This window comes from Novosphingobium sp. SG754 (assembly GCF_013149315.1).
In the GTDB taxonomy this organism is placed as follows: domain Bacteria; phylum Pseudomonadota; class Alphaproteobacteria; order Sphingomonadales; family Sphingomonadaceae; genus Novosphingobium; species Novosphingobium capsulatum.
The window spans coordinates 346,030-403,230 of the sequence record NZ_JABGCC010000003.1 but is presented as its reverse complement, the minus strand read 5'-3'; the positions used below and the strand labels follow the sequence as shown (position 1 = coordinate 403,230).

Genomic DNA, 57,201 nt, shown 5'->3' with positions numbered 1-57,201 from the left:
GCTGGCCCGGCGGCAGGTGCCGTCGCGCCAGAGTGGCCAGCGCCGCACCCAGCCAGTCGAGGCAACTGCTGGCCGTGAACGGATCGTTTACGCCCGGCGACAAGGCGCGCGCGGCAATCTCCACCAGTTCATCGATCAGGAACCGCAGGTCTTGCAGCGCGCTGCGCCGCGAGCCGAGCGCGACAGCCTGGCGCAGGGCCGTGGCCGCCTGCCCGGTGCAGGCATCGGGCGGCCAGGCCGTCATCAAGACGCTGTGCTTGTGCACGAAATCACCTGGCTGGCGATGCAGGCGGACGACCATGTCGTGCTCCTTGGCCACGGCGATGACGGCGCTTTCGTCAATGAGCTGGATATAGCCCATGCCGTGACACGCGATCGTGGCGGGTCGGTCCGGGCCGGCAACGGGCCTCTCGTCCAACAAGGCAGCAGGCATCGGCATGGCACTCGCGGGCGCGGCCGACGGGGGCTCGTCCCGGGCCGGAAAGCGCGCCTCGATATCATCGACCAACCGCCCGCCGATCTGTTCGATCACGCTGTTGATGTGGATCTGCATCGGCACATGGTGGATGAAGTAGATCAGCACGGCGATCGAACACAGCACCAGGACCAGGGCGATCAACAGCGCCAGTTGCGGCACGAACGCCGCGACCGCCGAGCCGCCCTCCCCTGCCGAGTGGATCGTGCGCAGCACCACCAGCGAATAGACGAACGTGGCGATGAAGGTGCCGAGGGTAACCTGGTTGCCCCGATCCGACATGAAGTTGCTGAGCAGGCGCGGGCCATACTGCCCCGAGGCATAGACCACCGCCGCGATGGTGACCGAGAAGGTCGTCCCGGCAACGCCGATCATCGAACCGCCGATCGCCGACAGCAGGCTGCGCGCGCCATCGGGCCGGGCCGTGTCGAGCCCGGGCAATCCGGTCGTCCATGTCGTCGATCCGGCATGGCTGTCGATCATCACCGTGGTCAAGGCCAGCAGCAGCGCGGCCAGGGCCATGATCGTGGGGACGAACCAATAGCTTTCGCGCAGGGTGTTCGACAGCCGCAGCAGCCGCGCCTTCATGCCGGCGCTCCTTCATCCCTCGCGGTCAGGCGCTGCAACACGCCCTTGATCGTGCCGCCCTGCCCGATGACCGAGAACAGCACCACCAGGTAGGTCGCTGCCAGGATGATCGGGCGCGCCGGGCCATCGGGCAGCCCCAGCGCCAGGGCGATGGATATACCACCGCGCAGCCCGCCCCAGATCAGCGTAACGGGGGCCACCAGACCATAGCGATGCCCAGGACGGATCGCGCACAGTGGGAGGAGCACCGAGATCGAGCGCGCCAGGAGTGCCAGCGGAATGGCAGCAAGGCCCAGGACCACCAGGCGCAGATCTCCCGGAATGGTCACCACTTCCAACCCGATCAGCAGGAACAGCACGGTGTTGAGGATATCGTCGATCAGATCCCAGAACTTGTGCAGATAATCGCGGGTCGTGTCGCTCATCGCATGGGCCACGCCGGCATTGCCGATGATCAGCCCGGCCACGGCCATGGCCACCGGCCCGCTGGCATGGAGCGGCCGCGCAATGGCATAGCCGCCCATCACCACCGCCAAGCTGATCAGCACTTCGACCTTGTAATCGTCGATCGAGCGCATCAGCCGGAACGCGATCCAGCCGATGACCAGCCCGAGCACGACGCCGCCGCCCGCCTCGGTGGCGAACAGGCCGGCGGCATGGCCGAGGGAAAATGCCTCACCCGAAAGGGCCGATACCAGCAGGATGGTAAAGATGACCACGCCCACGCCATCGTTGAACAGGCTTTCCCCCGCCACCGTCGCCTCGAGCGTGGGCGAGACGTTGGCACGCTTGAGCACGCCCATCACCGAGACCGGATCGGTCGGGCTGATCAGCGCGCCGAACACAAAGCACCAGATCGCCGGCAGTTCGAAGCCGATGGCGCGGGCCAGCAGCAGGAAGCCGCCGCCAATCAGGGCCGTCGACAGCGCCACGCCGATGGTGCTGAGCACGATGATCGGCCAGCGACCGCGCCGCATCTCGTGCCAATCCACATGCAGCGCGCCGGCAAACAGCAGGAACGAGAGCATGCCGTCCATGAGCGTGGTGTGGAAATCGATGCCGGCGATGAACCCGACGATATCCCGCGCGAACGCGGCGCCGGGCACGACGCGGGCTATGCCGACGACGAGCAACGAGGCAATCGCGCCCATGACTGTCAGCCCGATCGAGGCGGGCAATTTGAGGAAGCGATAGTTGCAATAGCCCAGCCCGGCGGCCAGCACGATGAGAATGGCCGCCGCATCGAACGGCGTCAGCGCCACGCCGGCGATCACTGGCCGTCTCCGGTCGACAAGTGGAACCTCTGCCCACCGCCGGGCGCTGGCAGCGCGTTGACGCCTTGCGTCGCCAGCGTTGCTGCGATGGCAAGGGCGCGCCGCTGGGCCAGACTTGGCCGCGCCGGCGTTGTCCCGGCCGGCAGCCCCGGAACGCCCAGCGCGGGCACATTCCACCGCCGCGCCGCCCAGGCCGATACCAGCACGGCCTCGCGCGCCACCGGGTCCAGCGTGTCGGCATCATTGGCAAAGGCGATCTCGGGCAGCGGGCCTTGCGGTGGCACGATCGCCACGCTCCAGCCATCGGTCTGCGCGGCAGCGCGGGCTTCGAGCACGCGATAGGTAGCAACGGTTGCGCCGGGCAGCGGCACGGCCGCCGCCGTGGCGCGGTGATGATCCCGGTCGATTGTCACGTCATCGGCCGAAACACCGGTGATCAGCGCGATCATCCGCGCGATTCCGGCCAGGCGCTGTGTCTCCAGGTCCGGCTGATCGCCTGCCTGGCGCAGTTCCTCGCGCTGCGCCTCGATCGCGCCGGCCCCCGGTTCGAGCAGGATCTGGTCGATATTGAGGCGAACCGGGCGCCCGAGTTCCTGTTCGATCGCCTTTTGCAGCACCACGGTCTTCTGCGTCTGCCCGCGCGGCGTGATGACCACCGCGCGAATGACGTTGGGTTCGCGATCGAATGCCACGTCGAGCTGGGTCACGCGCGAAGCGCTGCCGAAGCGCTTGTTCAGCAGCGACCGCACTTCCGAGACGATCAGGGCTTCGCGCGCGATGCGGTTGAGCGCCAGGCCGAGCGGCACGGCCATGGCCACAAAAACCAGCAGCAGCAGGATGGTCTGGGTCCAGCTCTGACGGCTGGAAAGCTGGTGGCCAAAGCCGTAATAGCGCGCCATCGCCGTTGCCGAGAGCGCGATGGTGATGAAGTTGGTGACGAACAGCGCCAATGCGCCGCCCAGCACGGGCAGGTTCCACGTTGCCAGGCCATAGCCGACCACGGCAAGCGGCGGCATCAGGGCAGTGGCGATCGCTACCCCCACGATCGTTTCGCCGCGCCCGCGAATGATCGCAAAGCTCCCCGCGAGCGCGGCGAACAGGGCGACGCCCAGATCGAACAGATTGGGGCGCGTGCGGGCCACGACCTCCGCCGTGGGGGCCTGCAAGGGCGAGGCCGTGACGATCAGCGCCGTGAATGCCACCGCCGCAACCGCACCGACCGCCAGCGCCAGCAGCGAACGGCGCATTTCGGCAAAATCGAACAGTGCGAGGCTGAATCCGAAGCCCAGGATCGGGCTCATCAGCGGCGAGATCAACATGGCACCGATCACCACCGCCGGAGACGAGAGCAGCAATCCCAGCATCGCGATCCCGGCAGACATCATCGTCATGAAGGCATAGCGCGGTGACCAGCAGCTTTCCGCGAAGATGCGCGCAACGACCGCCTGGTGATCGACCTGCCCCACGACCCGGCGCCGCCACCAGCGGTAAAGCGCCAGTCGGCTTAGCCGCGCGCCCACCCGCATGCCTGTGTTCCGGGCCGGTTCCGTCAATGCTTCCATGCTTGCTCCGCTGTCTGCGCAAAGGCCCGCCGCCATTCCCGAGGGCCGCAGTGCGGCACCCGCGATCGCTTCAACGCCAATCGGCGGCGGTTGATCCGGTGCCACGGCACCGGTGCGGGCCGCAATCGGGATGCAGAGGCCCCTCGGCAAAGCGCGTGGCAAAGCCGGGCAAGAGCACTGGCAAAGTCATGGGTATGCAACACGGGAAACGTCCGGACACGACTGTTGGCCCGCTGGCGGCCCGACCAGCGCAAAAGCCTGCCCGCACCACGTTCTGGCCAGCGAGCACCCGCCCCCTCTATTGCATCACCTTTCCCGCACCGCAATTATTTCAGGCCAGGGCACCGCCATGCAGCAGGCCATCAGTCGCCCATCGCGCCAGCCAGTGACCGGCGATCCTGACACCCTGTGCCTCATCATGCGCGCAAACCAGATGTTGGCACACCTCGGCAAACGACACGCCGGCCAGCAGCCGCGGGGCGAGTTTGGCCTCCGCCGGGTCCAGCGTGCGAAAGCAGGCGGTGTCCCCTTGCCGCCAGACCAGCACAGCGACGGGGTGCGGCATCCTTTCCGCGCGCGGCACGGTGCCGCCAAGAACCAGCGCGGACCAGATCGCTGGCGCATTCGTGCGCAAGGACACCAGGCGAGTGCTGGGCACGCAGCGGAGCACGGCCTTGTCCCAATCGACCTGCCCCAACGCGGCGCTGGGCAGCGGATCGGCATCGGGGCCGACAAAAGCATCGGCCAGCGCCAGTTCCAGTGCGGCGAGGTCGGCCACTTCGGGATCGTCAGGCCATTGCGCGGCCAGGCTTTGCGGGAACAGGGCGGCATAGTGGTCCAGCGACCAGCTATCGGGCGGGCGATCATCGATGCAGCGGGCGGCGCTGGCCTGGAAGTCTTCAGGCCCCAGCCACTGCACCGTTTGCGGAAAGCTCTCGTGAAGGCAGGCCATCAACGCCGCGCGATAATTGTTCTGGTAGACCAGCAGTCCGGCTTGGGCCACCGGGCCAAAGCGCGCCGCCGCCCGGTCCGATCCGGTCATCAGCCAGTCGCCGAATTCGGCCTGAAACATAGCCAGCGTCATGCCGCAATCCCGCGCCGTGCCAGGCTCCGGGCCTGGTCGAGTTCGGCCAGCAGGTCAGCCAGCGGCGGGATATTGTCATCGCGCTCGATCATCACCGCGACCGGGCCCAGGCGATCGATGACTTGCGCAAACAGCGTCCATACCGAAGGCGGGACCGGCTGATCATGGGTATCGATCAACAGCGTCTCGCCCTGGCTGTGGCCGGCAAGGTGGATCTGCCGCACCCGGTCCAACGGCACCCCGGCCAGATAGGCGAGCGGGTCGAAGCCATGGTTGATCGCCGAAACGTGGATGTTGTTGAGATCGAGCAGCAGGCCGCAGCCGGTCCGCGCGCAGACCCGTTCGAGGAATTCCCACTCGGCCATGTCGGACTGGGCAAAGGCCAGGTAGCTCGAGGGATTTTCGATCAGCATCGCACGCCCGAGGCACTCCTGGGCGTGGGCCAGGTTGGCGCAGACGATATCGAGCGCTTCGGCGGTATAGGGCAGTGGCAAGAGATCGTGCGCGTTGAAGCCCGGCGTGCGGGACCAGCTCAGGTGGTCTGACACGAACAGCGGCTCGATCTCGTCCACCAGGCCACGCAAGCGCGCCAGGTATGCCGCGTCCAGCCCATGGGCCGAGCCAACGGAGAGCGAGACCCCGTGCAGCGCCACCGGGTAGTGTGCGCGTACCTGGTGCAGGATGCGCCTTGGCCGCCCGCCTGGAACCATGAAGTTCTCGGATATCACCTCGACGAAATCGACCGGGACGGCCGCTTTCAGAAAGTCGGCATAATGCGGTTTGCGCAGGCCGAGGCCGAAACCGGCAAAGCTGGAGTGAGGCACGATCGCTCTCCTCTTGCCTGCGCGCCGCCGCCCACTGGCCGGGGCGGCGGCGCGCAGGCCAGGTTGGGTGCCGCAGCGCTTACTTGGGCTCGGTCAGGCTGCCGCCAGCGGCCTTGCAGGCCTTGACCGACAGAGCCTTGAAACCCTGGCCCTTGCAGTCGTTCTGGCCCTTGCAGTCATGGTTGCCCGACTTGCAGTCCGACGTGCCCTTGCAGCTATTGACGCCATAGCAGTGGACCACGGCCGTGCCGCTCGCTGCCATCGCCGGGGTGGCAACGGCTGCGGCCGACATGGCCACGACAGCGGCGGTGGCAGCGAGGCTCAGGCCCGAATTGAGAGTGTTCATCGTAGCGCTCCTGGGAAATGCGGTTGCCGAAAGTGGCATGGGGTTATTCGCCAGGGTGCCGGCTGCGGTTACAGCGGCGAAAAAAGATTACCAGCGCAGCAGACGCGGCCCGAGGATGGCGCCGGCAAGCGCCGCCAGGCCAATCCCCAGGGTATACCAGGTCAACACGAAGATCGCGGACACTTCGGGGCAGTGCAGGCAATAGAGCGTTGCGCCCCACGATCCCGCCGTCAGCCCTGCGGTGGCGCCGGCGGCTCTCAGGCGCGTCGGGGCGAGACGCCGAAACGACCACAAGAGCCCGCCAAAGATCGGCACCGAGAGCAGGAACACGATCGACGAGCACACGCTCCAGCTTTGCCCCAGCCACATCGCCAGCCATTGGGCGGGCGGAACCCGGCTCATTTCGAACAAGCCGATCGCCACCAGCGAAAGGACCGGGATCGCCATCAGCCACAACCAGCCGAACCGGCCACTATCGGGCCGGGCGAGGCGCGCCGTGGCCAGCGCCGCGCAGATGCCCAGCGACACGGTGTAGCCCCATTTCATCCAGAACGAATAGTGCCGGATGGCCGCGCCAAGCTGCGGATTGAACCCCAGCAGCCAGGCGATCAGCGCCAGCGTGATCACGCCACCAGCGGCAAGACCAATGGCCAGGCGGCGCCCCACGGCATGGCGCGGCACGGGCGTCACCTCGCGCGCCAGGGCATCGATCAGTTGGTCGGTGTTCATCCTACAATTCGCCTCTGATACGGGCCGCGAGCGCTTTCAGCCCGCGATGCACCGACACTTTCACGTCAGATTCCCCCATCCTTTCCCGCGCCGCCGCCTCGTGCGTGCTCAGTCCGTCGAGGCGGGTGGCTCGGATCGCCTGCGACTGCTTGGCCGGCAGCGCGTCCAGCAAGCGGTCGATATCGATCCGCGCGCTGCTGGCCTCCTCGAACCCCTCGGCAACCAGAATGTCGTCCAGCCCCTCGATCGGGCAGGTTCGGCCGCAGCGGCGGAAGTGGTCGACCATCTTGTAGCGCGCAATGGCGAACAGCCAGCCACCGAACGCGCGCTCCCGGTCGAACGTCGCCCGCCGCGTGTGAACGGCAATCAGCGTTTCCTGCACGAGATCGTCGATGTCGTCGCGGCGATCGCGCATGCGGCGGCGGTAGAACGCTTCGAGCACAGGAACGAGCGCGCGCAGCAATTGCGCCTGGCTGGCCGCATCGCCATCCAGACCGCCAATCATCCACGCTTTCAACTGGGCTTCGTTCGCTTGCATGTGGGCTCCCACGCCATGCTTCGCGCCAGACCCGCCGATGGTTACACCGCAAGCGGCCCATCGTCGAAAATATATTCTGTAACCGACTGTCCACCCGCGCCGAAATGCTGCCTGTCGGCCGGGGCGGGATCGCCGCCCGCGCCGCACCTGACCGCCTTCATTCCCAAGGAGCTTGATCAATGACCATCACCCAAGCCGCCGCTGCCGTCGCTCTCTCCGTTGCCCTCTCGGCCACCATTGCCGGGGCGAGCGCGCAGGCCGCCGACGCTCCCAAGACCGAGAAGTGCTATGGCGTCGCGCTCGCCGGCAAGAACGACTGCAAGGCCGGCGCCGGCACCAGTTGCGCCGGCACCTCGGTCAAGGACTATCAGGGCAACGCCTGGAAAGCGGTGAAGATCGGCACCTGCACGTCGATCAAGACGCCCCATGGCATGGGCTCGCTCACGCCGCGCGGTTGAACCAGCCCTCTCAACCAACCGGTGCCCGGACGCTGCCATCCGCACTGTCCGGGCCGCCTTGCCATGTCTGCCGAACGACCAAGGACAAGCCGATGACCACGCTGATCTCGCTTTGCCACCACGCCACCGATCAGGCGCGGCGACTGCTTCCCGAATGGCTGTTGCTGTTGGTGGCGAGGCTGGGCGCGGGCGCCATCTTTTTCCTGTCGGGCCGCGCCAAGGTGGAAGGCTGGTTCACCATCACCGACGGCACGTTCGACCTCTTTGCCAGCGACTATGCGCTGCCGCTCGTGCCACCACACCTCGCCGCCTATGCCGCGACGATTTCGGAGCACCTGTTCTCGCTGCTGCTGTTCCTTGGCCTGTTTACCAGATTGGGGGCGCTGGGCCTGCTGGGCATGACACTGGTGATCGAAGTGTTTGTCTATCCCGATGCCTGGCCCATCCATCTGAGCTGGGCCGGTCTGCTGTTGCCCCTGCTGGCCAAGGGTGGTGGAACCCTGTCCCTCGATCACCTGCTGTGGCCCCGGGTGCCGGTGCCGACCAGCAAGAACACCAATATCCCCGGATCACGCGCCGAATAACTTCTGTGAGCAGCCCCTAGATTTCTGGACGCCTTCGATTCTAGTTTTGCAGACAGGACGCGACGACGGGAAATGCCTAGTTCAGTAGCGTGTCAGGCATCAAGGGTTGCCCCGCGAATTTTGGATCGCCGCGTATTGGCCCTGGCGATCCGCTCGGGCATCGGCCGTCTCGGCTTGCGTCTCTGGTGGATATAGCTGTTGAACATGCCGGCGGCGAGGAACGCTTCGTTCTTCTGCGACCGATAGGCGGTATCTGCCCAGACCCCCGAGCCGGTTTTCCCCATGCTGATCAGCTCCGGCAGGCGCGCCCCATCATGGGCGTTGGCGGCGCTGGCTCCCAGGTGCGGATCAGGCCGGGGCCTTGTCGATGCCGATATGGTTCTTGTAGCCGAACACCGGGATGGCGAGATCGACAGGCTTCGCGGCCTTGGGATCGGCGCCTTCGCGGACCTTGGCTTTGCTGTACTTGATCGACCAGCGCGCATCGCGCTCCTTTTGTCGCGCCTTGGCCGGCTTCCAATCCTCGGAGACGCGCCCTTCCTTGATGGCGGTCTTCTCGGCCTCGGTGTTGCGCTGCTTTGGCGCCGGCACCACTGTGGCGTCGATAATCTCCCTGCCCATCGCGAGATAGCCGCGATCCTTGAGCGCTACGTCGAAGCCGGCGAAGAGTTTGTCGATCGCCTTGGCCTGGACCAGGCGCTCGCGGAACAACCACACCGTCGTCGCATCAGGCAAGGTGCCCTCGAGGCCCAAGCCCAGGAAGCGCTGGAACGACAGGCGGTCCTTGATCTGGAATTCCGCCGCCTCGTCCGACAGCTCATAAAGCGCCTGAAGCACCAGGATCTTGAACATCAGCACAGGGTCAAACGGCCGCCGTCCGCCCTACCGTCGGCGAAGTGAATCAAATCCACCCCTCAGACGCCAGAGTTTTTCGAGATGCGGTCATTGGGTGCGATTCGCTCCATAGTGAGCATCCCCTCTCGAGGAGAACCGCCATGACTGTATATGCCGCGCTTGACGTCTCCATGGATAAGGCTGCGATTTGCGTGATGGACGCCAGCGGCAGGATCTTATTGGAAGCAGTGGCTCCCAGCGATCCAGATGCGATCACCCGCTGCTTGGCGCCCTACGGCGCAGAGCTCGAGCTGGTTGGCTTCGAGGCTGGGCCACTGTCGGAATGGCTCTACCGCGGCCTTCAGGACGCGGGGATGACCGTAGTCTTGATGGAGACCCGGCAGGTCCGCGCTGCCCTGTCCGCGATGGTCATGAAGACGGATCGCAATGACGCCCGTGGCATGGCCCAGCTATTGCGCTCGGGCTGGTTCCGGCCTGTGCACGTCAAAGCCATTCCAGCCCGCGAGCAGCGCACGCTGCTGACCGCGCGCTCGACGTTGATGCGCCGGCAGAAGGACATCGAGAATAGTGAACCGTCCCGGGTTTCCTGGAGGCTCCTATTTGTGAGATGGAGCTTTGGTGATGAGCAAAACCCGGAACAAATTTTCGCCTGAGGTGCGTGATCGCGCAGTGCGCATGGTTGGCGGCGCTAGGCATGACATCGGTCGAAGCCAATACCACTACTATAATTCGCTTTCACCCGATGCCAAGCACCTCGATCCAGCCGGTGATCGCTACCGCGCTCTATCATCCCCGCGTAATTGAGCATTCACCGCTGGTCTCGCTCCACCCAGTGCTGATGAAGTGCTTCGATGGTTCGGGTGGAGTAAGAGGCGCACAGGCGTTAGCAGGACAGCACCAAAGACGCGATCCTCAGGCAGCGTGCCATCGAACTGGAAACGCAGTTACGCATTCTCAAGATCGACGATTAGACCATGAATGCAGTGATCATGCCGCCTGCGAAATGGCAGAGAAAAATCACGATGATCACGGCAGCGCCAAACGAGAACAGCCATGTCGTTTCGGTCTCGAGCAGCAGGCTTTCCCGTTCGCTCAGCAATCCGGCATCGCGGCGTTTCGCCTGGCGCCAGGTGAGCGCCCCGATCAGCACCGCCATCACGCAAAATGGCAGATAGAAAAATATCAGGCCCGCCAGGCTTCCTGCCGACGCCCGCCCCGCGCTGTGGGTAAACAGGAAACGCGCAATCGCGGTCTGATTGCGGTACGGCATGAAGAAAAAGAGCAAGGCCGCAGTGCTCAGAAAGCGCGCGAGCGCGTGCCGCAAACGATAGGAGCAAGGCCAGTCGATCCGCGGCGGCGGCGCTGCGATCTCCGACCCATAGGCGGGCGTGGCACCGTCGGGAGGCAGTTCACCGGCACTGCGCTTGCGCTCGATGTGCCACTGCCAGCGATACATGGCCGGGTGAATCACCAAGAGGCCGGCCGTGACGATCACGCCCACGAGCACGTAATTGAGCGCGACGGCACCCGCATCGCGATCGGTGGAGTTCAACGCGAAGGCGACGGCGATCCAGAGGATCAGGAGCACAACCGTGATCAGCATCACCAGCGGATAGAGAACGAGCCACTGCCGCCATTTGCTGACACGCATCCAGGCGATCAAGCGATCAAGGCGCCCTTCGGGGCCGGGGGGAGGATCCAAGCTCATCTGTCATCAACCCGCGGCGTCACGCGTTCGATCCGTGCCACTTCAACCGAACACAGATGCGATCACGAGCGCAATGGCGATTGCGAGGCAAAGCGCGCGTCGTGCGGCGAATGCTACCCAATGACAGCGTCCTGGCTACTATGGCGCGGTGATCCTGGCTCCCCGTGCTGCGGCAGGCATGCCTTGCATACCTGCCGCAGCCGCCCTCATGGCGTTCAAGGCGATGACCGGGCAGCGGTCGATGGGCCCTAATCCTTCCAACTGCGTGCCGGCAGCTTGACCGTAACCACTTGCCCCAGATCAGCCGCGTTGCGCCCCAGGGCAAAGCCATAGTCGCCGGCCGGCATCGTCCAGCGCCCATCCTTCCAATCGGCCAGCAGGCGTGGATCGAAGGTTACCGTGGCGCTTTGGCTCGCGCCCGCTGCCAGGCTCATCCGCTTGAAGCCGACCAGGCGTTGCAGCGGCTGGCCATTGCGACGCACGAGATAGACCTGGCCCACGTCATCGCCGGCGCGCTGACCGGTATTGGCTAGGGTAAAGCTGGCAGACATTCCCGAAACTTTCAGGTCGCGCGCGGCAAAGCTGGTGTAGCTCAGGCCAAAGCCGAACGGAAACAGCGGCTTGTATCCCTTGCGGGCAAACCAGCGATAGCCCACGTCAGACCCTTCGATGTCATAATCGGCGTGCAGCTGGTCCTTGCCTGGGGCCGGATCTCCCCCGAAATTGGGCTCCACCCAATCCGCGCCATCCAGCTTGGGCCGGGGCAACTGATCCAGGCTGGCAGGAAACGTGACGGGCAGGCGCCCGCCCGGATTGGTATCGCCGAACAGGACCGAGGCGATCGCCTCGCCGCCACGCGCGCCGGGATACCAGGCCTCCACCACGCCAGCCACCTTGTCGAGCCAGGGCATCATCACCGGGCCGCCGGTTTCCAGCACCACGATGGTGTTGGGATTGGCTGCCGCCACGGCGGCGATCAGCGCATCCTGGCCATCGGGCAGCGACAGGTCGGGCTGGTCGGCCCCTTCGGTGCGCCATTCGGTGGCGAACACGATCGCCACCTCAGCCTGGCGCGCCTTGGCCACGGCATCGGCGATATAGCGCCCGTCGCGGAACGTGATGGTGGCCTTGGGCGCCAGGGCCTGGATCGCCTTGAGCGGGCTGGAGCGATGATAGCTTTGCTGCATCAGCGCGGCAAACGGCCCGTCTCCGCCAAGCGAGCGGGTGGCGGCCGGGCCTCCTTCGCCCATGACCAGGCTCGAGCCCGAGCCGGCCAGCACGCCGCTGTCGGCATAGCCGCCGATCACTGCGATGGAGGCGGCCGTCTTGGCCAGCGGCAGCGCGCCCTTGTTCTTGAGCAGCACGATGCCCTGCCGCGCGACGTCTTCGGCCACCTGGGCATGGGCGGCAAAATCGATCGCGCCGCCGGGCTGGGCCGGATGCTTGTCGATGCCGGTGGCATAGATCGCGGTCAGCACGCGGCGGTTCATGTCATCGAGGCGGGCGGCATAGGCCTTGTCCGCCCCTGCCTTGGCCTTGAGCACGTCGGCAAAATAGAGCGCCTTGTCCAGCTCTGCGCCGGATTGCTGATCCAGCCCGCCCAGCGCCGCTTCGACCCCGGGCACCGCGCCCCAGTCGGACATGACGAAGCCCTTGTAGCCCCAAGAACCCTTGAGCACCTTGTTGAGCGCCCAGTCGCTGGCGCAGGCCTGCGCCCCACCAATGCGGTTGTAGGCACACATCACCGCGCCAGGCTGGCCCTTTTCGATGCCGATCTGAAACGCCAGCAGATCGCTTTCCCGCGCCGCGCCCTCGGCAATCTTGACATCGACATACTTGCGCCCGGTTTCCTGGCCGTTGAGCGCGAAGTGCTTGATCGTCGAAATGATGTGGTTCGACTGGATACCGGCAATCGCCGCGCCCACCAGGTCGCCCGACAGCAGCGGGTCTTCCGCCAGGTATTCGAACGTGCGGCCATTGCGCGGATCGCGCATCAGGTTGACGCCGCCAGCCAGCAGCACGTTGAAGCCCTTGGCCCGCGCCTCTGCCCCGATCATCGCCCCGCCGCGATAGAGCAGATCAGGGTTCCAGCTTGCCGCCTGGGCCAGGCCCGATGGCAGGGCGGTGGCGCCATCCTTGCGCAAGCCGCCCACCCAGGCAACGCCCAGGCTGGCATCGGTTTCGGTCAAGGCCGGCACGCCCAGTCGCGGAATCCCGGCAACATAGCCAGCGCCGAAAATCGCGCCTGACGGGATCTTGGCCCCCGGCAGGAACGGCAGCGGCATCACGCCGTGGGTGAGGACCACCTTGTCGTCGGCGCTCATCTTGGCAAGCGTGGCGTCGGCGCGGGCCTGCGCGGCGGCCAGGTCGACAGCCGGGGCCTGCTGGGCGCGGGCACCGCTGCCAAGCGCCAGGGCGGCGCAGCCGAGCACGAAGGGCAAATGGCGTTTCATCGCTGGGATCCTTGCTGGAACGAAAAAGAAAAAAGCGGGCCGCACGCACGCACCAGGCGGCGCGCGGCCCGCAGCAGGGTAGACCGGTGTTAGAACTTGACCCCGGCGCGCACGCCGAAGGTGCGCGGGTCGCTCATCGTCAGGCTGGTGGCGTTGCCAGTCACCAGCGAAACCTTGTTCTCGATGTTCTTGATGAAGGCCGAGGCATACCAGGTGTCGTTGGGGGCATTGTAGGTCAGGCTCGCCTGGGTGCGCGAGCGCGACGGCGTCCACAGCTTGAGCCAGTAAGACCCGGTATCGCCAAACACCGTCACCGAATAGGCCGACGAATAGCGCGAATAGACCGAAGCGACGACATTGCCCGAACCGACCGGCACGGTGTAGTTCACCCCGCCATAAATGACGGTGGCGGGGGTGCGATCAAGCTTTTGCCCGGCATAGTTGATGGCGCAGGTGCCGTTGACCACGCCCGAGGGGCAGAACTGGGTATAATGCCCATCGGTAAGATCGACGCCGAGCGTGAGGTTGAGATCGCGCATCGGGAAGAACTGCGTCTCGAATTCCCAGCCCAGCACGCGCGCCTTGCCCGCATTGGTCGTCACGGTCTGGTTGGCGCCATTGATCGGGATCACCGCGCTCAGCTGCATGTTCTTGTAATCATACAGGAACAGGTTGGTGTCGATCTTCATCCACGGCGCGACGCGGCCACGGAAGCCCAGTTCATAGTCGGTCAGGGTTTCCGGCTCGTAATAGATGGCATGCTGATCGCCATACTTGAGCGAACCGGGCGTTGCCCCCGGCGTGGAATAATCGCAGCGTTCCCCTTGCGAGGTGACCAACGACTGGCCAGCGCCGCCGGTGGAGCAGCCATCGCCAAAGCCGCCAACCTTGTAGCCGGTGGCGATCGAGCCATAGAGCAGCCCGCCCAGCACATCGGCGTCAAAACCCAGGCGCCAGGTGACCTTGCGGCCCTTGACCGAGGCATCGTTGACATAGCTGCGCCCGCTGCCCACGGTCGGCCCGCCCGGCGCTGCGGGCGTGTTGGGATCGATGGAATACTGCCCGCCCACCAGCGGCTGGCCGCCCAGCGTGTTGAGGTGCACGGTGTGGCCATAGCGCGAGAGATCGTCGGCGGTATAGCGAATGCCCGCCGTGACGCGCAGCGCATCGGTCACCTTGTAGGTGCCCTGGGTGAACGCGCCCTTGGTGGACGAGATCGTGTGCTGCGGGAAGCCGTAGATGAACGTGTTGCCAAACGCGAAGGGCACCAGGTTGTAGATGAAGAACGCGATCCGCGATTCTTCGCGGAAGTAATAGAGGCCGCCCTGGATCTTGAGCGGGCCATCGCCGCTCGACGCCAGGCGCAACTCGTGGCTCTGCTGCGTGTAATCGCCGTTGAACGTGCCGGGCAGGTTGACGCCACCCGAAAGCACGTTGCTGTTTTCCTTGGCTTCGTATTGGCGGATCGAGCCAAGGTACGTCGCCTTCACGCCGCCGAAATCATAGTTGAACTCGCCGTCGAGATTATAGGCGATGTCATGCACGTTGGGCTTGAACGAAGACTGATCCCCGCCGCCATACTGGTGCGCCGACAGCCCCGAGGTATAGGTCTGGCCATCGACCGGGTTCACATAGGTGAGCGGCGCGTTGAAATTGGCGCTGGCGAGCGGCGTGGTGAGCGACTGGCGGGTATCGCCGATCGGTGCCCACACGGCAAAGCGCCCGCCGCTGGGATTGTTGCCAACCTGATAGAAATTGCTGAACGGCACCGAGGAATCGCGTGATCCGGTCAGCCGTGAATAGCCGCCGCGCAGCAGCAGTTCGCCGCGATCGCCCAGCTTGAACAGGCCTTGCAGGCGGGCGGAAATATTGGTGCGGAACTTGTTGTTGTAATTGGGATCATTCGCCACGCCCTTGACGAAATTGTCGCGCGTGTCGAAATTGAGCGAGAGGCGGAACGCGGCCCAGTCGTTGACCGGCAGGTTGAAGGCCGCGTCGGCGTTATAGGCGTTGTAATTGCCCACGCCGGCATTGGCTTCCACGCTGGCCCGCTCGAAATTGGGGCGCTTGGTGATCACGTTGATCACGCCGGCCGTGGTATTACGGCCATAGAGCGTGCCCTGCGGCCCTTTGAGCACTTCGACGTGGTCCACGTCCATGAAGCTCACGTCGGCCTGCTGCGGCCGCGCCAGATAGACGCCATCGGCCAGGAAGGCGGCCGAAGGGTTGCCCTTTTCGGTGCCGTCGGTGCTGGTCACGCCGCGAATGGTGATCTGCAGGCCATTGGTGCGGTCGATCGACAGGCCAGGCACCTGGTCGCCCAGCGCGGTAGGGTTGGTCACGCCCTTGGAACGCAGGCCATCGCCGGTGATCGCGGTCAGCGCGATCGGCGTTTTCGACAGCAGCGTCTTGTCGCGCGTGGCAGTAACGACAATATCGGGCATCGACACATCGTCGCTGGCGGTCTTGGCCGCATCCTGCGCCGGTGCGGGTGCGGGCGTGCTCTGGGCATAGGCTGGCGCGGCCAGGGCCACCGCCGAAATCAGGCATGCTGTCTGGATCAGCTTCATGTCTTCCCTCCCTTTTTGTTCCCGCGTGCACGTGCGCCGCGGGTAGTGCTCCCGTTCGCGGCCACGCCCTGCCTGGCTTGCGCGCGTGGCGCAGACAGGCACTGCCCGGGCAATGGCCGCATGCCGAAATGGGGAAGAAGCGGGCCGCAACGGCCCAGCGCCCGAAGCCATGCTTCGAACCGCAATCGATATCCTCTCCATCGGCGGCAAGTTTTCGATCTTGCTTAGCCATGGTTTGAAATGAATCAGTCAGCGCTGTCAAGACTGCGCTGTCAGAATTTCGCGTGACCTGCCGAAAGAAATAGCCATAATGGTTGACATGGAGAGGCACCCGTCGGCCAAAACGCCACAATCCCCATCTAACCCCGCCGCCCTTGCCGGCCCCCCTTCCCGCCCCGCTGGCGCCAAGGAACGCGCCACGATGGAGGACGTGGCCCGGCTCGCCGGGGTCTCGCTCAAAAGCGTGTCGCGCGTGGTTAACCGCGAGCCGCATGTGTCAGACGGCCTGCGCGCCAAGGTGGAGGCCGCGATCGCCGCGCTGGCCTTCGTGCCCGATGCGGCGGCGCGATCGCTGGCAGGATCGCGCACTTTCATCGTCGGGCTGCTGTTCGACAACCCGAGTCCCAACTACACCATCAAGATCCAGTCAGGCGTTTATCGGGCCTGTGTCGAGCAGCAGTACCACCTGCGCATCGACAACATCGCCTCAGACCTGCCCCGCGCCGAGGTGGAGGCCCAGCTTGACGCGATCGTGCGCAACAGCCGCTGCGACGGGTTCATCCTCACCCCGCCGCTGACCGACAACGTCCAGGTCCTGGCCTTTCTCGAGCGGCGCGGCGTCCGCTATGCCCGCATCGCGCCCAACAGCGAGCTGGGCCGCTCTCCCTGCGTGGCGATCGACGATGCCGCCGCCGGTGCGCTGGTCGCCCGCCACCTCTGGGCGCTGGGCCATCGCCGCCTGGGCGTGGTCACCGGCCCGCCCCTGCACCGCGCCGGCGATCGGCGCCGCACTGGTTTCCTGGCAGCCATCCGCCAGCTCGATCCCGATCTGGTGGTGGCAGAGGCCGATGGCCTGTTCTCGTTCGAAAGCGGCATCGCCGCCGGCATGGACTTGCTGGCACGCGACCCGCGTCCCACCGCGATCTTTGCTACCAACGATGATTCCGCCGCCGGGGTCATGGTCGCCTGCGCCCGCGCCGGGCTGCGCGTGCCGCACGATATCTCGCTGTGCGGGTTCGATGACAGCTGGGTGGCCAAGTCGGTCTGGCCCTATCTCACCACGATTTACCAGCCGATCGAGGAAATGGGCTATGCGGCAGCGAGCCTGCTGCTCGATCGCGGAGAGACCGGCGATCGCCAGGTCATGCTCGATTTTCACCTGGTAGAGCGGGATTCACTGGCGCCGCCACCCTGAGGCAGCGGCACCAGCAAACCAGGCACGTGATCAATCGAGCAAGTCGAAGCGGTCTGCGTTCATCACCTTGGTCCAGGCGGCGATGAAATCGTCCACGAACTTGTCTTCTGCGTCCAGCCCGGCATAGACCTCGCACACCCCGCGCAGCTGGGCATTGGCCCCGAACACGAGGTCGACGCGCGTGGCCGTCCAGCGCGCCGCGCCGCTGGCGCGATCCTTGCCCACGTAGGTTTCAGCCCCGTCGCCGGCCGGCGCCCAGGCGGTGGCCATGTCGAGCAGGTTGACCACGAAATCGTTGGTCAACTGGCCCGGCCGCGTGGTCAGCACGCCATGCGCCGCGCCGCCATGGTTGGCACCCAGCACGCGCAGCCCGGCGACCAGAACGGTCATTTCCGCCACGCCTAGGCCCAGCAACTGCGCCCGGTCGATCAGCAGTTCCTCGGCGTTCACATCGGTCGGCCCGGCCAGATAGTTGCGGAAGCCATCGGCATGCGGCTCCAGCCAGGCAAAGCTTTCGGCGTCGGTCTGTTCCACCGTGGCATCGGTGCGGCCCGGGGTGAACGGCACATCCACCGTGCGGCCAGCAGCCTTGGCGGCCAATTCGATGCCCACGCCACCGCCCAGCACGATCAAATCGGCCAGCGACACCTTCTTGCCACCACTGGCCGCGCCATCGAACTGCGCCTTGATGCCGGCATAGACGTCCAGCACGCGCGCCAGCTTCTCTGGCTCGTTCACCGCCCAATGGCGCTGCGGCTCCAGCGCGATGCGCGCGCCATTGGCGCCGCCGCGCCGGTCCGATCCGCGATAGGTGGCCGCAGAAGCCCAGGCCGTGCCGACGAGTTCGGCAACAGACAATCCCGCCCCGGCGATCACGGTCTTGAGCGTGGCCACATCGGCCGCATCGATCAGGGGATAATCGCGCGTGGGAATGGGATCTTGCCAGATCAGGTCTTCGGCCGGCACCTCTGGCCCCAGATAGCGCGCCTTGGGCCCCATGTCGCGGTGGGTCAGCTTGAACCAAGCGCGGGCAAAGCTGTCGGCAAAATAGGCCGGATCGGCACGGAAACGGTCCATCACCGCGCGATAGGCCGGATCGACCTTCATCGCCATGTCGGCCGTGGTCATCATCGTGGGCACCTTGACGCCCGGCGTATGCGCCTTGGGGGCCAGGGTCTCTTCGGGGTTGCCCACCGGTTGCCACTGGTGCGCGCCGGCCGGGCTGCGCACCAGTTCGTATTCGTGGTCGAGCAGCATGTCGAAATAGGTCATGTCCCACTGCGTGGGCGTGGGCGTCCACGATCCCTCGATGCCCGAGGTGATCGTGTCATCGCCCATCCCGGTGCCGTGGGTAGAGGTCCAGCCAAAGCCCATCTGGGCAATGTCGGCCCCTTCGGGCGCGGCCCCCACCAGTGCGGCATCGCCGCCGCCATGGGCCTTGCCAAAGGTGTGCCCGCCGGCGGTGAGCGCGGCGGTTTCGGTATCGTCCATACCCATGCGATGGAAGGTTTCGCGAATGTCGCGCGCCGAGGCCATGGGATCGGGCACGCCGCCCGGTCCTTCGGGGTTCACATAGATCAGCCCCATCTGGATCGCGGCGAGCGGACCCTCGATCTTGAGGCCGGCCTCCTCGTCGATCCGGGTCTGGTTGTGCGGGTCACCCACCCAGGTTTCTTCCATGCCCCAGAACACATCGAGGGCCGGTTCGTGAATATCCTCGCGGCCGCCGCCAAAGCCGAAGATCGGACCGCCCATCGACTCGATCGCAACATTGCCGGCCATGATGAACAGGTCAGCCCAGCTCAGCGCCGCGCCATACTTGCGCTTGATCGGCCAGAGCAGGCGCCGTGCCTTGTCGAGATTGCCGTTGTCGGGCCAGGAATTGAGCGGGGCGAACCGCTGCGATCCCGATGACGAACCGCCACGCCCGTCACCACTGCGATAGCTGCCGGCCGAATGCCAGGCCATGCGGATGAAGAACGGACCATAATGGCCGTAGTCGGCCGGCCACCACGATTGGCTGTCGGTCATCAGGGCATGCAGATCGGCCTTCACCGCCGCATAATCCAGCCCCTTGAACGCGGCGCGATAATCGAACCCTTGCGGATAGGGGCTGGCCGATTGGCCATGCTGCGCCAGGATCGCCAGCGGCAGGGCCTTGGGCCACCAGTCCTGGTTCGTCCGTCCCAACAGGGGCCGCTTTTTGCCCTCGCCGCCGCCCATCGGGCACTTCGTCGTTACCGCATCCATGTCACTCTCCATTGCTTGGCCGAATCCGGTATCGGCCGTGAGCAGGACGCGACGATCCTGTCATGAAGCCATGACAGGAAAAAGCGCCTCTTGGTTCACTGCGCACATGTTTCAGAGGCTTGCAGCCGTCGCGCGCACGGCGTCGAGGATAACGCCCGCCACCGCCTCGGGCTGCGACAGCAGGCTCAGGTGCCCCGCCGCCACTTCGCTGGTCTGCGCGTTCATCGCTGCAGCCAGTTCGCGCTCCAGCGCCACGCTGACAATGCGATCCTGCGCGGAAACGATGTACCAGGTCGGGCGGGTTTCCCACGCGGCCTGCTCCACCTTGTCGCCAAAGGTACCGGCGGCGAGCGGCGGCTGCGTGGCGCAGAGCACGCGCGCCTCGGTCTCGGGCAGGTCCTGCGCCACGTCCTCGATCCAGCCTGCCGCGCTCAGCGTCAGGAAACCGACGCCATCGTCGATGATCTTGCCCAGTGCCGGCGGGGCTTCGTGGCGGCCGACCTGGTCGCCCACGGTTTCACCGGCCTTGGGCGCGAATGCGGCGACATAGACCAGCGCCTTGACCTTGGGATCGTTGCCGGCCTGGGTGATCACCGCCCCGCCCCAGCTATGCCCGACCAGCACCACTGGCCCGGTAACCGTGGCCAGCGTGCGAGCGGTGGCGGCCACGTCATCGGCCAGCGAGGTCGTCGGGTTCTGCACCGCCACCACCGGCACGTCGGCCGCGAGCAACAGGGGAATGACGCGCTGCCAGCTCGATCCATCGGCCCAGGCGCCATGGACGAGAACGACGGTCGGCGTGGTGGGGGACGCGGTCATGATGGTTGGCTCCGATCAGGAGAGAGGGATGCCCGCAGGCCTGCAATGTTTTGCAAAACCACGCGTGCCGACAAACCCCCGATCGGGTGAATCTCAACGCCCCAACCGGGGCTTGGGCTGACGGCCCCAGATCATGCCCAGCTGGCGGCCAGCCGGCCCCAACTTGCCACCAGTGCCGGGTCCAGCGCCTGGCCGCCGCCCACCAGGCCCAGCCGGCGGCGGAAATCATAGCCGGCCAGCGGCACCGCCACCACGCCATCGCCGGCCAGGCTCACCGGCCCGGTGGTCACCGCCAGCCCTTGCCGCACCAGATCCATGCAGCGTTCCTCGTTAGCGCTGCGCAGCAGGAAATGCGGCCGCACGCCCTGGGCGGTGAAGAAGCGGCTGGTTTCGCCCAAGATTTCGCAGCTGCGCCGCGCCACCATGACATCGGCCGCCAGGTCCAGCGCGCTGACCATGGTGCGCGCGGCCAGCGCGTGGCCCTGCGGCAGCAACATGGCATAGCTTTCTTCCACCACCGCTCCTTCCGCTGGCGCGCCATGCAGCAGGGTGAGAATGGCATCGAGTTGCCCTTCGCCCAGGCGGCGGCGCAGATCGGCATCGCTGCCTTCCAGCAGCACCAGCGGGCGCGTGCCCTGCATATCGTGCGCCAGTTGCACCAGCGCCCGGCCGGGCAAGGAGGCCAACACGCCCAGGCGCAGCGGCGCGGCCACCGGGGCCAGGTCCTGCGCCGGGGTTTCAGCCAGGCGAAACTCCCGCTCGATCGTGCGGGCATGGGCGAGCAGCCGCGTGCCCGCCGCCGTCAGGCGGATCTGCTTGCGATCGCGCATCAGCAAGGGCGCCCCCACCAGCCGCTCCAGTTCGGCCAGGCCGGCCGACAGCGTCGGCTGGCTCAGGTTCAGCCGCCGCGCAGCCGCGCTGATACCGCCGGTTTCGACGATGGCCAGGAACTGGCGCAGGTGGTTGCGTTTCAACATAGGTTTTTTCTATGTAAATCCGCTGCGAAAATCAATTTCCTGCGCAGCCAGCGGCGCGGTATCATGGCCACAGAAAACAGTGGGCGGGAAGAGGAGACAAAGCCGTGCGTGCAACCCCCGAACTCGATTTCGGCCTGGACGAAAACGCCCAGATGATCCGCGAGGCCGCCGGCCGCTTTGCCGACGAGCAGATCGCGCCGCTGGCCGCCGCGATCGACGCCGAAGACCGCTTCCCCCGCGAATTGTGGGAGCCGATGGGCGCGCTCGGCCTGCATGGCGTGACCGTGGAGGAGGAATTCGGCGGGTTGGGCCTGGGCTATCTCCACCATGTCATCGCGGTGGAAGAAGTCAGCCGCGCATCGGGCGCAGTGGGCCTGTCCTATGGCGCGCATTCCAACCTGTGCGTCAACCAGATCCGCCGCTGGGGCAATCCCGCGCAAAAGGCCAAGTACTTGCCCAAGCTGGTATCGGGCGAACACGTTGGCAGCCTGGCGATGTCGGAAGCCGGCGCCGGTTCGGATGTTGTGGCGATGAAGCTGCGTGCCGATGCAGTCGATGGTGGCTTCCGCCTTAACGGCACCAAGTTCTGGATCACCAACGGTACGTATGCCGATACCCTGGTGGTTTATGCCAAGACCGCGCCCGATGCCGGCGCCAAGGGCATTACCGCGTTTCTGATCGAGCGCGGCATGCCCGGTTTCTCGATCGGGCAAAAGATCGACAAGATGGGCCTGCGCGGCAGCCCCACCTGCGAGTTGGTGTTCGAGGATTGCTTCGTGCCGTCCGAAAACGTCATGGGGCCCGTCAATGGGGGCGTCGGCGTGCTGATGAGCGGCCTGGATTACGAGCGCGTCGTGCTGGCGGGCATGCAGATCGGCATCATGCAGGCCTGCCTCGACACGGTGATCCCCTATGTGCGCGAACGCCAGCAGTTCGGCAAGGTGATCGGCACGTTCCAGCTGATGCAGGCCAAGGTGGCCGATATGTATGTCGCGCTGCAATCGGCGCGGGCCTATGTCTATACCGTGGCGCGCGCCTGCGATGCCGGGCAGACCACGCGGTTCGATGCCGCCGGCGCCATCCTGCTCGCCAGCGAAAGCGCATTTCGCGTCGCGGGCGAGGCGATCCAGGCGCTGGGCGGCGCCGGCTATACCAAGGATTGGCCGGTGGAACGCTATCTGCGCGATGCCAAGCTGCTCGATATCGGCGCGGGTACCAACGAAATCCGCCGCATGCTGATCGGCCGCGAACTGATTGGAATTAAGGGATGAGCGCGCCGGTCCTGCCCACCGCCATCGATCTGGCCAGCCCGGACGCGCAGGCGCGCGCCGCGCACAACCGCGCCCTGGCCGAAGACTTGCGCGCCCGCGTCGCCAAGGCAGCCCTGGGCGGCGATGAACGCGCACGCGCCCGCCACACCGCGCGGGGCAAGCTCTTGCCGCGTGACCGGGTAGAGCGGCTGCTCGATCCTGGCTCGCCATTTCTCGAAGTGGGCCAGCTGGCGGCCAATGGCCTCTATAACGATGAAGTGCCCGGCGCGGGCATCATCGCCGGGATTGGCCGCGTTTCCGGGCGGCAGTGCATGGTCTTTGCCAACGATGCCACGGTCAAGGGCGGCACCTATTTCCCGATGACGGTGAAAAAGCACCTGCGCGCCCAGGAAATCGCCCAGGAAAACCGCCTGCCCTGCGTCTATCTGGTGGATTCGGGGGGGGCCAACCTGCCCAACCAGGCAGAGGTGTTTCCCGATCGCGATCACTTCGGCCGGTTCTTCTACAACCAGGCGCGGATGAGCGCGGCCGGCATTGCCCAGATCGCCGCCGTGATGGGATCGTGCACCGCCGGCGGCGCCTATGTCCCGGCGATGAGCGACGAGACCGTGATCGTGAAGGACCAGGGCACGATCTTCCTGGCCGGCCCGCCGCTGGTGAAGGCTGCCACGGGCGAGGAAATCTCGGCCGAAGACCTCGGCGGCGGCGATCTCCACGCGCGCCAGTCGGGCGTGGTCGATCACCTTGCTGAAAACGACGAACATGCCCTGTCGATCGTGCGCGATATCGTCTCGCACCTAGGCGCGCCCGATCGCGCGCGGGTAGAACGCCGCGAGAGCCGCCCGCCGCTGCACGATCCGCAGGGGCTGTACGGCGTGATCCCGCAAGACGTGCGCGCGCCCTACGATGTGCGCGAAGTGATCGCGCGGATCGTCGATGGCAGCGAGTTTCACGAATTCAAGGCGCTGTTCGGCACCACGCTGGTCTGCGGCTTTGCCCACATCCACGGACTGCCGGTGGCAATCCTGGCCAACAACGGCGTGCTGTTTTCGCAGAGCGCGCAAAAGGGCGCGCATTTCATCGAGCTGGCGTGCCAGCGCGGCATCCCGCTGCTGTTTCTGCAGAACATCTCGGGCTTCATGGTCGGCGGCAAGTATGAAGCCGAAGGTATCGCCAAGCATGGCGCCAAGCTGGTGACGGCTGTCGCCACCGCGCAAGTGCCCAAGATCACCGTGCTGATCGGCGGCAGCTTTGGCGCGGGCAACTATGGGATGTGCGGGCGTGCCTATGGCCCACGCTTCCTGTTCACCTGGCCCAATGCGCGCATTTCGGTGATGGGCGGGGAACAGGCGGCCAGCGTGCTCGCCACCGTGCACCGCGACGCCGCGAGTTGGACGCCCGAGCAGGCCGAAGCGTTCAAGGCGCCGATCCGCCAGAAATACGAAGACGAAGGCAATCCCTATTACGCTACCGCCCGCCTGTGGGACGACGGCGTGATCGATCCGGTGCAGACCCGCGACGTGGTCGGCCTGGCGCTGGAAGCCTGCCTGGAAGCCCCCTTTGCCGATCGTCCGTCCTTCGGCGTGTTCCGGATGTAAGCGCGCATGATCCAATCCATCCTTATCGCCAACCGTGGCGAGATCGCCTGCCGGATCATCCGCACCGCCCGTCGCTTGGGCCTGCGCACGGTGGCCGTCTATTCGGAAGCAGACGCCCAGGCCATGCACGTGGCCCAAGCCGACCAGGCCGTGGCCATCGGCCCGGCGGCGGCGCGCGAATCCTATCTGGTGGGTGAAAAGATCATCGCCGCCGCGCTCGAAACCGGCGCCCAGGCGATCCATCCCGGCTATGGCTTCCTGTCGGAAAACGCCGCGTTTGCCCAGGCCGTGCTCGATGCCGGTCTGGTGTGGATCGGCCCGCCGCCGTCTGCCATTTCCGCCATGGGCCTCAAGGATGCGGCCAAGGCGCTGATGCAGCAGGCCGGCGTGCCGACCACGCCGGGTTATATGGGCGAAAACCAGGATGCCGAATTCCTGGCGGCCGAAGCAGCCAAGGTCGGCTATCCGGTCTTGATCAAGGCCGTGGCCGGCGGCGGCGGCAAGGGCATGCGCCTGGTCGAACAGCCGCAGGACTTTGCCGACGCGCTCGCCTCGTGCCAGCGCGAGGCGGCCGCCTCGTTCGGCAATGCCCATGTGCTGATCGAGAAATACATCCTCTCGCCCCGCCATATCGAAGTGCAGGTGTTCGGTGATGCGCACGGCAATGTGGTCCACCTGTTCGAACGCGATTGCTCGCTGCAACGCCGCCACCAGAAGGTGATCGAGGAAGCCCCCGCGCCGGGCATGGACGCAGCCACGCGCGACGCCGTGTGCCAGGCCGCCGTGCGCGCGGCGCAGGCCGTGGGTTACCAGGGCGCCGGCACGATCGAATTCATCGCCGATGGTTCGGAAGGCCTGCGCGCCGACCGCATCTGGTTCATGGAAATGAACACCCGGCTTCAGGTGGAACACCCGGTGACCGAGGCGATCACCGGCCAGGATCTGGTCGAATGGCAGATCCGCGTGGCCAGCGGCGAACCGCTGCCCCGCCGCCAGGACGAGCTTTCGATCCACGGCTGGGCGATGGAAGCGCGGCTCTATGCCGAAGATCCGGCCAAGGGCTTCCTGCCCTCGATCGGCCGGCTGGACCATCTGCAGTTCGGGATGGTTGAAGGCGGGCGCATCGATACCGGCGTGGCGCAGGGTGACACGATCAGCCCGTTCTACGATCCGATGGTCGCCAAAGTCATCGCCCATGGCCCCAGCCGCGAAGACGCACGCCAGCGCCTCGCCGCGATGCTCGACGAGACGGCCGTCTGGCCGGTGCGCACCAATGCCGCGTTCCTCGCGCGCCTGCTGCACCATCCGCAGTTTGTCGCCGGCGATGTCGATACCGGGCTGATCGGCCGCGACGGCGCCGCTCTGGCAGAGCCGCTTGCCCCCTCGGCAGCGGTCCTCGCCAAGGCCGCTGCGCGGCTCGTCGCGCCCAGCCTGGCGCCAGGCCTGCGCCTCAATGCCGCGCCCGTTCGCACCGGGCATTTCCTGCTCGATGGCGCGCCCATTGAAATCGCCTTCGCTGGCGCCGCCACCGCGCCGGCACCGTTCACCCTGGTCTGCGAACACGGGCAGGTGTGGCGGCTCGAACCCTGGCACCACAAACCGAGCGACGGCGCCACTGCCGGCGACGGCGCGATCCTGGCGCCCATGCCCGGCCGCGTCATCGCGGTGTCCGTCACGCAAGGGGAAACCGTTACCAAGGGCCAAAAGCTCTTGACCCTCGAAGCGATGAAGATGGAACACACGCTGGTTGCCCCGTTCGATGGCGTGGTCGACGCGCTCGAAACCCAGGCGGGCGCGCAAGTGCAAGTCGATGCGCTGCTGGCGCGCATCACCCAGCAGGACGATTGAACCATGACCGGGCGCTTTTTCGATGCATGGGCGGTGGGTGACCGGATCGAACATCCGATCCGCCGCACGGTGACCGAGACCGACAACCTGCTGTTTTCGTGCATGACACACAACCCCCAGCCGCTGCACCTTGATGCCGAGGCCGCGCGCGCCAGCGAGTTTGGCCAGATCCTCGTCAACGGCACGTTCACGTTCGCGCTGATGGTCGGGCTTTCGGTGGGCGAAACCACGCTCGGCACGCTGGTGGCAAACCTGGGCTATGACGCAGTGGTCATGCCCAAGCCGGTGTTCATCGGCGATACCTTGCACGCCACCAGCGAAGTGCTGGAACTGCGCCCCTCCCGCTCGCGCCCGGGCGCCGGCATCGTCACGTTCGCGCATGAACTGATCAACCAGCGCGGCGAAGTGGTGTGCCGCTGCACACGCAGCGCGCTCATCGCGGGAACGCCCGCGTGAAGCTGCGCTCCCTGCTGTTCGTACCGGCCGACCGGCCCGAACGCTTTTCAAAGGCAGCGGCGAGCGGCGCCGATGCGATGATCCTCGACCTGGAAGACTCGGTCGCGCTCGCCGCCAAGGATGGGGCACGCGACGCCGTCGCCGAGTATCTGGCCGGCCCGCGCCCATGCCCGGTCTTCGTGCGGATCAATCCGGCGGACAGTGGAATGGCCGCTGCCGATCTGGCGGCGGCGCTGCCCGGCCGACCCGACGGGATCATGCTGCCCAAGGCCGAAGGCGCGGAAACCGTCGGCACGCTTCTGGCCATGATGGGCGCGCAGGCTGTGCCGATCCTGCCGATTGCCACCGAAACGCCGGCCGCCGTGTTCGAACTGGGCAGCTATGGCGATGTGCGCGCGGCGCTGTGCGGCCTGACCTGGGGCGCGGAAGATCTGCCCGCCGCGATCGGCGCTGCCACCGCGCGCGAGGACGATGGCCGCTATACCCCGCCCTACGAACTGGTTCGCAGCCTGACGCTGTTCGGCGCGCACAAGGCCGGCGTGGCCGCAATCGAAACGGTCTTTCCCGCCCTGGCAGACCTCGACGGCCTGGCGCGCTATGCCGCGCGGGCCCGCCGCGATGGCTTTACCGGGATGATGGCGCTGCACCCCGCGCAAGTGCCGGTGATCAATCAGGCCTTCACCCCCACCCCGGCCGAGATCGACCACGCCCGCCGCGTCGTCGCGCTGTTCGCCGCCGATCCCGCGCTGGGCGTGGTGCAACTCGATGGCCGGATGATCGATCGCCCCCACCTCAAGCAGGCAGAGGCGATCCTGGCGCTGGCAGCGCGCAGCCAGCGGTAACGGAACCCTGGCGTGCTAGGTTCAGCCCACTGTCACGCCTGCCACCTGCCACGCGCCATCGACGTGTTCCAACGTGACCGTCTCCACCACCTCGCCCTTCTTCGCAAAGTGGCTACGGAATTTCACCACTTCATAGCCGTTAGGGGGTGCGGGCAGGTTCTGTTCGCTGAGCAGTTGGCGCGATTGCACCATGCCCAGGTCGGCATGGACCTTTTCCGAAACGTTCGCCCAGACCTGCTGCGTGTTGGCCTTGCGAAAACGCATCGTGGTCATGCGATAGGTCTGGGCCCAGTCGTGCTGGTCGGCAAGCTCGAGGAAACGGCGTGCCGTGGCGATAATCGCGGGATCGCTGGTTTCGACCGTGGCGGCGGGTTGCGGATCTGACGATGCATTCATCAGCGGCAGCGCCACAAGCGCGGCCAGTCCCATCAGCAATGACATGGCGATACTTCCTGTCTTGATCCAGCCGCGACGAGCCATTCGTCCGGCCAAGCCAGGCTGTTCCATATCGCCGGGGTGCGGGGCTTCCCCCAATTCGCTGTCCCCTGAATTTTTGGGGGGCTCTCCCTCGGCATCGAAAAGCAGCCGCGCCGCTTCCCGGCTGCTCGACACCGCAAGCTTGCGCCGTGCATCCCGCAGGCGCTCGTTGATCGTGTGCACCGAAAGATCGAGGCGGCAGGCGATCGATTTGGCATCGTGCCCGCGCACCATCAGACGCAACACCTGCCTTTCCTTTTCGGTCAGCGAGTCAACGGCGTGGGTGATCGGCGTGGTCATGGCCGGGCCACGACTATGGCAGGCGATCCGCGCCAACCACCCCTAAATTCTTGTATTGCCGTTCCCGCGTGCAACCAGCGGTGATCCGGGCGCGCGGAAAGGCTCAGGCGAGGAACCCGCCCAGCCGCCCACGGATGACGTCCTCGGCCTCGGCCACCATGCGGCTGAGCAGCTGCGCGCAAGTCGGGATATCGTGAATCAGGCCCTGCACCTGCCCGGCCCAGACCAGTCCGGCCTCGACATTGCCGGTTTCCAGCGCCTCGCGCCCCTTGGCGCCTGACACCAGCGGGCGGATATCCTCGAAAACCGCCTCGGGCCGGGCCGAGATTTCGACCACGCGATCAGACACTGGCGTTGCCGCGACGCGCCCGGTGTTGTGAAACCGGCGGAAGATCAGGCGTGTATCGCGCTCGCTGTTGGCCACCAGCAACTGCTTGATCGCATCGTGGATCGGCGCTTCCACCGTGGCGCAGAACCGCGTGCCCATGTTCACCCCTTCGGCGCCCAGCGCCAGCGCGGCAGCCAGCCCGCGCCCGTCGCCAATGCCGCCGCTGGCCAGCATCGGAATGCTGATCTGGTCGGCCGCAGCAGGGATCAGAATCAGGCCCGGGATATCATCCTCACCGGGGTGGCCCGCGCATTCAAAGCCATCGATGCTGATCACGTCCACGCCCATCTTCTGCGCAGAAACGGCATGGCGCACGGCGGTGCACTTGTGCAGCACGGTCACGCCGTGGCTTTTGAAATCCTCGATATGCTCGCGTGGGTTGTGCCCGGCGGTTTCCACGATCTTGACCCCGCTATCGATGATCGCGCGGCGATACTCCGCATAGGGCGGCGGGCTGACCGAGGGCAGGATCGTCAGGTTCACGCCAAACGGCTTGTCGGTCATGGTGCGGCAGCGGTCGATCTCGCGCCGCAGATCATCGGGCGTCGGCTGGGTCAGCGCGGTCAGGATGCCCAGCCCCCCGGCGTTGGATACCGCGCTCGCCAGTTCGGCGCGGCCCACCCACATCATTCCCCCCTGCACAATGGGGTGGGCAATGCCCAAAAGCTGCGTAATCCGGGTCTTGATCGCCATGATTGCACCTCACATCGAAACGGCACGGCCCAGCGCCGTCCCTAACGGGACGCGCCGTGGCCAGGATTGGGAAACGGGGCTGAACTTTAGGGCGTGAAGCGCGGCGGACGCCGTTCGGCAAATGCGGCAATGCCTTCGGCCGCTTCGGCCCCGGCGCCGGCATCGGCAATGCGCACCACTTCCAGGTCAAGCTGCGTGGCCAGGTCGTTCTGCATGCTGGCCGCGAGCAGGGCGCGCGCGCCGGCAATCGCGCCAACCGGCCCCTGGGCCAGGCGCTCGGCCACCGCCAGGCCTTCGTCGAGCAGCGTCTCTGCCGCCACCACGCGGGTCACCAGGCCGATCTGCGCGGCCTCCTCGGCGCCGATGCGGCGGTTGGTCAGGATGATCTCCTGCGCGCGGCGCAGGCCCACCACGCGCGGCAGGGTCCAGCTCATCCCGCCATCGGGCGTCAAGCCCACCATGCCATAAGCCGCGGTGAAATGCGCAGAGGGCGCGGCCAAGGCCACGTCGCCCAGGATCGCCAGGCTCAACCCGGCGCCGGCGGCCGGGCCATTGACCAGCGTGACCAGCGGCTTGCCCATGCGCGCCAGGGCCAGCACGGAACGATGCACCGAGCCGGCCAGGGCAAACAGGAACGCCGATGGCCCCTCGCTCGCGCGGCCGAACGAACCCACGTCACCGCCGCCGCAAAAGAGCTTGCCCGTCCCGGTCAGGACCACGCAGCGCACGCTGGCATCGCCCGCCACGCTCGCCACCACCTGCTCCAGCCGGGTGGCCGTGGGCATGTCGAGCGTGTTGCCCGCCGCCGGGCGATTGAGCGTCACGATCGCAACCGCGCCGCGGCGCTCCACCAGAACCAGATCGTCGCTCATGCGCAGGCCTCCATCGCTTCGCGCCCCAGCCGGGCCAGGCGCGGAAAGGCTTCCGCGCGCTGCGCCGCCTGGGCATTGGCCGCCGTGCCGCGCAGCACGCGGCCCTTGATGCCGTGAAAGATCGCCGCCAGCCGAAAGAACTGGAACGCGACATAGAAATCCCAATTGGCAATGCCCGCCCGCCCGGTGCGCGCGCAATAGCGGGCGATATAGTCCGCCTCGCTCGGCAGGCCGAGCGGCTGCGGATCGGCCCCACCCAGCCCGGCAACGATATCGCCCGGCATGCGATACATCATCGCATGATAAGCAAAATCAGCAAGCGGATGCCCCAGCGTCGAAAGCTCCCAGTCGAGCACGGCGAGCACGCGCGGCTCCGTCGGGTGAAAGATCATGTTGTCACAGCGGAAATCGCCATGGACCAGGGTGGTCGTGTCATCATCGGGAATGGCCGTGGGCAGCCAGGCGACCAGCGCATCCATGTCGGGATCGCGCCCCGCCAGTTCGTCTTCCAGGTATTGCCGGGTCCAGCGGCCAATCTGCCGGGCGAAATAGTTGCCGGGCTTGCCATAATCGCCCAGCCCCACAGCCACATGATCCACCCCGTGCAGGGCGGCGATCACCCGGTTCATCTCGTCGAAATAGGCAGCGCGCTCGTCCTTGGCCACTTCGGCAAAGCTCGCGTCCCAGAACACGCGGCCATCCACCATGTCCATCACATAGAACGCGCTGCCGATCACGGCATCGTCGTCACACACGCCCAGGATGCGCGCCACCGGCACATCGCTTCCCGCCAGGGCCTGCTGCACCCGCGCCTCGCGCAGCACGTCGTGCGCGCCCTTCAGCACGGTGCCCGGGGGCTTGCGCCGCAAGACATAGCGCGCCGCGGGCGTTTCCAGGCGATAGGTGGGGTTGGACTGGCCGCCGTTGAACTGCGCCACGCGCAGCGGCCCGGCAAAGCCCGCGACATGGGCGGAAAGCCACGCCGCCAGCGCCTGTTCGTCCAGCGCGGTCCGCACCGCACCGACGCCGGCATTGGCTTGGGCAATCTGCGCCGCATCAAGCTGCGCGGGCGGTGCCGATTGCTCAGTGCGCATGGGCCTGCTTCCAATCGCGCTTGATCTTCTTGGCCAGGCTCCACTTGTGCACTTCGGTCGGGCCATCATAGATGCGGAACGCGCGGATTTCGCGGAACACCTGCTCCACGATGGTCTTGTCGGTCACGCCGGTGCCGCCCATCACCTGGACGCAGCGATCGGCCACGCGCATCAACGCCTCTGACACTGCCACCTTGCTCATGCTGCTTTCGGCCGTGCCCAGGCTGCCGGTATCGAGCACGCTGGCGCACCAGTCGATCATCAATTCCGCCTGCTTCAGGTCGATCAAGTTTTCGGCCAGCATGAAGCCGACGCCCTCGTGATCGATCAGCGGCTTGCCAAAGGCCATGCGGCGGTTGGCATAGTCGCTGGCGATCTCGTTGGCGCGCTGGCAGGCGCCCAGCCAGCGCATGCAGTGCGACAGGCGCGCGGGCGAAAGGCGGATCTGGGCATATTTGAACCCTTCGCCCGCCTGGCCCAGCATCTGGTCGGCCGGCACGCGCAGATTGTCGATCGTGACCGTGGCATGGCCGCCCGGCATCGAGCTGTCGATCGTATTGGGCACATTATCGATGCGGATCGCCGGATCGGGCAGATCGACCAGGAACATGCAGGCCCCGCCCGCGCTGTCGGCCTCTTCCGATCGCGCCATGACAATGCCCACCTGCGCGCCATCGGCCCCGGTGATGAAGCACTTGGTGCCATTGATCACCCAGTGGTTGCCATCCTTGCGGCACATGGTGATCATCATCGACGGGTCAGACCCGGCGCCTTGCAGTTCGGCCGGCTCGGTCATGAAAAAGGCCGATCGCGCATGGCCTTCGACCATGGGCTTGAGGAAACGCTCGCGCAGCGCAGCGTCGCCCACTTTGCCCAGGAGGTACATATTGCCTTCATCAGGCGCGGCCGTGTTGCAGGCCAGCGGCCCCAGCGGCGAAAGACCGCTGGCGGCCAGCACCACCGCCGTCTCGCGCTGGGTCAGATGGCCGCCATCGGGCAGGATATGCGGGGTCAGCACGCCGGCCGCACGGGCCTTTTCACGCAGTTCATGCACCAGCGCATCGGTCGGCGCGCCGTGATGGTCGCGGCGCGGGTCTTGTTCATAGGGCGCGACCACCTCGCGCACAAAGGTTTCCACCTTGCGCGCCAGGTCTTGCGCCGCTGCCATGCCGATCCCGCTCATCACCCTCTCCTTGTGCTTTTGGTCTGGTGTCTGCGCGCTCAGCGCGGGGCCATGCGGATCGCGCCGTCGAGGCGGATAACCTCGCCATTGAGCATGGCATTGCCCACGATCGCTTCCACCAGCTTGGCATATTCGGCCGGCTGGCCCAGGCGGCTGGGGAACGGCACCTGCTGCCCCAGCGAATCCTGTGCATCCTGCGGCAGGCTGGCGAGCATCGGCGTCCAGAAGATGCCCGGCGCAATGGTGTTCACGCGAATGCCAAAGCGGGCCAGTTCACGCGCGATCGGCAGCGCCATGGCAGCCACGCCGCCCTTGCTGGCGGCATAGGCCGGCTGGCCGATCTGGCCATCGAACGCGGCAACGCTGGCAGTGTTGACGATCACCCCGCGCGCGCCATCGGCATCGAGCGGTTCAGCGTCAAAGATGCGCGCGGCAAACTTGGACAACACGTTGAACGTGCCGATCAGGTTGATGTTGATGATCTTGGCAAAATCAGCGAGCGGCAGCGGGCTGCCATCGCGGCTCAAGACTTTGGCTGGCGGGGCAATCCCTGCGCAGTTGACCAGGATGCGCGCCTTGCCGTGCACGGCTTCGGCCTGGGCGATAGCATCGCTCACCGATGCTTCATCGGTCACGTCCACCGTCTTGAACAGGCCGCCGATTTCGGCTGCCTTGGCCTCTCCGGCTGCCGCGTTGAGATCGAACAATGCCACCTTGGCACCGCGCGCGCTGAGCATTTCTGCTGTCGCGGCACCCAGGCCCGATGCGCCGCCGGTAACGATGGCCGCAAGGCCGTTGATATCCATGAACCTGTCTCCCGAACTCTGTCGATTTGCTGTTGTCTTTAGGATGCTTTGCCGCGCGGCCGCACTGGCCGAAACACTAGCGCGCCTATCCCGCCCCAGTCATCCAGCCAGGGCCCGTGCGATCACCATGCGCTGGATATCCGATGTGCCTTCATAGATCTGGCACACCCGCACATCGCGATAGATCTTGGCCACGCCGTATTCCTCGAGATAGCCATAGCCACCCAGCGTCTGGATCGCGCCGGAAACCACCGCCTCTGCGGTTTCAGAGGCGACCAGCTTGGCCATCGAGGCTTCCTGCAGGCAGGGTGCCCCGGTCTGTTTTACCGCAGCGGCGTGCAGCACCAGCTGGCGCGCCGCCTCCAGCCGCGCGGCCAGGTCGGCCAGGCGGTGGCCCACGGCCTGGTGGGCAATGATCGGCTGGCCAAAGCTTTTGCGATCCCTGGCATAGGCCACAGCGATGGCCAGCGCGGCGTCCGCCATGCCGATGCACTGCGCGGCAATGCCGATCCTCCCGGCCTCCAGGTTGGACAGCGCGATGCGATAGCCCTGCCCCGGCGCGCCCAGCACCATGTCATCGGGCACGAACACATCGTCGAACCGGATCGCGCAGGTATCGGATGCCCACTGCCCCAGCTTGTGCTCCACCTTGTCCACCACATAGCCCGGGCTGTCAGTCGGCACGAGAAAGGCGGTAATGCCCTTCTTGCCGGCGGCCGGGTCGCTGGCAGCAAACACGATCGCCACCTTGCCGATACGGCCATTGGAAATGAACTGCTTGGCGCCGTTGAGCGACCAGCCACCCTCCACCCGCGTGGCCCGCGTGCGCAGCGCCGACGCATCCGATCCGGCGTCGGCCTCGGTCAGGGCAAAGGCGCCCGTGGCGCGTCCGGCCACAAGATCGGGCAGGAAGCGTTCGCGCTGCGCGGCACTGCCATAGGCGAGGATGCCGGCCACGATCAGGCTGTTGTGGATCGAGACGATGGTTGAAAGCGCACCATCCCCGGCCGCGATCTCGATCAGCGCCAGGGCATAGGACACTGCATCGAGCCCCGCGCCGCCTTCGCTTTCCGGCGCGGTCATGCCCATCAGGCCCAGTTGTGCCATCTGCGCGAACAGGTCGGGGGGATAGCCACCCGCTTCCTCGAACGCGCGGGTGTGCGGGCGCAGCTGATCCTGGGCAAAGGCGCGGACCATGTCACGCACGGCGGTCTGGGTTTCGTCGAGAATCATGGATACTGACCGGACTATTGTTTACTCACGAGTAGATTGCCTTCTGTCCGGTATCATGTCAACACGTCGCTGCAGCCGATGGAGCCAAAAAGTTGCCGCCAGCCGATTCCCCGTTCCAATCCCCGCAACAGCGCAGCAAGGCGCGCGCCGCCAAGCGCGAGGCCGTGCTGCGCGCGGCAGTGCAGATGTTCAACGAACGCGGCTTTCACCAGACCTCGCTGGATGACGTGGCGGCCAGCCTGGGGATCTCCAAGCCGACGATCTATCACTACCTCGGCAACAAGGATCAGGTGCTGCTCGAATGCGTGACGATCGGCCTGTCGCAACTGCTCGAAGCGGCAGAGCAGGCGCGCCAGACCGACGGCAACGGGGCTGAACGGCTGCGCCTGTTCCTGACGCGCTATGCCCAGGTCAACATGGACGATTTCGGTCGCTGCGTGGTGCGCACCGGGGCCGAAGCATTGGGCCCTGACAGCCGCGCCCAGTTCCAGGCACTCAAGCGCAAGATCGACAGCGCCATGCGCGAACTGATCGAGGAAGGCGTGGCCGATGGCTCGCTGGCGCCGACCAATACCAAGCTGCTGGGCTTTGCCTTGGCCGGCGCGCTCAATTGGCCGGGCCGCTGGCACGATCCCCAGGGCGAACTGCCCCCGGCGCGCATTGCCGAAGAACTGGTTGCGATGCTCGCGCAGGGCTTTCTGCCGCGCTAGACGGTGCGATTGTCCCGGCGCCACAGGCGAGGATCAGCGAGGTGGATGGGCAGCGACAGCGCCAGTGGCAGGGCGATCCACGGCCAGGGCGCACCGACCAGCGCGGCGCGCAGGCCCAGCACGATCAGGGCCGCCGGGCCAAGCATCACCAGCACCAAGGCCAGGCCGCGCCCGCGCGCGAGCAGCCAGGCCGCCTCCACCACCAGCGCCGCCAGCATCACGTCGGCGGCATGGCCACTGGCGAAATAGGCGCCCATCCCGCCTGCCCTAGAACGGGCCGTTCAATTGAACGACCTGCCAGTTAAGCATGCCAGCCACGCTCACCCACGCCAGGTAAGGCAGCAGCAGCGCGGCGGCGAGCCGCGAGATGCGCAGGCAATAGAGGATCAACACCGCGATCGAGCACCATAGCGCGACCAGCTCGAAAAAGGCCCAGTCCGGCCGCTGCACGCGAAAGAACAGCAGGCTCCACAAGATGTTGAGAAAACCGTTGAGCGCGAACAGCCCGATCACCGTGTCAGACGTGCGCACGTCGCGCGCGGCGCGCCAGGCATTGACCCCGGCGGTGGCCGCCAGGGCAAAGATCACCGTCCAGGCGATCGGAAACACCGGGCGCGGCGGGGTGAACGCCGGCTTGTGCAGCGCTTCATACCATGGTCCAAGGTCGGTGATCGTGCCGCCCAGCAGCGCGACCACCAGCGCCGCGACCACGGCGATGCCCACGGGCATGGCCCAGGGCCGGCTCATGGCGCGGGACTTTCGGTGGCGGGCCGGGCCAGGCCGAGCAGGTGCGCGCAATCCTTCAGGAAAATGCGCAAGTGCGCCATGGGTCGCTGCCGCACCAGTCGCTTGTTCATATAGGCCTGCCAGGTCAGTTGCTGCACATCGCGATCGGCGCACATCGCCACAAAGCGCTCGCGGCGCTTGTCGCTGGAATACCAGAAATACTGCATCATCCCGAGAATCCAGAACACGCGGCCATGCGCGCGCAGGAACGTGCGCCGCGCCTGCCGCAAGACCGCAGGATTGCCACAGGCGAGGAATTCCAGCGCGGTCTGCGCGGCAATGCGCCCACCGGCCATGGCATAATAGATCCCCTCGCCCGAAGCCGGCGCCACCACCCCGGCGGCGTCACCGGCCAAGAGCACGTCGCGCCCGTTGTCCCAGCGGCGCAGCGGCTTGAGCGGGATCGGCGCGCCTTCGCGGCGGATCGTCTCGCACCGCGCAAGGCCCATATCCTGGCGCATCAGCGCCACCGACTGGCGCAGCGAAAAGCCCTTGCGCGCCGATCCCACGCCGATGCTGGCGGTTTCGCCATGGGGAAAGACCCAGCCATAGAAATCGGGCGAGACGCGGCCCTGATAGAGCACGTCGCAGCGCGTGGCGTCGAAATCCTGCCCGCCAGCGGCGCCTTGCGCTGTGGCTGGCGCGCGGATCACCTCATGATAGGCAAAGACGCAAGGGTTGCGCTCTGCCCCCGGCACATGCGCGCGGGCCACGGCCGAGCGGGCACCATCGGCCCCGATCACCAGGCGCGCGCGCACCTGTTGCACCGCGCCGCCGCGCGTGGCGCGATAGCACACGATGCCCCCCCCGTCCGGGTCGCGCTCCAGACTGTCATACGTCCCGGTACGGCGCACGGCGCCGGCGGTGGCGGCACGGTTGCGCAGCCATTCGTCAAACACCTCACGGTCGACCATGCCGACATAGCCGATCTCGCCCACCGGCATGTCCACCGCGCGGCGCGAGGGCGCGACCATGCGCGCGGCGCGGGCCCGCGCCACCAGCAGCGATTGCGGCACTTCGAACTCTTCCAGCAGGCGCGGCGGCACCGCGCCGCCACACGGCTTGATCCGCCCGCCGCGATCGAGCAGCAGCACCGAACGCCCGGCGCGCGCCAGGTCCCAGGCCGTTGTGGCGCCGCACGGGCCGCCGCCGATGACCACAACATCGAACTGTTCGTCTTGGTTCATATCGCCACAGACCTCAGGCTGGAGACCGGCCGGGCCACGCCGCGCGTGCGCATGGCCAGGAGCGCGGAATAAAGGAACAATCCCGCCTCGGCGGCAAAGATCAGGGCAAAGGCCTTGCCCGGCGTGCCAAACGCGCCGCGCGCCACATCGACGCCCAGCGCGCCGATCAGTCCACCCAGGCCAAAGGCAATGGCCTGCGCCGTACCCCACACCCCCATGCGCACCCCTTCACCCTGGCGGCGGCCGGCGCCGGCGAGGCCCATCATCGATCCGATGGCGGACACGGCAAAGGCGCCGTTGCACAGGCCCAAGAAGGCAATATTGGCCGCGATCGGCCAGCCCGGGCCAACCCAGGCAGCCATGGCCAGCCCGGCCAGCGCCACGGCCGAACCCAGGCAGCCGACCATGGTCCAGGTGCGCAGCTCGATCGGCAGGCGCCCGCGAAATGCGCTGCCGCCCACGCCGGTTGCGATCATGCCGATCAGCACCCCGCCGTTCTGCAATCCCGACAGGCTGGTCGATTGCCCCGGCGTCATGGCAAAGACCAGGCCGGTGAACGGCTCCAAGATCAGATCCTGCATGCTGTAAGCGAGCATCGACACGAAGATGAACAGGGTAAAGCGCCGCGCTTCATCGTCGGCGAAAATCTCAGCCAGCGCCTCCTTGAGCGATAGCGGCGGCCCGGCCACTGGCGCCGTGCTGGCAGAAAGCAGCGGGCCGCGCCCCTCCAGGCGGAAAGTGGCCAGCATCGTGACCAGCAGCGCCGCGCCCACCACGCCTGCGGAAACGGCGGTCAGCCGCTGTTCGGAATAGGGATCGAGCAGCGCCCCGGCCGTGCCGGCCGCCACCACGATGCCAAAGACCATCATGATCCAGGTAACGGCAGCGGCCGCCGCGCGCCGTTCGGGCGCTACGCCGGTGGCCAGCAGCGCCAACACCGAAGTGCCCGCCGCGCCCACCCCGGCGCCGATCAGGGTAAAGGCAAAGACCGACAGGGCGATGCCCTTGACGCGCGATTCATCGAGCATGGTCACGCCATGCACCGCCAACAGCGCGCCCAGGCCCAGCGTAACCATGCCGGCCAGAATCCACGGCGTGCGCCGCCGGCCGATATCCGATCCATGGCCCCACAGCGGGCGCGACAGCTGCACGCCATAATGCCAGGCCACCAGCCCGGCCGGGATGCCGGCAGCAAGGCCATATTCCAGCACCATCAGGCGGTTGAGCAACGAGGTTGCCAACATGGTGATCGCCCCGATCGCCGCCTGCACCGCACCCAGGCGCAGGATGGACCACCAGCCGAACGCGTGCTGTCTCACAGGTATCCTCCCAGGCCGAGCGCGGCGGCCATCATGCCAAAGACATAGAGCGACACGCCGGTGGCGTTGTACCAGGGCGCGCGCGCCGCCGGATCGGCCACCAGCCGCGGCATCAGCGCCAGTTGCGCCGCCAGCAGCACCGCGACTGCCAGCGCCGGCATGGCCAGATGCCAGCGCCACAGCAGCACTACGACCACCCCCTGAGGCACGGCCATCACCACGCTGGCCAGCAGGGCCGCGCGGCGTTCACCCAGAACCACCGGCAAGGAGCGTAGCCCGGTCAGGCGATCGCCGACCACGGCCTTGAAATCGTTGAGCGTCATGATGCCATGCGCGCCCAGGCTATAGAGCGCCAGGACAGCCAGCACCCGGCCCGAGGGCAGCGCCCCGGCCATCACGGCGGCCCCGGTAAACCAGCTCAACCCTTCATAACTGAGCGCCACCACCGCCGGGCCGATCCAGCCGCTGGTCTTGAACCGCAAGGGCGGCGCGCTGTAGGCCCAGGCGCAGGCGAGGCCCAATGTCGTGGCGGCCAGCACCCATGGCCCGGTGAGCGCCGCCACCAGCAGCGAAACGCCGCTCCAGACGATCGAAATAGCCAGGCCCCAGCGTCCCGCAATGCGGCCGGAGGGGATCGGGCGGTGCGGTTCGTTGATGGCATCGACATGGCGATCGAACCAGTCGTTCACCGCCTGGCTGGTGCCGCACACCAGGGGGCCGGCCAGCGCAATGCCCGCGATCAGGAAAGACCAGCGCGAAGCGACCGGCACGCCCGATGACAGCACGCCGCACACCATCGCCCACATCGGCGGAAACCAGGTGATCGGCTTGAGCAGAGTGACAACGTCCCGGAGCGCCGGAAGTGGCGCCATCGCGGGAAAGGCAGCAGAGCGAGCCATGGCCGAAGACTACGCCCATGGCGCGCCATGCGTCAAATTAAATTGACAGAATTTATGTCAATCTTCCGCGTCAGCCATGTTGCCCAAGCCATAGCGATGCAGCTTGGAATAGAGGCTCTGGCGGCTCAGCCCGAGGATCTCGGCGGCCGAGGCGCGGTTGTTCGAGGTATATTCCAGCGCCGCCTCGATACACAGCCGCTCGATCAGGTCGGTACTCTCGCGCACGATGTCGCGCAAAGACATGCGGCCGACCAGTTCGGTCAGCTGCTCGACCGAGCGCGGCGAGTCGCTGGTGGTCGGCAGATCGCGCAGGCGGCGGCCGATCGGGCGGATGACAAAGCCATAGCAGATCTGCTCGCTGCCGGTACGCACGGCCGAAAGCTCGACCGGCTCGCCTTCAAAGCCATCGCTGGCGCCCACCACGGTCACCACGTTGCGGGCGCTGTCATGCTTGGTCAACTGGCCCTCGATCAGGTCCAGGTCGATACCCGGCCGACCGACGTAGTCGCCCAGCGGCTGGCCGCGCAGCTGTTCGGCGCTGGCGGCAGCCACCAGTTCGACAAACGCGGCATTGGCCTCGCGGATGATCATCGCGGCGTCGGTCAGGACAAAGGCATCGGGCATCGCCTCGATCACCCGCACCGTCACCCCGGCATCCGGCCGCGCCGCGCCAACTGGGCTGGACAGCCGCACCAGAATGAACTGGCCGCCCCGCTCGCGGAAACCGCTGGCGGAAATCTGCACCTTTTCGCCATCATGGGCGAGCGCGGCATCGAGCGGCTGCAGCCCGTGCGACACCATCGCCGATCCCAGGAACGCAATGATGTGTTCGCGCGCGGCATTGGCAAACAGCGCGGTCAGCTTGCCACCCTGCAACGATCCGGGCCGGCTGTGGAACGCGCGATGCGCGGCCTGGTTCGCCTCGCGGATGCGGAAGCCGTCGGCATCGACGATCAGTACCGGCTCTACCGACTGTTCGAACAGCAGGCGATAGCGCGCCTCGATCTGGCGCAGGCGGATATAATCGCGTTCAAGCGACTGCTGCGCCTGCAACAGGCGCTGCTGCAGCGCGGCTTCGTCGCGCATGTCGCGGCCGATGGCGATGCATCCTTGGCCGCCCGCGCCCAGGCTGACCGTGACGAAGCGCACGGGAATGTCCCCCTCGCCCGACAGCAGGTTGACCTGGCGCCAGTGCTGGGTCACGCCCTTGCGCATCCCGGCGAGCATTTCCATCACCTTGGGCCGGCTTTCGATAGTGACCGTGTCCAGCCATTCGCGGCCAACCCAGCTGCCTGCTTCGGGAAATTCGCGGGGATCGGCCGATACGTCAACGATGCGGCCATCCGCGTCCAGGATCAGCGCAATCTCGCCCGAGACCATCGCCAGGCGGGCAGCGGCATCACCGGCCAGCGCGGCAAAATGCCGGGTGGCAGAGGTGAAAGGCAGTTTGCCTTCGATGCTGTTCCTGCGGCTGGACATGGGCGTGGCCAGCTATGCGCCGAAGCGGGCGGGCAACGCCTGCATCGGCACCAAGCGCTCGGCCAGATCAAGCGCGCCACAGGCATCCTGTGCGCTGCCATCGGCACCGACCTCGTCGACGAGCGCGGGATTGGCGTTCACCATTCTTCCACCAATGAGAATCTTCAGATCGGGCGATCGCGACACACTGCGCATGGCGGAAATCAGGCTCGCAAGCTTTGCGTTAGGACAATCACAACTGATGGTCAAGCCGACCAGATCCACGCTGTGATCGGCAATATTCTGCAGCAATTCCTTGCGCTCCGGGTCGATCAAAACCTCGGTCTGCCAGCCGGCGCGGGCAAATACTTCCTCCACCATCAGCGCGCCAAAGCTGTGCGGATCGCCAGGGATTGGCGCGAACAGGGCCGAGCGGGTGCGAAACGGCACGGCGCGCGGCGGAGGATAGCGCATGGTCACCTCGCGCATCACTTCCTGCAGCCGCCACAGGCCCATCGTCACATCGACGAAATCGCAATCATCGTCTTCCCAGTGCTTTCCCAGGCGCCGCGCCGATGGCGCCAGCAGATCGACGAACACGGATTCGACGCAGGCCCCGCGCGCCAGGATGCTTTCCACCAAGGCCAGCAGTTCATCCGCTTCGAGCTGCAGCGGCAACGAGGCAAAGCGCGCCGCCTCGGCCGCGTCCACCTTGGCCGTGCCTTGTGCGGCGATGCGCGGCACCGGGCCATGGGACTGGGCCATGAGCAGGCGGGGAATGATATGTTCGCTGATCAGGGCATCGACGGCTGCGGGGGGGAAGGCCCGCGCACTATCGCGCGCCTTGGCCATGGTTCGGCCGGATGCGGCGTTGCGGCCGTCCTTGGCGCGCGGGGCCCCTTCCCCACGACCGGCCCGCTTTGCCGCGCCTGCACCTAAAACAGTAGCCATGTCAGACCCCTCCGGTCCGGTTTGGCGCAGATCGCGCCTTGCCCGGACTGCGGCATCGATACGGCCACTGCTGTTCGGGACCATGAGCGTACGCCCTTTTCGGCGATCTGACAAACGGCAAAGTGTCATATTTTATTGTCGTCAAGTTTGATTGACACTTGTGCGAAGTGAGGCGTAGTCTCCCCTCAACAACAAAGGTGAGCATCGACACATGAGAGGGGATGCGATCAGTTCCGGCACCACAAGTGCGAACGGTCAGGGCCGCCAGCCACGGCGCATGCTCTACACCGCGCAAGAGCGGGCGCGCCGCGACTCGACTCGCTGGACCCTGGTGCAAGGCCTGCTCGCCCCGTTCCAGTTCTTCGTCTTCCTCACCAGCCTCGCCCTCGTCCTGCACAGCCTGGTGACGCACACCGGCACGGCCGCCGCCGATACCTCGGTCGTGGTCAAGACGCTGACGCTCTATGCCATCATGATCACTGGCTCGATCTGGGAAAAGGTCGTGTTCGGGCGCTGGCTTTTTGCCCCGGCATTCTTCTGGGAAGACGTGTTCTCGATGCTGGTGATCGGCCTGCACACCGCCTATCTGGCGATGCTGCTGGGCGGCAGCGGCACGTTCGAACAGCGCATGTACGTCGCTCTTGCCGGCTATGCCGCATACCTCGTCAATGCCGGACAATTCCTGCTCAAACTGCGCGCCGCCCGGCTCGATGCAGAGCGCGACGGTCAGCCCGGCCTGGCCCATTCTCCGATGGCCACATCATGAGCGGCGAAACCGGCCTTGCCCCCGCAATCGCCCCGACCGACACCGGCTGCGCCGATGCACCCGTGCTGCGCGAACGCGGACAGCGCGCGGTGTTCTGCGGGTTGACCGGGATCGTGTGGCTGCACCGCAAGATGCAGGATGCGTTCTTCCTGGTGGTCGGCTCGCGCACCTGCGCCCATCTGCTACAATCGGCGGCCGGGGTGATGATCTTTGCCGAGCCGCGCTTTGCCACCGCGATCATCGAGGAACGCGACCTGGCCGGCATGGCCGATTGCCATGACGAACTCGATCGCATCGTCGCGCAATTGCTCGCGCGGCGCCCGGAAATCCGCACCCTGTTCCTGGTCGGCTCGTGCCCGTCCGAAGTCATCAAGCTCGATCTGGGCAAGGCGGCGCAACGGCTCGACCGCACGCACAGCGGCGCCGCGATGGGCACCCGCGTGCTGCACTATTCGGGCAGCGGGATCGAAACGACTTTTACCGAGGGCGAAGACGCCTGCCTCGCCGCCCTGGTGCCGCATATGCCGGCCGCCAGCGCCGGGACCGCACCTGCGCTGCTGGTCGTCGGCACGCTGCCCGATGTGGTGGAAGACCAGTTCCGCCGCCTGTTTACCGAACTCGGCATCGAAAATGTCGGCTGGCTGCCCGCACGCCAACTGGCCGATCTGCCCGCCGTGGGCGCCCATACCCGCTTCTTGCTGGCACAGCCGTTCCTGGGCGAAACCGTGCGCGCTCTGCAGAATCGCGGCGCGCGGCATCTGCCCGCGCTGTTCCCGTTCGGGGCAGAGGGCACGACCGAGTGGCTGCGCGCCGCGGCCGATGCCTTTGGCGTGTGCCCAATGCAGTTCAACCGCGTGGCGGCACCGGGCCGCGAACGCGCCAAGCGCGCCATCGCCCATAGCCAGGATCGCCTGCGCGGCAAGCGCATCACCTTCCTGCCGGATTCGCAGCTGGAAGTGCCGCTGGCGCGCTTCCTCGCCACCGAACTCGGCATGGTGCCGGTGGAAGTGGGCACGCCCTATCTGCACCGCGAACTGATGGCGCGCGAACTGCCGCTGCTGCCCGCTGCCACGCGGATCAGCGAAGGCCAGCATCTCGATCGCCAGCTTGATCGCGTGCGCGCCGATCGCCCCGATCTCACCGTCTGCGGCCTGGGCCTGGCCAATCCGCTCGAAGCCGAAGGGCTGTCCACCAAGTGGGCCATCGAACTGGTCTTCTCGCCGATCCACGGGTTCGACCAGGCCGGAGACCTTGCCGATCTTTTCGCCCGGCCACTGCGCCGCCGCGACGTGTTGAGGGTATAGCGCCATGCAGCTCGCCGTCTGGACATACGAAGGCCCGCCCCATGTGGGGGCCATGCGGGTGGCCACGGCGATGGACGGGGTGCACTATGTGCTGCACGCGCCCCAGGGCGATACCTACGCCGATCTGCTGTTCACCATGATCGAGCGGCGCGATCGCCGCCCGCCGGTTACCTATACCACGTTCCAGGCGCGCGACCTGGGCAAGGATACCGCCGCCCTGCTGCAGGATGCGATCCGCGAAGCGGCTGTCCGCTTTGCCCCGCAGGCGCTGCTGGTGGGTGCATCGTGCACGGCCGAGCTGATCCAGGATGATCCGGCGGGCCTGGCCGAAGCGCTGGACCTGCCCTGCCCGGTGATCCCGCTGGAGCTGCCGAGTTATCAGCGCAAGGAAAACTGGGGCGCCGCCGAAACATTCTATCGCATGGTCCGCCAACTGGCCGATCCGGCCGTGCGCCCCGCCCCGCGCGAGGGGCGCCGGCCGCTCGCCAATCTGCTCGGCCCCTGCGCGCTGGGCTTTCGCCATCGCGACGATGTCGTCGAAGTGGTCAAGCTGCTCGACAGCATGGGCATTGGCGTCAATTGCGTCGCTCCGCTCGGCGCCGCGCCGGCTGATTTGCGCACCCTGGGCCGGGCCGATTTCAACGTGGTGCTCTATCCCGAAATCGGCATGGAAGCCGCGCGCTGGCTGGCCCGCACGTTTGGCCAGCCGATGATCGACGTGGTGCCGATCGGCATGGGCGCCACGCGCGATTTCATCCAGGCGGTGGCGGCGCTTGCCGGCGTCGATCCCGCTCCCGCGCTCGCCAATCCCACCACGCGCCTGCCGTGGTGGAGCCGCTCGGTCGATTCGACCTATCTCACCGGCAAGCGCGTCTTCATCTTTGGCGATGCCACCCATGCCATTGCCGCCGCCCGTATCGCGCGCGACGAGCTGGGCTTCACTGTCTGCGGGCTGGGCTGCTACAATCGCGAGTTCGCCCGCGAGATGCGCGCCGCTGCCGCCGACTACGGACTCGATCCGCTGATCACCGACGATCACCTGGCGGTTGAGGCCGCCATCCACGCCGCCGCGCCCGAACTCGTGCTTGGCACGCAGATGGAACGCCATATCGCCAAGCGCATGGGCCTGCCCTGCGCGGTGATTTCCGCGCCGGTCCACGTCCAGGATTTCCCCGCGCGCCACAGCCCGCAGATGGGCTTTGAAGGCGCCAACGTGATTTTCGATACCTGGGTGCATCCGCTGGTAATGGGGCTGGAAGAGCACCTGCTCGCCATGTTCCGCGACGATTTCGAATTTTCCGACGCGGCCGGCCCTTCACACCTTCATGCCCAGCCCGCCCCGGCACAGGTGGCAGTGGCACCGGCGCCCGCCATCGTTGCGCAGGCCGATATTCCCTGGACCAGCGATGCCGAGCGCGAGCTGCGCAAGGTGCCGTTCTTCGTGCGCGGCAAGGCCCGCACCAACACCGAACGCTATGCCGCCCTGGAAGGCCGTGTGCAGATCGACATCGCCACGCTCTATGATGCCAAGGCGCACTATGCCCGCTAGCGCCGCCCCGCCCGTGCGCGTCGCCATCGTGACGCTGGACAACCACCTCAAGGGCGCGGTCGAACGCGCTGGCGTGCGCCTGGGCGATAGCAACATCGCCATCACCCTCCACGCCGCCGCCGATTGGGATCGCGAAGCCGGCGCGCTCGATCGCGCCAAGGCCGCCGTTGAGCGCGCCGATATCGTCATCGCCACAATGCTGTTCCTCGATGACCATATCCGCGCGATCATGCCCACGCTGGTGGAGCGGCGCGAAAGCTGCGACGCGATGGTCTGCCTGATGTCGGCCGGGGAACTGACCCGGCTGACGCGGATGGGTGCCTATCGCATGGATGCCCCGGCCAAGGGGCCGCTCGCCCTGCTCAAGCGGCTGCGCGGCTCGTCTAAACCAGGTGGCAAACCGGGCGCCAATTCGGGTGCCGGGCAGATGCGCATGCTGCGCCGCCTGCCCAAGATCCTGCGCTTCATCCCCGGCACCGCGCAGGATGTGCGCGCCTATTTCCTCACGCTGCAATACTGGCTCGCCGGGTCTGATGACAACGTCGTGGCGATGGTGTCGAGCCTGATCGACCGCTATGCCGCCGGCCCGCGCATCGGCCGGCGCGGCACCATGGCCGCCGCGCCGCCGCGCGACTATCCCGATCTGGGCGTCTATCACCCGCGCACCGCGCAAAAGATGTCGGAAAGCCTGGCGCTGCTGCCCCCGCCCGCCAAGGGCACGCGCGGCACGGTGGGGCTGCTGCTGCTACGTTCCTATCTGCTGGGCAACGATGCCGGGCATTATGACGGGCTAATCGCCGCGATGGAGGCAGCCGGTCTGCGGGTGATCCCGGCCTTCTTCAGCGGGCTTGACGCACGCGCCGCGATGGAGCGCTTCTTTCTGCGCGACGGCGCGGTGACGGTCGATGCCATCGTCAACTGCACCGGCTTTTCGCTGGTCGGCGGCCCGGCCTATAACGACGCGGGCGCGGCGGTGGAAACGCTCTCGCGCTTTGACGTGCCCTATATCGCCGCCCACGCGGTGGAATTCCAGACGATCGAGGAATGGCGCGAGCGGCGCACCGGCCTCGTCCCGCTGGAAGCGACGATGATGGTCGCCCTGCCCGAACTCGATGGCGCGATCTGCCCCAGCGTGTTTGGCGGGCGCAGTGCGGGCAAGGCCCAAATCCAGGCCATGCGCGGGGACGAGGAACGCGCCGCCGCTCTCGCCGCCAAGGTCGCCAAGCTGATCGCGCTGCGCCAGGCCGCGCGGCGCGAACGGCGCCTGGCCATCACCATTTTCAACTTCCCGCCCAATTCCGGCGCCACCGGATCGGCCGCGCATCTGGCGGTGTTCGAATCCCTCCATGCCACGCTGCTGCGTCTGGCCGATGAGGGCTACGCCGTCATCGTGCCCGAAAGCGTCGCCACGCTGCAGGATGCGATCCTGCACGGCAATGCCGCCCGCTATGGCAGTGATGCCAATGTCGCTGCGCGGATCAGCGCCGATGAACACGTGCGCCGCGAACCCCACCTCGCCCAGATCGAGGCGCAATGGGGCCCCGCGCCGGGCAAGCTGCAAAGCGATGGTGGCCATATCCAGATCCTGGGCGCGCATTTCGGCAATGTCTTCGTCGGGGTGCAACCCGCGTTTGGCTATGAAGGCGATCCAATGCGCCTGCTGTTCGAGGGCGGCTTTGCCCCGACCCACGCCTTCGCCGCGTTCTACAGCTATATCCGCCACGATTTCGCCGCCCATGCCGTGCTGCACTTCGGCACCCATGGCGCGCTGGAATTCATGCCGGGCAAGCAGGCGGGCCTGAGCGGGGAATGCTGGCCCGAACGGCTGATCGGCGATCTGCCCAATTTCTACCTCTACGCCTCCAACAATCCGTCCGAAGGTATTCTGGCCAAGCGCCGCTCTGCCGCCACGCTGATCAGCTATCTCACCCCGGCCCTGGCGCGCGCCGGGCTCTATCGCGGCTTTGCCGAACTCAAATGCAGCGTCGAACGCTGGCGCTGGTCGACGCCGGGGGCAGAGCAGGACGCCCTGGAAGCGCTGATCCGCGAACAGTGCGCCACGCTCGATCTGGAATGCGGCGCCATCGCCGATCTGGCGCCCGCGCTCTATGAACTGGAACGCACGCTGATCCCCACCGGGCTGCACGTGCTGGGCCAGGCGCCGCAAGGGGCGGAGCGCGCCGAACTGGTCGATGCCATGCTCGAGGCTGATCCGCAGGCAGACCGCGCCGGGATCGAAAGCGCGCTCGATCGCAGTGACGAGATCGGCGCGGTGATCCACGCGCTCGATGGCGGCTATATCCGCCCGGCGCCGGGCGGCGACATTCTCGCCAATCCGCAGGTTCTGCCCACCGGCCGCAATATCCACGGCTTCGATCCCTTTGCCATGCCCAGCCGGTTTGCCTGCATCCAGGGCCGCGAGCAGGCCGAATGCATCATCGCCCGCCATGTCGAAGGTGGCCAGCCGTTCCCCGAAAGCCTGGCCATGGTGCTGTGGGGCACCGACAACATGAAAAGCGAAGGGCTGCAGATTGCCCAGGCGATGAGCCTGATCGGCGCGCGCCCGCGGATCGACAGCTATGGGCGCGTCGTCGGCGCCGAACTGGTGCCGCTGGCCGAACTCGGCCGGCCGCGCGTGGATGTGGTGATCACCCTCTCGGGCATTTTCCGCGATCTCCTGCCGATGCAAACGCGCATGCTGGCCGAAGCCTCGCTCTTGGCGGCCAGCGCCGACGAGCCGCTGGAACAGAACTTCGTGCGCAAGCACAGCCTGGCCCACCAGGCGCAGCATGATTGCGACCTGGAAACGGCGGCGCTGCGCGTCTTTTCCAATGCCGAAGGCGCCTATGGCGCCAACGTCAACCAGATGATCGACGGCGGTGTGTGGACCAGCCCCGATGACCTCGCCAATGCCTTCGAAACGCACAAGGGCTATGCCTATGGCGTCAAAGGCCCGCCCACGCAGCGGCGCGAACTGCTGCACAGTGCGCTGCGCGATGTCGATTTCGTCTATCAGAACCTCGAAAGCGTCGAAGTCGGCATCACCGATCTCGATCAGTATGTCGATGGCCTGGGCGGGGTCAGCCGCTCAGTCGCCCGGGCCAAGGGCAGCGAGGCGCTCGTCTATATCGTCGATGCCACGCAGGGCGCGGCCAAGGTGCGTACCTTGGCGGAACAGATCGATCTGGAAACCCGCACCCGCACGCTCAATCCCAAGTGGTTCGAAGGCATGCTCAAGCACGGCTTTGAAGGCGTGCGCAGCATCGAACAGCATGTGACCAACACCGTCGGCTGGTCGGCCACCACCGGCCAAGTCGCGCCGTGGGTCTATCAGCGCATCAGCGAAACTTTCGTGCTCGATCCGCAGATGCGGGCACGGCTCTCGCAGCTCAATCCCAACAGTTCCGCCCGCGTGGCCGGCCGCCTGCTCGAAGCCTGCGAACGCCACCTGTGGGAACCCGATCAACAGACGCTCGAGGCCCTGCGCATGGCCAGCGACGAGCTGGAGGACCGCCTCGAAGGCGTGTTCGCGGCGCAATGAGGAAACCGGCATGACCTTGATCGACACCCCCACGCGCTTCACGCCGTCAGATGGCGAAGGATCGGTGCAGGTCCGCCTCGATCCGCAAGATCGCATCGGCACGGCCAAGGTCTTTGCCGTCTATGGCAAGGGCGGGATCGGCAAATCCACCACCTCGTCCAATCTTTCGGCGGCGTTTTCCAAGCTTGGGCACCGCGTGCTGCAGATCGGTTGCGATCCCAAGCACGATTCCACCTTCACCCTCACCAAGAAGCTGATGCCCACGGTGATCGACGTGCTCGAACAGGTGGAGTTCCATTCGGAAGAACTGCGCCCGGAAGACTATATGTTCGAAGGCTATAACGGCGTGATGTGCGTGGAGGCCGGCGGCCCGCCGGCGGGCACGGGCTGCGGTGGCTATGTCGTCGGGCAGACGGTCAAGCTGCTCAAGCAGCACCACCTGCTCGATGATACCGACGTGGTGATCTTCGATGTGCTGGGCGATGTCGTCTGCGGCGGCTTTGCCGCGCCGCTGCAGCATGCCGAGCGGGCTCTGGTCGTGGCCGCCAACGATTTCGACTCGATCTTTGCGATGAACCGCATCGTTGCCGCCATCGGCGCCAAGGCCAAGAACTACAACGTGCGCCTCGCGGGCGTCATCGCCAATCGCTCTGCCGCCACCGACGAGATCGACCGCTTCAGCCAGGCCATCGGCATGCGCCGCCTCGCCCATTTCCGCGATCTCGACGCCATCCGCCGCAGCCGCCTCAAAAAGTGCACGCTGTTCGAAATGGAACCCTCGCCCGAAGTCATCGCCGCCCAGCAGGAATACCTGCGCCTGGCGCAGATGCTGTGGGACGGGGTGGACCCGATCGCGGCGGCACCGATGAAAGACCGCGATATCTTCGATTTTCTGGGGTTCGAATGATGAGCACGCACCCAACCTCTCCCTACGAGCTGCAACGCGAACGCCTGGCGCACTATTTCGATGGCAGCGCGCGCAAGGCGTGGATCGACCTGACCTCCAACGCCAAGGTCAGCGGCATCCGCGCCACGGTGCGCGCCGGGCGTGATGCCATGCGCGCGCAGTTGCTCGGCTGGCTGCCGCAAGACCTGCGCCGCTGTGCCGTGCTCGATGCCGGCTGCGGCACTGGCGCGCTCAGCGTGGAAGCGGCCTGGCGCGGCGCGGCGGTGACGGCGGTGGACGTCGCCGGCGGGCTGGTCGATATCGCGCGCCAGCGGGCCCCGGCGTTCCTTGGCCATGGCCGGATCGACTGGCACGTGGGCGACATGCTCGATCCGCCGCAGGCCTGGTCAGACACCGGCACGTTCGATCACATCGTCGCGATGGATTCGCTGATCCATTACAAGCTCGATGACATGGCCTGGGCGCTCGAACGGCTGGCGGCGCGCTGCACCGGCTCGATCGTCTTCACCTTTGCCCCGCACACGCGCCTGTTGGGCATGATGCATGCCGTGGGCCAGGCTTTCCCCCGCGCCAATCGCTCGCCTGCGATCGTGCCGATTGCCGAAGCCGCGCTGCGCGCCCGGCTGGCCCGGCTCGATGGCTGGCGCGTGGGGCGCAGCGGGCGCATTTCCAGCGGCTTCTACATTTCCAACGGCATGGAACTGGTGCGCCGGTGATGGCCCGCCGCACGCCCCTTGCCAGCAGGTGGAGCCGGGTGGCGCTGACCTGGCTGCCGTTTGCCGATGCGGCCAGCGTCGACATTCCGCTGTCACGGCTGCTGCGCCTGTCGCTGTTCCAGGTCAGCGTGGGGATGATGACGGTGCTGCTCAATGGCACGCTCAACCGTGTGCTGATCGTCGAGCTGGGCATCCATGCCTGGCTGGTCTCGTTGATGATCGCCATTCCCCTACTCGCCGCGCCATTCCGCGCGCTGATCGGCCACCGCTCCGACGTACACCGCTCGGTGCTGGGCTGGCGCCGCGTGCCGTTCATCTGGTTTGGCACGCTGATGCAGTTCGGCGGGCTGGCGATCATGCCCTTTGCGCTGCTGCTGATGCGCGATCCGCATCTGTTCGCTGTCGGTCTGGCCGCCAGTGCGCTGGCGTTCCTGCTGGCCGGCATCGGCATGCACACCACGCAGACCGCCGGCCTTGCCCTGGTCGGCGATCTCCTGCCCGATGATCGCCGCGCGCGGGCCGTGGCGCTGCTCTATCTATCCCTGCTCGCCGGGATGATGGTCTGCTCCACCATCCTGGGCGGGCTGCTCAACCATTTCACGCCCACCCGCCTGGTCCAGGTGATCCAGGCCTGCGCCGTCACCACTTTCGTGCTCAACGTGGTGGCGCTGTGGAAGCAGGAAGCGCGCAGCCCCGCGATCGCCTCTCCCGAAACGCCGCGCCCGCCCTTTGCCCAGGTATGGCGCCAGTTCGCCGCCCAGCCGCTGACCATGCGCCTGCTTGCCACGGTCGGCCTGGGCGCGGCCGCCTTTGCCATGCAGGACCCGCTGCTTGAACCCTATGGCGGCGAAGTGCTGCGGCTGTCGGTGGGCGCCACCACCAGCCTGTCGGGCGCCTGGGCGCTGGGTGCGCTGGCCGGCTTTGCGCTGTCGGCGCGGTGGCTGGGCCATGGCATCGATGCGCTGCGCATTGCTGGCTATGGCGTGGTGCTGGGCATTGCCGCATTCATGCTGGTGATCTTCGCCGCCCCGCTGCAAAGCCCGCTCACCCTGGGCCTGGGCGCGCTGGTCATCGGCGCGGGCGCCGGGCTGTTTTCGGTCGGCACGCTGACGGCGGCGATGGGCCAGGCCGGCAGCGATACCGCCGGTCTCGCGCTAGGCGCCTGGGGCGCGGTGCAGACCACTGCCGCGGGCCTGGCCATCGCGTTTGGCGGGGTCTTGCGCGATCTGGTGTCGAGCTTTGCCGTGGCCGATGGCCTGGGCCTGACGCTCGCCCACCACGCCACCGGCTATGGCGTGATCTATGCGATCGAGATCGCCCTCTTGCTGGTCACGCTGGTCCTGATGGGGCCGCTGGTGGGCCAGTTGTCGGGCGCGCGCGCCACGCTTTCACCTGCCGGAGCGCGTCGCTTTGGCCTGACCGAGTTTCCGACATGAGCAGCCGGGAAGGAGAACTCCCATGAGACACGGCAATATCGTCGGCACAGTGGATGCCGCGCAACTCGCGCTGATCGCTTTCGTCCTGTTCTTTATCTGCCTGATCTTCTGGCTCAGGCGCGAAGACCGACGCGAAGGCTATCCGCTGGAAGACGCGCTGACCGGCCGTGTCGATAGCGACGGTGGCCCCCTGTCCACCGCCAGCGCCAAGACCTTTGTCCTGCCCTTCGGCATGGGCACGGTCACGGTGCCGCTGCCCGCCAGCGAAAACCGCGAGCCGGTGGAAATCAAGGCAGCGCGCCGCGAAAACTTTGGCGGCGCGCCCTATTCCCCGGTGGGCGATGTCTTTGCCGCTGGCGTCGGGCCGGGCGCCTATGCCAATCGCGCGCGCTTTCCCGATCGCGATGCCCATGGCAACGCGCGCATCGTGCCGATCGGCAGCGTGCCGCAGATCACCGTGGCCAGCGCCAGCACCGATCCGCGCGGGCTGTCGGTCTATGGCGCCGATGGCGCACGGGCCGGCACGGTGGCCGATCTGTGGATCGACCGCGCCGAACACATGATCCGCTACCTGGCGGTCGATACCGGCACGCGCATCGTGCTGGCGCCGATGGCCATGGCCGTGATCCGCCGCGAAGGTGTGATCATCAGCGCGATCAACGCTGCCGATTTCGCCAATGCCCCCTTCCCCGAAAACCCTGGTGAAATCACCCGGTACGAGGAAGAGCGCGTCGTCGCCTATTTCGGCACCGGCTATCTCTATGCCAATGCCGACCGGCTGGAGCCGTTGCTGTGAGCGAATATGATTTCGAGCCGGTGCGCGGCCTTCCCGGCGATCTGCCGGCGGGCGAATGGATCGTGTGGCAGGCCGCACCGCACTGGCAGACGTTCAAGCGCAGCGCGCTGTTCGCGCCATGGCTGGCCGGCTATTTCGCGGTACTGGCGCTGCTGGCGCTGGCCAGCGGCAACCTGATCGGCGCAGGCGCGATTCTGGCGGCCGGCGCCGTGCTGCAAGGCTTGCTCACGCTGTTTGCCGTGCTGGTGGCGCGCACCACGGTCTATACCCTGACCAACCGCCGCGTCGTGCTGCGCGTCGGCATTGCACTGGGCAAGTGCATCAATCTGCCGCTTTCGCTGATCGCCTCGGCCGATCTGCGCGGCCATGGCCGGGGCCATGGCGATATTGCCCTGACGCTCAAGGGGCAGCACCGCCTGGGCTATGCCATGCTCTGGCCCCATGCGCGGCCTTGGCGCCTGGCCCAGCCGCAGCCGATGCTGCGCGCCCTGGCCGATGCGCCGCGCCTGGCAGCAGCGCTGGCCCAGGCCTGCGCCCAGGCCGCGCCGCACGGCATCGTCCGCGCCGATACCGCTGAACCCGCGCAGCCGATCAGCGGCCCCATTGCCGGAGCCGCCGCATGAGCCACGCCCACTCCCACGAAAACACCGTGCCGCGCCCGGCGCTGGCCATGGCCGGCGCGCTAGTCGCCATCACGCTAGCACTCACCACCCTGGTGCGCGTCGGCGTGCTCGATCGCGAGGCGGTGCCGGCGGTGGAGCGCGCGCAGGACAAGGTTGCCGCGATCGAAGTGCGCCACCTGGTCTTTGCCGATCGTGCCGATGGCGCCGTGGTGGTGGACGATACCGACAGCGGCCGCACCCTGGCTGTGCTGGTGGGTGAAAACGACGGCGGCGGCTTTGTGCGCGGAGTGATGCGCGGCATGGCGCGCGACCGCCGCATGCACGGCATCGGCCCGGCCGCGCCGTTCGAACTGACGCAGTGGGCCAATGGCGCGCTGACCCTGCGCGATCCGACGACCGGCCGCGCGGTGGAATTGGGCTCGTTCGGCGCTACCAACCGCGCCGCCTTCGCCCGCTTCCTGAAAGGCAGCCAGGCATGATCCGCGCCCGCGCCTTTACCGTGCCTTGCCGCATCGCCATCGAGCAGAGCCCGGCGCATTTCCACGCCCATGTCGAGTTGGAAGGCGATCTGGCAGTGCATCCCGGTGACCGCGTGCGTGTGCATGGTGATCCGGTGCGGGTGCTGTTCGGGCAAAGCGTGGTGTTCGAACGCACCGCCACCGTGGTGCGCGCCGGCCCGGTCCTGCGCGCCTGGACTCGCCTTGCTGCCTATCTTGGCCTGACCGAGCTTTACGAAGTCAGCTTCACACCTGGGAGCCTCAGATGAACGCCCACACCGCCAAGCATCCTGCGGTGGCCGCCAAGGCCGATGTTCATGCCATGGTGAGCCACGAAACCGTGCTCAGCCCGCGCTTCTACACCACCGATTTCAAGGCGCTCGACGCGATCGACGTGTCACCGGTGCGGCGCGAATGGGACGCGCTGATCGCCGAGATGGTGAGCGATCCCAACAAGCATCATTTCAAGCGCGAGCAGGACTTTGCCGGCATCATCGCCGCGCTCGAACCGGAACTGCGCGCCGAATTTACCGATTTTCTGGTCAGCTCGCTTACCTCGGAATTTTCTGGCTGCATCCTCTATGCCGAAATGGCGCGGCGCACCAGCAACCCGGATATGAAGATGCTGTTCAAGCTGCTGGCCCGCGATGAAAGCCGCCATGCCGGTTTCATCAACGAAGCCTTGAAGGACGAAGGCATCGGGATTGACCTGAGCTTCCTGACCAAGGCCAAGAAATACCATTATTTCAAGCCGAAGTTCATTTTCTATTCGGTCTATCTGTCGGAAAAGATCGGCTACGCCCGCTATATCACGATCTATCGCCAGTTGGCCGCCAAGCCGGAATTGCGCTTCCACCCGATCTTCGCCTGGTTCGAGGAATGGTGCAACGACGAGTTCCGCCACGGCGAAGCCTTCGCCTTGCTGCTGCGCGCCGATCCCAAGCTGCTGCGCGGCGCCAACACGCTGTGGGTGCGCTTCTTCCTGCTGGCGGTCTATGCCACGATGTATGTGCGCGATCATGCCCGCCCGGTGTTTCACCAGGCGCTGGGCCTCGATCCCACCGATTACGATTACCGCGTCTTCACCATCTGCTCGCAGATCGCGCGCCAGGTCTTCCCGGTGGAACTCGATACCGATGATCCCCGCTTCCGCCGCGCGATGGACCGCCTGCTCGTGGCCAGCAACCGCATCGCCGCCGGCAAGGCGCGCGGCGGCCTCGCCGGCGCATGGCTGCGCGCCACCGGGGCAATCGGCGCCGGCGCCAACTTTGCGCGCATGTTCCTGCTGCGCCCGCGCCACAATCGGCTGCCCGCCACGGTCCGGCTGCAACCGGCATGGTAAGCTGGACCGGCCACGTCCTGCCTGTCCTGGCAACGATCCTGATCTGGTTCTTTGCAACCGGGCTGGTCGCGTGGCTGGATAATCGCGCGCGGCACACGTTTGCCCACAGCCTGCTGCTGGCCGGCTGCGCCGCGATTGGCGGCATCGTGATCATCGCCCTGGCGATGCAGCATGCTACGCTGCTGGGGGTCTATGCCTCGCTCGCCGGGGCGATCCTGATCTGGGCCTGGCACGAGATCAGCTTCCTGACCGGCGTGGTCACCGGCCCCCGCCGCGAGCCATGCCCGCCCGGTGCGCGCGGCTGGCAGCGCTTTTCCCATGCCGTGGCAGCCGTCGCCTGGCACGAAGTGGCCCTGGCGCTGAGCGCGGCAGGCTTGATCTGGATGAGCCGCGATGCGCCCAACCAGGTCGGCGCCATGGCCTTTGCCCTGCTGCTGGCCATGCGGCTCAGCACCAAGATCGCCATTTTCCTGGGCGTGCCCAACATGAGCACCGATATCCTGCCGCCGCACCTGGGCTATCTCAAAAGCTATTTCGGCAAGCCGCGCCTGGGGCTTGAGCTTTATGCCGCGATTGCCGCCTGCCTGGCGCTGGCCGCCTGGCTGGCCGCCATTGCCCTGGCCGCGCCCGCCAACAGCGCTGATGCTGCCGGCGCGAGCCTGCTCTTTGCGCTCGCCGCCCTGGGCGCATTGGAACACCTGTTTCTGGCCCTGCCGCTGCGCGACGGGGCCTTGTGGGGCTGGGCCTTGCCCAGCCGCCATCCTGCCAATTGAACGCACAAGAACCAAGAACACGGACGAGAGGACCGAGCGCGATGGATTTTGAAACCTATTTCCAGGGGGAACTGGCAAACGTTCGCGAGGAAGGCCGCTATCGCATCTTTACCGAGATCGAGCGCCACTGCGGCCGTTTCCCCCACGCCACGCGCTATGTCGATGAAACCACCCATCCGATCACGGTGTGGTGCTCCAACGATTATCTCGGCATGGGGCAGCATCCGCTGGTGCTCGATGCCATGCACGCCGTGCTGGATGAATGCGGAGCCGGCGCTGGCGGAACGCGCAACATTTCGGGCACCAACCATCACCACGTCGTGCTCGAACATGAACTGGCCGATCTTCACGGCAAGGAAGCCGCCCTGCTGTTCACCAGCGGCTATGTTTCCAACTGGGCGGGCCTGGGCACGCTGGCGGCCAAGATCCCAGGCTGCGTGGTGTTTTCCGATGCGCTCAACCACGCCTCGATGATCGAGGGCATTCGCCATTCGCGCGCCAAGTGCCATATCTGGCGCCACAACGATGCCGCCCATCTCGATGAACTGCTGAGCCAATATGGGCCCGACGTGCCCAAGCTGGTCGCGTTCGAAAGCGTCTATTCAATGGATGGCGATATCGCCCCGATCGCCGAGATTCTCGACGTGTGCGAAGCGCACGGCGCGATGAGCTATATCGACGAAGTCCACGCGGTGGGCCTCTATGGCCCGCGCGGCGGCGGCGTGGCCGAACGCGAAGGGCTGATGGACCGCATCACCGTGATCGAAGGCACGCTGGGCAAGGCGTTCGGGGTGATGGGCGGCTATATCGCCGCGTCGGAAAGCCTGTGCGATTTCGTGCGCACCTTTTCCAGCGGCTTCATCTTCACCACGGCCCTGCCCCCCGCGCTCGCAGCTGGCGCAGCGGCCAGCATCCGCCATCTCAAAGGCAGCGAGATGGAGCGCGCACGCCACAAGGAACGCGTCGCCACCGTGCGCCGCCGGCTCGATGCCATGGGCATTCCGCACCTGCCCAATCCCAGCCACATCATCCCGGTGATGGTGGGCGACGCGCGCAAGTGCAAGCGCATCAG

The 57,201-nt window shown here is 66.5% G+C and carries 52 protein-coding genes and 1 pseudogene (2 of these 53 cut by a window edge); 24 read left to right on the top strand and 29 right to left on the bottom strand.

What is annotated here, in order from left to right; translation table 11 throughout:
- The 8 genes from FHW97_RS09795 to FHW97_RS09760 form a co-directional block, all read right to left on the bottom strand.
- A protein-coding gene (locus FHW97_RS09795; RefSeq protein WP_171798821.1) for a DUF2254 domain-containing protein crosses the window boundary here: on the bottom strand, window positions 1-1,063 show its 5' portion. Its footprint begins 350 nt before the window's first position; 1,063 of the gene's 1,413 nt are visible here — the first part of the coding sequence; the start codon lies at window positions 1,061-1,063; its stop codon lies off the left edge, out of view.
- Window positions 1,060-2,337: a sodium:proton antiporter gene (locus FHW97_RS09790; protein WP_062788741.1), complete on the bottom strand. Its 1,278-nt coding sequence runs from the start codon at window positions 2,335-2,337 to the stop codon at window positions 1,060-1,062. Before FHW97_RS09790 ends, FHW97_RS09795 begins: the two co-directional genes overlap by 4 nt.
- Window positions 2,334-3,899: a DUF389 domain-containing protein gene (locus FHW97_RS09785; RefSeq protein ID WP_171798820.1), complete on the bottom strand. Its 1,566-nt coding sequence runs from the start codon at window positions 3,897-3,899 to the stop codon at window positions 2,334-2,336. Before FHW97_RS09785 ends, FHW97_RS09790 begins: the two co-directional genes overlap by 4 nt.
- A gap of 331 nt (window positions 3,900-4,230) precedes the next feature.
- Window positions 4,231-4,983 (bottom strand): DNA-binding domain-containing protein, encoded by a 753-nt coding sequence (locus FHW97_RS09780; RefSeq protein WP_171798819.1) that lies wholly within the window; start codon window positions 4,981-4,983, stop codon window positions 4,231-4,233.
- Window positions 4,980-5,810, bottom strand: a complete 831-nt coding sequence (locus tag FHW97_RS09775) for a DUF692 domain-containing protein (RefSeq protein ID WP_370525376.1) — start codon at window positions 5,808-5,810, stop codon at window positions 4,980-4,982. The genes FHW97_RS09780 and FHW97_RS09775 overlap by 4 nt, the downstream gene beginning before the upstream one ends.
- Window positions 5,811-5,886: 76 nt before the next feature.
- Window positions 5,887-6,153, bottom strand: a complete 267-nt coding sequence (locus FHW97_RS09770; protein ID WP_107718099.1) for a hypothetical protein — start codon at window positions 6,151-6,153, stop codon at window positions 5,887-5,889.
- An 87-nt stretch (window positions 6,154-6,240) separates the two neighbouring features.
- Entirely contained in the window at window positions 6,241-6,882 is a 642-nt protein-coding gene (locus FHW97_RS09765) for a DUF1109 domain-containing protein (RefSeq protein ID WP_022677819.1), read from the bottom strand.
- A gap of 1 nt (window position 6,883) precedes the next feature.
- Window positions 6,884-7,420: a sigma-70 family RNA polymerase sigma factor gene (locus FHW97_RS09760; protein WP_062787707.1), complete on the bottom strand. Its 537-nt coding sequence runs from the start codon at window positions 7,418-7,420 to the stop codon at window positions 6,884-6,886.
- 179 nt (window positions 7,421-7,599) lie between these two features.
- Between FHW97_RS09760 and FHW97_RS09755 the strand changes: the two genes are divergently transcribed.
- Together FHW97_RS09755 and FHW97_RS09750 are read left to right on the top strand one after the other, a co-directional pair.
- A complete protein-coding gene (locus FHW97_RS09755; protein WP_022677817.1) occupies window positions 7,600-7,878 on the top strand; it encodes a DUF2282 domain-containing protein in 279 nt (92 codons plus the stop codon).
- 92 nt (window positions 7,879-7,970) lie between these two features.
- Complete coding sequence (locus FHW97_RS09750) at window positions 7,971-8,462, top strand: DoxX family protein (RefSeq protein ID WP_171798817.1); 492 nt, start codon at window positions 7,971-7,973, stop codon at window positions 8,460-8,462.
- Between the two features lie 107 nt (window positions 8,463-8,569).
- Here the strand turns inward: FHW97_RS09750 and FHW97_RS09745 are convergent.
- Window positions 8,570-9,344 (bottom strand): annotated as a pseudogene (locus tag FHW97_RS09745) (IS5 family transposase); the annotation flags it as partial.
- 113 nt (window positions 9,345-9,457) lie between these two features.
- On the opposite strand from FHW97_RS09745, the gene FHW97_RS09740 reads away from it, so the two are divergent.
- Window positions 9,458-9,970 carry a transposase gene (locus FHW97_RS09740; RefSeq protein ID WP_171798816.1) on the top strand — a complete coding sequence of 171 codons (513 nt, stop codon included), beginning with the start codon at window positions 9,458-9,460 and terminating at the stop codon, window positions 9,968-9,970.
- A gap of 314 nt (window positions 9,971-10,284) precedes the next feature.
- Here the strand turns inward: FHW97_RS09740 and FHW97_RS09735 are convergent, their stop codons facing one another.
- The 3 genes from FHW97_RS09735 to FHW97_RS09725 form a co-directional block, all read right to left on the bottom strand.
- Window positions 10,285-11,025, bottom strand: a complete 741-nt coding sequence (locus FHW97_RS09735; protein WP_171798815.1) for a hypothetical protein — start codon at window positions 11,023-11,025, stop codon at window positions 10,285-10,287.
- Window positions 11,026-11,273: 248 nt separating this feature from the next.
- Entirely contained in the window at window positions 11,274-13,478 is a 2,205-nt protein-coding gene (locus tag FHW97_RS09730) for a glycoside hydrolase family 3 protein (RefSeq protein ID WP_171798814.1), read from the bottom strand.
- 89 nt (window positions 13,479-13,567) lie between these two features.
- The gene (locus tag FHW97_RS09725; RefSeq protein ID WP_171796923.1) at window positions 13,568-16,048 is read right to left on the bottom strand and encodes a TonB-dependent receptor; all 2,481 of its coding nucleotides are present in this window, start codon (window positions 16,046-16,048) and stop codon (window positions 13,568-13,570) included.
- 421 nt (window positions 16,049-16,469) lie between these two features.
- Between FHW97_RS09725 and FHW97_RS09720 the strand changes: the two genes are divergently transcribed.
- Window positions 16,470-17,462: a LacI family DNA-binding transcriptional regulator gene (locus tag FHW97_RS09720; RefSeq protein WP_054131384.1), complete on the top strand. Its 993-nt coding sequence runs from the start codon at window positions 16,470-16,472 to the stop codon at window positions 17,460-17,462.
- A gap of 30 nt (window positions 17,463-17,492) precedes the next feature.
- On the opposite strand, the gene katG is transcribed toward FHW97_RS09720, so the two are convergent.
- The 3 genes from katG to FHW97_RS09705 all read right to left on the bottom strand — a co-directional run bounded on the left by katG (window position 17,493) and on the right by FHW97_RS09705 (window position 21,508).
- Window positions 17,493-19,712 carry a catalase/peroxidase HPI gene (gene katG / locus FHW97_RS09715; protein ID WP_171798813.1) on the bottom strand — a complete coding sequence of 740 codons (2,220 nt, stop codon included), beginning with the start codon at window positions 19,710-19,712 and terminating at the stop codon, window positions 17,493-17,495.
- A 111-nt stretch (window positions 19,713-19,823) separates the two neighbouring features.
- Complete coding sequence (locus FHW97_RS09710; protein WP_171798812.1) at window positions 19,824-20,531, bottom strand: alpha/beta fold hydrolase; 708 nt, start codon at window positions 20,529-20,531, stop codon at window positions 19,824-19,826.
- Window positions 20,532-20,662: 131 nt separating this feature from the next.
- Entirely contained in the window at window positions 20,663-21,508 is an 846-nt protein-coding gene (locus FHW97_RS09705; protein ID WP_168352318.1) for a LysR family transcriptional regulator, read from the bottom strand.
- 104 nt (window positions 21,509-21,612) lie between these two features.
- Between FHW97_RS09705 and FHW97_RS09700 the strand changes: the two genes are divergently transcribed.
- The 5 genes from FHW97_RS09700 to FHW97_RS09680 are packed head-to-tail and all read left to right on the top strand — an operon-like array spanning window position 21,613 to window position 27,523.
- A complete protein-coding gene (locus tag FHW97_RS09700; protein WP_171798811.1) occupies window positions 21,613-22,779 on the top strand; it encodes an isovaleryl-CoA dehydrogenase in 1,167 nt (388 codons plus the stop codon).
- On the top strand, window positions 22,776-24,377 hold the full coding sequence (locus FHW97_RS09695) for a carboxyl transferase domain-containing protein (RefSeq protein WP_062784097.1): 1,602 nt from the start codon (window positions 22,776-22,778) through the stop codon (window positions 24,375-24,377). Before FHW97_RS09700 ends, FHW97_RS09695 begins: the two co-directional genes overlap by 4 nt.
- Window positions 24,378-24,383: 6 nt before the next feature.
- Window positions 24,384-26,225, top strand: coding sequence for an acetyl/propionyl/methylcrotonyl-CoA carboxylase subunit alpha (locus tag FHW97_RS09690; RefSeq protein WP_171798810.1), 1,842 nt, complete (start codon window positions 24,384-24,386; stop codon window positions 26,223-26,225).
- Between the two features lie 3 nt (window positions 26,226-26,228).
- Entirely contained in the window at window positions 26,229-26,681 is a 453-nt protein-coding gene (locus FHW97_RS09685; RefSeq protein ID WP_171798809.1) for a MaoC family dehydratase, read from the top strand.
- On the top strand, window positions 26,678-27,523 hold the full coding sequence (locus tag FHW97_RS09680; protein WP_171798808.1) for a CoA ester lyase: 846 nt from the start codon (window positions 26,678-26,680) through the stop codon (window positions 27,521-27,523). The genes FHW97_RS09685 and FHW97_RS09680 overlap by 4 nt, the downstream gene beginning before the upstream one ends.
- 21 nt (window positions 27,524-27,544) lie before the next feature.
- Here FHW97_RS09680 and FHW97_RS09675 read toward each other — a convergent pair whose 3' ends face one another.
- The 7 genes from FHW97_RS09675 to FHW97_RS09645 form a co-directional block, all read right to left on the bottom strand.
- Complete coding sequence (locus FHW97_RS09675) at window positions 27,545-28,300, bottom strand: DUF4019 domain-containing protein (protein ID WP_107715334.1); 756 nt, start codon at window positions 28,298-28,300, stop codon at window positions 27,545-27,547.
- A 103-nt stretch (window positions 28,301-28,403) separates the two neighbouring features.
- On the bottom strand, window positions 28,404-29,381 hold the full coding sequence (locus FHW97_RS09670; protein ID WP_169048359.1) for a nitronate monooxygenase family protein: 978 nt from the start codon (window positions 29,379-29,381) through the stop codon (window positions 28,404-28,406).
- An 86-nt stretch (window positions 29,382-29,467) separates the two neighbouring features.
- Complete coding sequence (locus FHW97_RS09665; RefSeq protein WP_168352311.1) at window positions 29,468-30,253, bottom strand: enoyl-CoA hydratase/isomerase family protein; 786 nt, start codon at window positions 30,251-30,253, stop codon at window positions 29,468-29,470.
- A complete protein-coding gene (locus tag FHW97_RS09660) occupies window positions 30,250-31,347 on the bottom strand; it encodes a phosphotransferase family protein (protein ID WP_168352310.1) in 1,098 nt (365 codons plus the stop codon). The genes FHW97_RS09665 and FHW97_RS09660 overlap by 4 nt, the downstream gene beginning before the upstream one ends.
- A complete protein-coding gene (locus FHW97_RS09655; protein WP_171798807.1) occupies window positions 31,337-32,530 on the bottom strand; it encodes an acyl-CoA dehydrogenase family protein in 1,194 nt (397 codons plus the stop codon). Before FHW97_RS09655 ends, FHW97_RS09660 begins: the two co-directional genes overlap by 11 nt.
- Before the next feature lie 38 nt (window positions 32,531-32,568).
- Window positions 32,569-33,336 (bottom strand): SDR family NAD(P)-dependent oxidoreductase, encoded by a 768-nt coding sequence (locus tag FHW97_RS09650; protein ID WP_171798806.1) that lies wholly within the window; start codon window positions 33,334-33,336, stop codon window positions 32,569-32,571.
- Between the two features lie 99 nt (window positions 33,337-33,435).
- Window positions 33,436-34,569, bottom strand: coding sequence for an acyl-CoA dehydrogenase family protein (locus tag FHW97_RS09645; protein WP_171798805.1), 1,134 nt, complete (start codon window positions 34,567-34,569; stop codon window positions 33,436-33,438).
- A 92-nt stretch (window positions 34,570-34,661) separates the two neighbouring features.
- Here FHW97_RS09645 and FHW97_RS09640 point away from each other — a divergent pair, with 92 nt between their 5' ends.
- Window positions 34,662-35,279 carry a TetR/AcrR family transcriptional regulator gene (locus FHW97_RS09640; protein WP_022678334.1) on the top strand — a complete coding sequence of 206 codons (618 nt, stop codon included), beginning with the start codon at window positions 34,662-34,664 and terminating at the stop codon, window positions 35,277-35,279.
- Here FHW97_RS09640 and FHW97_RS09635 read toward each other — a convergent pair.
- Genes FHW97_RS09635 through FHW97_RS09605 form a run of 7 tightly spaced genes read right to left on the bottom strand, consistent with a single transcriptional unit; the run spans window position 35,276 to window position 41,879 of the window.
- Entirely contained in the window at window positions 35,276-35,536 is a 261-nt protein-coding gene (locus FHW97_RS09635; RefSeq protein WP_107715327.1) for a hypothetical protein, read from the bottom strand. The genes FHW97_RS09640 and FHW97_RS09635 overlap by 4 nt on opposite strands.
- A 10-nt stretch (window positions 35,537-35,546) precedes the next feature.
- A complete protein-coding gene (locus tag FHW97_RS09630) occupies window positions 35,547-36,026 on the bottom strand; it encodes a TspO/MBR family protein (protein WP_022678336.1) in 480 nt (159 codons plus the stop codon).
- On the bottom strand, window positions 36,023-37,252 hold the full coding sequence (locus FHW97_RS09625) for a geranylgeranyl diphosphate reductase (RefSeq protein ID WP_171798804.1): 1,230 nt from the start codon (window positions 37,250-37,252) through the stop codon (window positions 36,023-36,025). Before FHW97_RS09625 ends, FHW97_RS09630 begins: the two co-directional genes overlap by 4 nt.
- Window positions 37,249-38,571 carry a BCD family MFS transporter gene (locus tag FHW97_RS09620; RefSeq protein ID WP_370525360.1) on the bottom strand — a complete coding sequence of 441 codons (1,323 nt, stop codon included), beginning with the start codon at window positions 38,569-38,571 and terminating at the stop codon, window positions 37,249-37,251. Before FHW97_RS09620 ends, FHW97_RS09625 begins: the two co-directional genes overlap by 4 nt.
- Window positions 38,568-39,470 (bottom strand): chlorophyll synthase ChlG, encoded by a 903-nt coding sequence (chlG, locus tag FHW97_RS09615; RefSeq protein WP_171798803.1) that lies wholly within the window; start codon window positions 39,468-39,470, stop codon window positions 38,568-38,570. Before chlG ends, FHW97_RS09620 begins: the two co-directional genes overlap by 4 nt.
- 57 nt (window positions 39,471-39,527) lie before the next feature.
- Window positions 39,528-40,949 (bottom strand): transcriptional regulator PpsR, encoded by a 1,422-nt coding sequence (gene ppsR / locus FHW97_RS09610; RefSeq protein WP_171798802.1) that lies wholly within the window; start codon window positions 40,947-40,949, stop codon window positions 39,528-39,530.
- A 12-nt stretch (window positions 40,950-40,961) separates the two neighbouring features.
- On the bottom strand, window positions 40,962-41,879 hold the full coding sequence (locus FHW97_RS09605; protein ID WP_082209216.1) for a B12-binding domain-containing protein: 918 nt from the start codon (window positions 41,877-41,879) through the stop codon (window positions 40,962-40,964).
- 211 nt (window positions 41,880-42,090) lie between these two features.
- Here FHW97_RS09605 and bchF point away from each other — a divergent pair, with 211 nt between their 5' ends.
- The 14 genes in view from bchF to hemA are tightly spaced (at most 41 nt apart) and all read left to right on the top strand, a layout consistent with a single transcriptional unit that may run on beyond the window.
- Window positions 42,091-42,645: a 2-vinyl bacteriochlorophyllide hydratase gene (bchF, locus tag FHW97_RS09600; protein ID WP_062784129.1), complete on the top strand. Its 555-nt coding sequence runs from the start codon at window positions 42,091-42,093 to the stop codon at window positions 42,643-42,645.
- Window positions 42,642-43,949 (top strand): ferredoxin:protochlorophyllide reductase (ATP-dependent) subunit N, encoded by a 1,308-nt coding sequence (locus FHW97_RS09595; protein ID WP_171798801.1) that lies wholly within the window; start codon window positions 42,642-42,644, stop codon window positions 43,947-43,949. Before bchF ends, FHW97_RS09595 begins: the two co-directional genes overlap by 4 nt.
- 4 nt (window positions 43,950-43,953) lie before the next feature.
- Window positions 43,954-45,498, top strand: coding sequence for a ferredoxin:protochlorophyllide reductase (ATP-dependent) subunit B (gene bchB / locus FHW97_RS09590; RefSeq protein WP_171798800.1), 1,545 nt, complete (start codon window positions 43,954-43,956; stop codon window positions 45,496-45,498).
- Entirely contained in the window at window positions 45,488-49,039 is a 3,552-nt protein-coding gene (locus FHW97_RS09585) for a cobaltochelatase subunit CobN (protein WP_216647711.1), read from the top strand. The genes bchB and FHW97_RS09585 overlap by 11 nt, the downstream gene beginning before the upstream one ends.
- Window positions 49,040-49,049: 10 nt before the next feature.
- Window positions 49,050-49,946, top strand: coding sequence for a ferredoxin:protochlorophyllide reductase (ATP-dependent) iron-sulfur ATP-binding protein (gene bchL / locus FHW97_RS09580; RefSeq protein WP_054131400.1), 897 nt, complete (start codon window positions 49,050-49,052; stop codon window positions 49,944-49,946).
- Window positions 49,946-50,662 carry a magnesium protoporphyrin IX methyltransferase gene (gene bchM / locus FHW97_RS09575; RefSeq protein WP_062784134.1) on the top strand — a complete coding sequence of 239 codons (717 nt, stop codon included), beginning with the start codon at window positions 49,946-49,948 and terminating at the stop codon, window positions 50,660-50,662. Before bchL ends, bchM begins: the two co-directional genes overlap by 1 nt.
- Entirely contained in the window at window positions 50,662-52,098 is a 1,437-nt protein-coding gene (locus FHW97_RS09570) for a BCD family MFS transporter (RefSeq protein WP_054131402.1), read from the top strand. Before bchM ends, FHW97_RS09570 begins: the two co-directional genes overlap by 1 nt.
- Window positions 52,099-52,120: 22 nt before the next feature.
- Window positions 52,121-52,894 carry a photosynthetic reaction center subunit H gene (gene puhA, locus FHW97_RS09565; protein WP_062784136.1) on the top strand — a complete coding sequence of 258 codons (774 nt, stop codon included), beginning with the start codon at window positions 52,121-52,123 and terminating at the stop codon, window positions 52,892-52,894.
- Window positions 52,891-53,517, top strand: coding sequence for a photosynthetic complex putative assembly protein PuhB (puhB, locus tag FHW97_RS09560; RefSeq protein WP_171798799.1), 627 nt, complete (start codon window positions 52,891-52,893; stop codon window positions 53,515-53,517). Before puhA ends, puhB begins: the two co-directional genes overlap by 4 nt.
- On the top strand, window positions 53,514-53,996 hold the full coding sequence (gene puhC, locus FHW97_RS09555; protein ID WP_054131404.1) for a photosynthetic complex assembly protein PuhC: 483 nt from the start codon (window positions 53,514-53,516) through the stop codon (window positions 53,994-53,996). The genes puhB and puhC overlap by 4 nt, the downstream gene beginning before the upstream one ends.
- Entirely contained in the window at window positions 53,993-54,283 is a 291-nt protein-coding gene (locus FHW97_RS09550) for a hypothetical protein (RefSeq protein WP_107715319.1), read from the top strand. The genes puhC and FHW97_RS09550 overlap by 4 nt, the downstream gene beginning before the upstream one ends.
- Entirely contained in the window at window positions 54,280-55,356 is a 1,077-nt protein-coding gene (gene acsF, locus FHW97_RS09545) for a magnesium-protoporphyrin IX monomethyl ester (oxidative) cyclase (protein ID WP_171798798.1), read from the top strand. Before FHW97_RS09550 ends, acsF begins: the two co-directional genes overlap by 4 nt.
- Window positions 55,350-56,129 (top strand): putative photosynthetic complex assembly protein PuhE, encoded by a 780-nt coding sequence (puhE, locus tag FHW97_RS09540; protein ID WP_062784146.1) that lies wholly within the window; start codon window positions 55,350-55,352, stop codon window positions 56,127-56,129. The genes acsF and puhE overlap by 7 nt, the downstream gene beginning before the upstream one ends.
- Before the next feature lie 41 nt (window positions 56,130-56,170).
- On the top strand, window positions 56,171-57,201 hold the 5' portion of the coding sequence (gene hemA / locus FHW97_RS09535) for a 5-aminolevulinate synthase (RefSeq protein WP_062784148.1). Its footprint extends 190 nt past the window's final position; 1,031 of the gene's 1,221 nt are visible here — the first part of the coding sequence; the start codon lies at window positions 56,171-56,173; the stop codon falls past the right edge of the window.

Coding starts and splice junctions, on each gene's coding strand:
- katG (WP_171798813.1), bottom strand. CDS start 19,712: ATGGATGCGGTAACGACGAAGTGCCCGATGGGCGGCGGCGAGGGCAAA.
- FHW97_RS09710 (WP_171798812.1), bottom strand. CDS start 20,531: ATGACCGCGTCCCCCACCACGCCGACCGTCGTTCTCGTCCATGGCGCC.
- bchB (WP_171798800.1), top strand. CDS start 43,954: ATGCAGCTCGCCGTCTGGACATACGAAGGCCCGCCCCATGTGGGGGCC.
- FHW97_RS09720 (WP_054131384.1), top strand. CDS start 16,470: ATGGAGGACGTGGCCCGGCTCGCCGGGGTCTCGCTCAAAAGCGTGTCG.
- FHW97_RS09570 (WP_054131402.1), top strand. CDS start 50,662: ATGGCCCGCCGCACGCCCCTTGCCAGCAGGTGGAGCCGGGTGGCGCTG.
- FHW97_RS09735 (WP_171798815.1), bottom strand. CDS start 11,025: ATGAGCTTGGATCCTCCCCCCGGCCCCGAAGGGCGCCTTGATCGCTTG.
- bchL (WP_054131400.1), top strand. CDS start 49,050: ATGACCTTGATCGACACCCCCACGCGCTTCACGCCGTCAGATGGCGAA.
- FHW97_RS09730 (WP_171798814.1), bottom strand. CDS start 13,478: ATGAAACGCCATTTGCCCTTCGTGCTCGGCTGCGCCGCCCTGGCGCTT.
- puhE (WP_062784146.1), top strand. CDS start 55,350: ATGGTAAGCTGGACCGGCCACGTCCTGCCTGTCCTGGCAACGATCCTG.
- FHW97_RS09605 (WP_082209216.1), bottom strand. CDS start 41,879: ATGGCTACTGTTTTAGGTGCAGGCGCGGCAAAGCGGGCCGGTCGTGGG.
- FHW97_RS09740 (WP_171798816.1), top strand. CDS start 9,458: ATGACTGTATATGCCGCGCTTGACGTCTCCATGGATAAGGCTGCGATT.
- FHW97_RS09635 (WP_107715327.1), bottom strand. CDS start 35,536: ATGGGCGCCTATTTCGCCAGTGGCCATGCCGCCGACGTGATGCTGGCG.
- FHW97_RS09725 (WP_171796923.1), bottom strand. CDS start 16,048: ATGAAGCTGATCCAGACAGCATGCCTGATTTCGGCGGTGGCCCTGGCC.
- puhC (WP_054131404.1), top strand. CDS start 53,514: ATGAGCCACGCCCACTCCCACGAAAACACCGTGCCGCGCCCGGCGCTG.
- FHW97_RS09785 (WP_171798820.1), bottom strand. CDS start 3,899: ATGGAAGCATTGACGGAACCGGCCCGGAACACAGGCATGCGGGTGGGC.
- acsF (WP_171798798.1), top strand. CDS start 54,280: ATGAACGCCCACACCGCCAAGCATCCTGCGGTGGCCGCCAAGGCCGAT.
- FHW97_RS09585 (WP_216647711.1), top strand. CDS start 45,488: ATGCCCGCTAGCGCCGCCCCGCCCGTGCGCGTCGCCATCGTGACGCTG.
- FHW97_RS09755 (WP_022677817.1), top strand. CDS start 7,600: ATGACCATCACCCAAGCCGCCGCTGCCGTCGCTCTCTCCGTTGCCCTC.
- FHW97_RS09645 (WP_171798805.1), bottom strand. CDS start 34,569: ATGATTCTCGACGAAACCCAGACCGCCGTGCGTGACATGGTCCGCGCC.
- puhA (WP_062784136.1), top strand. CDS start 52,121: ATGAGACACGGCAATATCGTCGGCACAGTGGATGCCGCGCAACTCGCG.
- FHW97_RS09655 (WP_171798807.1), bottom strand. CDS start 32,530: ATGAGCGGGATCGGCATGGCAGCGGCGCAAGACCTGGCGCGCAAGGTG.
- FHW97_RS09760 (WP_062787707.1), bottom strand. CDS start 7,420: ATGCAAGCGAACGAAGCCCAGTTGAAAGCGTGGATGATTGGCGGTCTG.
- FHW97_RS09695 (WP_062784097.1), top strand. CDS start 22,776: ATGAGCGCGCCGGTCCTGCCCACCGCCATCGATCTGGCCAGCCCGGAC.
- FHW97_RS09670 (WP_169048359.1), bottom strand. CDS start 29,381: ATGGCGATCAAGACCCGGATTACGCAGCTTTTGGGCATTGCCCACCCC.
- FHW97_RS09705 (WP_168352318.1), bottom strand. CDS start 21,508: ATGTTGAAACGCAACCACCTGCGCCAGTTCCTGGCCATCGTCGAAACC.
- ppsR (WP_171798802.1), bottom strand. CDS start 40,949: ATGTCCAGCCGCAGGAACAGCATCGAAGGCAAACTGCCTTTCACCTCT.
- bchM (WP_062784134.1), top strand. CDS start 49,946: ATGAGCACGCACCCAACCTCTCCCTACGAGCTGCAACGCGAACGCCTG.
- FHW97_RS09675 (WP_107715334.1), bottom strand. CDS start 28,300: ATGACCACGCCGATCACCCACGCCGTTGACTCGCTGACCGAAAAGGAA.
- FHW97_RS09650 (WP_171798806.1), bottom strand. CDS start 33,336: ATGGATATCAACGGCCTTGCGGCCATCGTTACCGGCGGCGCATCGGGC.
- FHW97_RS09765 (WP_022677819.1), bottom strand. CDS start 6,882: ATGAACACCGACCAACTGATCGATGCCCTGGCGCGCGAGGTGACGCCC.
- FHW97_RS09595 (WP_171798801.1), top strand. CDS start 42,642: ATGAGCGGCGAAACCGGCCTTGCCCCCGCAATCGCCCCGACCGACACC.
- FHW97_RS09625 (WP_171798804.1), bottom strand. CDS start 37,252: ATGAACCAAGACGAACAGTTCGATGTTGTGGTCATCGGCGGCGGCCCG.
- bchF (WP_062784129.1), top strand. CDS start 42,091: ATGAGAGGGGATGCGATCAGTTCCGGCACCACAAGTGCGAACGGTCAG.
- FHW97_RS09550 (WP_107715319.1), top strand. CDS start 53,993: ATGATCCGCGCCCGCGCCTTTACCGTGCCTTGCCGCATCGCCATCGAG.
- FHW97_RS09780 (WP_171798819.1), bottom strand. CDS start 4,983: ATGACGCTGGCTATGTTTCAGGCCGAATTCGGCGACTGGCTGATGACC.
- FHW97_RS09690 (WP_171798810.1), top strand. CDS start 24,384: ATGATCCAATCCATCCTTATCGCCAACCGTGGCGAGATCGCCTGCCGG.
- FHW97_RS09750 (WP_171798817.1), top strand. CDS start 7,971: ATGACCACGCTGATCTCGCTTTGCCACCACGCCACCGATCAGGCGCGG.
- FHW97_RS09770 (WP_107718099.1), bottom strand. CDS start 6,153: ATGAACACTCTCAATTCGGGCCTGAGCCTCGCTGCCACCGCCGCTGTC.
- FHW97_RS09665 (WP_168352311.1), bottom strand. CDS start 30,253: ATGAGCGACGATCTGGTTCTGGTGGAGCGCCGCGGCGCGGTTGCGATC.
- FHW97_RS09660 (WP_168352310.1), bottom strand. CDS start 31,347: ATGCGCACTGAGCAATCGGCACCGCCCGCGCAGCTTGATGCGGCGCAG.
- FHW97_RS09685 (WP_171798809.1), top strand. CDS start 26,229: ATGACCGGGCGCTTTTTCGATGCATGGGCGGTGGGTGACCGGATCGAA.
- FHW97_RS09630 (WP_022678336.1), bottom strand. CDS start 36,026: ATGAGCCGGCCCTGGGCCATGCCCGTGGGCATCGCCGTGGTCGCGGCG.
- chlG (WP_171798803.1), bottom strand. CDS start 39,470: ATGGCTCGCTCTGCTGCCTTTCCCGCGATGGCGCCACTTCCGGCGCTC.